Raw genomic sequence first — 55,686 nt, 5'->3', positions numbered from 1 at the left:
GCGATCACAGCGGCCACACGTGGGCCACGCATCCGTTTCAGCGTTTCGGGGATTAAGGCAGGGCCTACACCACCGAGACGGTTTTCACCGTGGCAGGACGCGCAATGCTCGGCGTAATCGGATTGGGCGTCCGCCCATGCGGTTCCGGCCAGCAGCAAAGAGCACAGTGTGCCAACCTTGAGTGTTCTAAAAGAATTGATGTGCCGGATCATGACGTTTCCCCCGGAACGGTGTGACTTGCAGGCGTTCGCCCGTGCCGTCTACACCGATTTCTTCATTTGACAGGTAGCAGGCCGGGTCCTCGGCCCAGGGATCGCCCGTCAGTTGCAAGGCCCTGATACGGGTGTTGCCGCCGCAGACATCCTTTAATTGACACGCGCCACAGCGCCCCTTGAGCGGGCGTGGTCGGGTTCGAAGCATGGCCAACATCTGGTCATCGCTTGTCCAGAGTTCTGAAAACGCTTGGGTTTTGACGTTGCCGACTGTGTAATCCGACCAATAGGTGTCAGGGTGAACCCTGCCCAGATTGTCGATATTTGCCACACCTAAACCACTGGAATTACCACCCCATGCGGCCAGATGATCTCGCACATGGGCTTCGCTCTGAGCATCGAAATGCGCGCGCACCCAGTTCAGAAAATAACCCGCATCGGCATCGTTGTTGCCGGTCACGATGTCCAGTGGTCGTCCACCTGACGCAGCTTCCCAAGCCCGTTCCAGCAAAAGGTCGAGGCCTTTGCGGGTACGTAGATGTTCGGCATCCTCGCCCCGGTTCTTGTCGCCACGTCCGGCATAGACCAGGTGAGAAAGGTAGAACTTGTCCACACCCTCGTCATCGCAGAGTTGCAGCAGATCGGGCAGGTGGTGTTGCGTACCTTCGGTCAGGCAGAAACGCAGACCGACTTTGATACCGCGTTTCTTGCATTCGCGTACCCCGCGCAACGCATCGGCAAAGGCGCCCTCGACACCGCGGAACCAGTCATTGGTAGCTCCGATCCCGTCCAGCGAGATGCCGACATAGTTAAAGCCTACATCGGCGATCATGTCCGCTGTCTCGTCATGAATCCGCGTGCCGTTGGTCGACAGCGCCAGCATCGGTACAAGCTCGCGCGCTCGCTTGGCAATGTCGAAGAAATCGAACCGGTCCAGCGGCTCCCCACCCGAGAGGATCAGGGCCGGGACGCGAAAATGGCCCAGATCCTCAAGGGTTACCATGGCTTGCTCATGACTGAGCTCACCTGGGAACGCAACATCCGCCGAGACGGTGTAGCAATGTCGGCATTTCAGGTTGCAGCGCCGTGTCAGGTTCCAGATCACAACGGGTTTCACTGGGCCGGGACGGTGTTTGCGCACCGGGGTCGGTTTGACGAGCTGGTGCATGTATTCGGTCAGGCGGAACATGGTCTCAGCCTTTCGCTTTCAGGCGCAGCCCGGTCTTTTTCAGGATGCGTGTGGAATAGAGGATGTCTTTTGCTCGACAGGCGTCACCCAGAATATCGGTAATTTGGCTGCGCTTTTCTTCAACTTCCGCCTTGTCAGCGCCATGTACCATGGCGAACAGGTTATACGGCCAGTCGGGCAGGGCGCGTGGCCGTTCATAGCAATGGGTAACAAACGGCAGGGCGCCGATCAGCGCGCCCAATTCGGCAATGCGCTCGTCATCGACATCCCACACAGTCATCCCGTTCGAGGTCATGCCCAGTTTGTAGTGGTTGGGGGCTGCAGCGATACGGCGGATCACGCCACGTGTCTTGAGCGCAGCCAGACGGGTCAGAAGAACGTCTTCGTCCATGCCAAGATCTTCCGCCACCTGAGCATAAGGTGCAGGGACCAGGGGTAACCCGCCCTGAAGCGTCTCGATGATCTGTCTGTCAGTCGTGTCGATCATGCTGCCACCCGGAAGCCGATAAAGAATTCTTGCAGTTTGGGGAAGCGAAGAACCTTGATTCCCGTTTCCAGTTCGATGGCATCGGCGGCGGCCTCGATCCCCGTAGGTGTTTCGGTAGCCAGCACAAACCACATGTTTAGCCGGTGCGTGCGCTCATAATTATGCGCGACCTCGGCATGTGCATTGACTTTGGTCAGGACGGTTTCGAATTCGTCGGCAGGAACAGCCATTGCACACAAGCAGAACGCCCCGCCCATGGCGGCGGCGTCGAAGAACGGGCCAAAACGGGTTATCACGCGCTCCTCTTTCATCCGTGACAGACGGGCCAGCAGATCGCCTTCCGATATCCCTAGTTCGTCAGCTACATTGGCGTAGGGATGCGATGTCAGAGGCAGGTCATCCTGCATTCGGTTCAGAATGGCCCTGTCAATCGTGTCGAGAGGGGTCATGCGACGGCTTCCTTGGGTTTGATCAACGCACCAGTCTGTTTGAAACAGCGGGTTGAGAACAGTACTTTATGCTGTGCACCTGCCAGTTCCGGTAGCGCTGCCGCACCAGCCAGAACTTCACGCGCTTCAGGGCGGGAGCGGGCATGGATCATTGAATAGAGGCGATAAGGCCAAATGCCTTCAACCGGTCTGCGCTCGTAGCACAGGGTAACACCAGGGTGCGCAGAAAGTGCGGGCCCGGCCTGGTCGATCTGTTCAGATGGCAAATCCCAGACAACCATAGCGTTGGCGGACCACCCCAGTGCGCGATGGCGAACGATTACCCCTAGACGAGAGATGATGCCCGCACCGTGCAACACGCGAATGCGTTCCATGATTTCCCCGGAATCGCGCCCCAGTAAACGGGCAACCGCGGCGTAAGGATCGGCCACAAGTGGCAAACCGGAGCTCAGAGCCTGAAGCAGGTCCCGATCTCCGCCTTGCATGACGGACCGATTGATTTTTCGCGCAGTCGGGACGCGCCGGGAACCGCCGGACATGCGGAAACCCAGATCGACGTTGAACGGGCGCACAAGTCGCAAGTCGAGCACACGCAGGCCAGTTCGTTCGGCAATCCGGGCAAGCGTGTCATCCACATGTGCCCGATCCGGACCCGTGGCCACGAACCAGAGGTTCCAGTCATCCTCGCGCTGGTAGTTGTGGTTCACACCCGGTTCGGAATCGATTAGGGCTGCAAACTCCTCAATGCGCTCCTCAGGTGCGGCGACGGCAGCCAAAGTGCTGGCCGAGACAGCACCGGGTGCGATAGTTGCACCGACACGGGTGATCCGCCCCGCCGCCCGCATTCGGGCCAACCGGTCGACCACTTCGTCTTCGCTGAGGTTCAGTTTGTTGGCCAGAACCTGAAACGGGTGTTCAACGACGGGAAAATCCCGTTGGAAATCGTCCAACAAACTGCGATCTATCGGGTCTGTGATATGGCACATGGGTTCAGAGTCCCGTTCTGTGCGCGCGGGCAGTGAAGAAGATACCGGATGGGCTGTCTGCTTCGATTTCGCGCAATTTTTTAAATGTTTGCGTGTCGTAGACCATGACTTTGTTGGCATCGCGCACACTGATCCAGACCTCGTGACCGCGCGGTGTGAATTCCATGTGCAGAACGGCGGGGCCGGGTTTGAACTCGTGGATGATTTCCTTGCTGACGCTATCGATCACCTGGATTGTGTCGTTCAGTGGATGAGCAAAGTTCACCCAAACCTGCCGTCCGTCGGGACGCGCCATGGCAAAGACCGGCTGGCCGTGAGTCTTGGTTCGTCCGGTTTCCGTCAGTGTTTCTGCGTTAACCCAGAGAACTTCGTGGTGGCCGACGGCGGGGAGGACAAACTCGCTGCCTGTCAGCGCCCAGCCTTCCAGATGAGGCATTTTGTAGACGGGCATCTCTTCTTGCCCGCGCCCGTAGTTGGGTAGCACTCGAATTGGTTCGGGATTTTCTGACCACAGGTCGAGCGCGGTCAGACCGTCCTCGCCAAACAGACCGGTGATATAGGTGCGGCCGTTGGAGGTGATCAGCGCGTCGTATGGGTTTTTACCCATATCGGTGATCTTTGTGATCTCAGGCGTGCCCTGAGAAAAGTCGGCAATCCAGGTTTCGCCTGTGTCCCACATAGTGAACACGAACCGGCGGCCCGGCGCGTCCACCAGACCAATGGTTTTACTGTCGGTGGGGATGTCGGCGACCATCTCAAGTGTATCGGCGTCGAAAACGCGTACGCCGCCGGGTTCATAGTTTGAAACGGCCACCAGCTTGCCGTCATCCGAAATGGCGCCGCCAATGGCATTGCCCGCTTGCTCGACGCGGTTCGCTATCTGCCGGCTGACGATGTCCACTTTTGTCAAACCGCCATCGCGCCCGAATACATAGGCAAAGCGTTCGTCGGGCGAATACACGAGCGAAGCATGGGACAGGTCACCCAGACCTTCGATTCGCGCCAGTGCGGCGCGGTCGGATTGATCCACCAGCAGAACCGAACCCTTGGCGCGTTCGATTACCAGCCCGAGATCCCCGGTGGCGGTGGGTTCGGCCTGTGCGGTTGTCATCAAAAGTGTGGCCACAAGGCCAAGGACGAGATGTTTCATTGTGCCTCCGGTTCCAGAAGGTAGCGGGCGATCCATTCGGCCTCTTCTTCGCTGATCAGGGGCCGCCAAGGGGGCATAGCGGTGTCGGGGATGCCGTCGAGGATGACCCCGGTCAGAACGTCGGAGTCGTAATGCTGTAGGGTTTCGGACCGCAGATCAGGGCCAAGGCCACCTTTCAGCGACAGTCCGTGGCACGAGCCGCAGTCCTGATGGACCAGTCGTTTCAGCGCGTTTGGGTCAAGCACGTCGGCGGCAAGAGCCGACGTGGCCACGAACACGGCCGTTGAAAGAATTGCGCGCGCAGTCCAGCCCGAGCGTCCGTTGTTCATATTGACGACGCTAGCCATGTGCCTGCTCCAACAGATCGGTCAAAGGCTTTTCGGCGTAAAGCGATACCACCTTACCGATGATAAACAGCGTCGGGGCTTTCAGTTCGGCAGTGCGCACATCTGACGCAAGCTGATCCAGACGAGAGACGAGGCGGCGTTCGTCCCGAGTGGTGGCCTTGCCAACGGCCAGAACAGGGGTTGATCCGGGCAGATTCTCGGTCATCAGACCAACGGCGATCTGGCCGATATTGGCGACACCCATATAGACAACCAAAGTCGTGTCGGGATCAGCCAAACGCTTCCAATCCAGATCCAGAACCTTGTCCGCCTGGCGGTGGCCGGTGACATACTGAACCGAGGTCGCAAGACCGCGATGCGTCAGGGGTACACCGGTCGAGCAGGACGCGCCTTGTGCTGCGGTGATACCGGGGGCGTATTCGACCGCGACGCCGTGAGCCATCAGATAGGCGGCTTCTTCCGAACCGCGACCAAAGATCATCGGGTCGCCACCCTTGAGTCGGGCCACGATATGACCATTCGTTGCTTCTTCCCGCAGGATTTCATTGATCTGCTCTTGCGGAACAGTGTGGCACTTTGGAGCCTTGCCGACCGGGATCAGCCGCGCGCCTTCGGCGTGCATGGCAAGAATGTCGTCCGAGACCAGGCGGTCATAGACCACCACATCGGCCTCTTGCAGCATCCGTATGGCTCGCAGGGTCATCAGCTCTGGATCGCCCGGACCGGCACCGATCAGAAAAACCTTACCGCTCATGTGCAAACTCGCTTGTTCTGAATGTCTTCGGAACCCGGGTATTCAGGCAACATCCTCGCGATAATCCGGTGGGAAATCGGGACGTTGCTAGGTGAACCGGGCGTGTCATGGGGGCAGATTGGCGCAATCGCAAACCAACCTCCTTGACATAAGTTAAGGAGCGCGGGAATTGCGCCCGCGCTCCTTTTTTCTGCCTGTATTTCTGCCTCGGCTCAGGGTTCGACGGTGATCATTCCGATCATGTTCTGAGTCTCCCAATGCGGTCCGCAGAGGTAGTCCTGCTGGCCCGGTGTGAGGAACGTCAGCTCCACTGTTTCCTCGGGGAAAAGTCGGTCGCTTTCAGGTTCGCTGCCGTCTTTCAGCAGCACGCTGTGGCTGGTGCGTTTGTCTACATTGACCCAGCGAACTGTTGTGCCTGCTTTAACGGTCAGTTCCCCCGGGCAAAAATTGTATTTGTACATCAGCACTACTTCGGCGTCCTCAACAGCCTCGGACGGCTGGCCGAATATCTCGACATAGTTTTCTTCAGCTTCGGCACAGATTGCAGCGGTGTCTTCATCTGCCGCAAACGCCGGTGAGGCCAACAGCAGAAGTGCAGGAAGAAGGCGGTGGGTCTTCATTGTCCGTGTCTCCTTTCTGAAAAAGGGCAGGGGCCGGTTCACCCGGCCCCAATCCGTTATTGTTTTACCACGTTGATATTGGCTGCGTCGTCATCCAGCGCCATGCTGGTATTCAACGTCACGTGGTGGAAGCGCGCGGCGGCAAAGTCGTCGTGGATGGCGAAGCCGACCGTGTAGGTCTGACCGGGCTCCAGCGGCACATCCCCGGGCGCACCGGAATTCAGTGGCCGCGAGAAGACGACAGTCCACATGCCACCCGACAGGTTGGCCGAGGCGGAGATTTCACCGTCATTGACCACGCGCTGTTCCAGCAGATAACCGTTGGAGGCACTACCGTCAGCATAAACGCGCATCAGGTCAAGATAGGTGCCGTCGGCCAAGTATTGCTCGATCTGAGCTTCCGCTTCCAGCTTGTCCCAACCACCCAGAGCTTTGCCACGGCGGCCTTTGACTTCGACATCCGTGCGGCTTTCGCTGATGTACTTGGTCACCGTGTCCTGTGCGCTCATACGGCCTGCGACATCCCCATTGGCGGCAATCGCGTCGGCTTCGGGCGCGAAGGGCATATAGGTGTTGTCGGCATGGCACGAGGCCCAGCAACCCACCTGATCGCCCATCTCGATACCGGTACCGGTGATCATCATGGCGACCTTGATCTGGTTGTCAGGGTCCATCTTGCCGCCATCAACAAACGGGGCAGGGTTGTGACCCGCATCCGGCCATTGCATGCGGATGTACAGGTTTTCGTCGTCGTGGGCTGCCTGCACTGTTGCGTCGATCACACCGCGCTTGCCTGGGATCGGAGTCGGTTCCAGATCACCACCTGCAACAATCTTGTTGCCGATCGCATCCAGTTCCTTGGCGTGACAGGTCGAGCACTGATCGCCGCCCTTGGTTAGCGGTCGTGCGCCACCGTGGAACTTGCCGTTCTGCACCCATTCAAACGAAGCCTGACCGGGGTAGAACAGTTTCATATCTGCGCTTGCCACGGCGTTCCAATCGATGTTGCCACCGACATCGCTGCCACCGCCTGCGGGGGCTGCGGCTTCTTCTCCGCTTGCGTTGGCGCGTTCTTCGGCGACAGCTGCATCAACAGCGGCTGCGATCTGGGCCTGAACAGCCTCGTTCTGCGCCTGCTTGGCCGCTTTTTCAGCCTCGGCCTCGGCAGCTTCCTTGGCTTCGATCTTTGCAAGGCTGGCCATGTACTCTGGCGGGATCGGGCGGATGAAGGCCGGGTTCGGCGCTTCCAGCTCTTCCAGGTACTCTTCGTCTGCCCGGTCGCGGGCGTCCGAGTGCGCGATACCCTTGTGACAGTCGATACAGGTCTGACCGATCTCCATCGCGTTCAAGTGCTGCTGACGCGCGCGTGGTTTCTGGAACTCGGGCATCATCGATTCAAAATCGTGACAGTTGCGGCACTCGCGCGAGTCGGTTTTCTTCATCCGTTCCCATTCGTTCATCGCCAGATGCACACGCTTGGCCTCGAACTTTTCGCGGGTATTGATGGTGCCGACCATCTTGCCATACAGCTCTTTGGACGCCTTGATCTTGCGGATCATCTTGTGGGTCCAGTCCTTGGGCACGTGACAATCGGAACAGACCGCGCCGACGCCCGAACGGTTCACGTCGTGGATCGTACCAGTGTATTCCTCGTAGACGAAATCGCGCATCTCGTGGCACGAGATACAGAAATCTTTGGTGTTGGTCGCTTCCATGGCGGTGTTGAAACCGCCCCAGAAGACGATACCGGCGACAAAGGCCGCCGCGATACCTGCCACAGGCATTCCCCACAGGAAATACCGGCGCCAGATCGGTTTTTTCTTTTCCGGTTCGGAAGTCATATCCGGGCTCCGTTTTGGCTGTCTTGTCTGGCCCTGGGTGGCAGGCCGGTGAGTTTGGCTGTTTGGTCAAACGGGGAAAGGGCGGGCGAGGGGCCCGCCCTTTCCGGTGTTGGTTCTGAAACCGTCAGGTGACGTGGTTCGAACGGTTGTAGACGTTGAACTTGCCGGTCGGAGCATAGAGCCCTTCGATGCGGCCGATTTCTTCCAGCGTCTTGGCGTCGAAGATCACGATCTGACCGTTGGGTTCTTTCGAGTCCGACAGGTTCCATTTGGAAACCCAGACCTCGGTACCGTCAGCGTTGAATTCGAAGTGAACAGCGGCGCTGCCTTCGTCTTCGGTGATCTGGATCGTTTTCACGATCTCGCCGGTCTCTTTCGAGATGACCTGAACCGACTGCTGAATTTCCGGCTCCGGATGTTTGGTCTGGTCAGCCCAGATGTAATCCGAATTCGGGTGGGTACGGACAAACAGGCCGGGGCCGTCTGTTTCCACTTCGTAGCAGGTTTTCCAGGCCTGATCCGGATGACCTTCGGGGTCGTTGCCCCAGACAGTCACGGTACCAACGCCAAGGTGGGTTGTACCAGCTACCGGACCACAGTTCGGGTCGACCCAGTTGGCGCCCGGTCCCGGGTGCGGCAGGGCTGCGGTGTCGATCATCGCTTCCAGCTTGTGGGTCTCGGTGTCAACAACAACCATCTTGTTCGACGCGTTCGCGGCGATCTGGAAGTAACGGCCTGTCGGGTCGAAGAACCCGTCATGCAGGAACTTGGCCGAGTTGATCTTGTCGATCCGCAGGTTGTCCAAGTCGGTATAGTCGACCTGCCACAGCTGACCCAGTTCTTTCACGGCAACGATCCAGGTGGGTTCGTTCGGCGTGGTGTAGATAGCGGCCACACGGGCCTCTTCCACATACTCGCCGTCCACGTTGGTACCGCGGGTCGAAACGACCTTGACCGGTTCCATGGTCTGGGCGTCTACGATTGCAAAGTGCGGCGGCCAGTAACCACCGCCGATGACGTATTTGCCGTCGCCGGAAACGGCAACGTCGCGTGCGTCATAGGCAATCTTGACTTCGGAAACCAACATGTTCTCGGGCTTCTGCCAGAGGTCGATCTTGGTCATCTTGCCGTCGCGGCCCATGGTGTACCAGAAGCGGCCCGGATGCTCCGGCTCGGTGATCGAGTGGTGCTCGGATGCTTTCAGAACGTGCACAGCGTAACCGGTCGGGATGTGCGTCAGCACTTCTTTGGTGTCGCCGTCGATAACAGCCACTTTACCTACGTCACGCTCGATGACGACAAAGAAGTTTTCCCAATTGCGGCCATGCAGCGGCTCGGTCGGGTAGTCGGCTTCTTCGACGTAGACCTTGCGGGTCTCTTTCATCTGCTCCAGCGACATCTCTGGTGGCTTGGGGGCCTCCATCATGATGTATGTCGCCATATCCTTGATTTCCTGCTCGGTCATGATGTCCGAGAAGTTGTTCATACCGCCTTCGGTACCCCAGGCGATGATCTTCTCAAGGCGTTCCTGCCCGAGTGCAAGGGTGCCGCCTTCGGTCACGGTGCCGTCCGCTGCGGTTTTCTTCCAGTGCGGTTCAAGGTTCTTACCGGTGGCGCCTTTACGCAGAACGCCGTGGCAACCTGCGCATTGTTCAAAGTAGAGCTGTTTGGACGATTCAAATGCTTCGTCGCTCAATGTTGGCTCTTGGGCAAATGCTGGCGCAGCGACGCTGCCCAGCAACATTGCCAAACCGACCCCAAAGGCGCGGCCGGTTTTGTTGTAGCTGATTCCAAGTGACATGATCACTCTCCATTTGCGTGGTGAGGCAGGGCTGAGATTGAGACATCACGGAGATGTCATCCTTGACCAAAGTCAACGAGAGGTCCGTAAACCGGCAGGCGAGCAGGGATTTTGTTAAAAAGAGACGCCGTAAAAGTTGTGTTTTCTGTTCATATTAACTGCGCGCCCTTGATTTTTGTTAAGGGGGGAAGGGCTTGCCGCGTCTAGACCTTGGTAAAACAGCATTGCGGCCAAGGAGAGCAGGCATGTCGGCAATGATCGCACGTGTGTTGGGCGAAGGATTCCGGGTGTTTTTTCTGTTTGCAGGTCTGTACGGCCTGTTTGCGGGCGGGGCCTGGGGATTATGGTTGGTTACGCAGACAGGAGCGATTCCCTACGAAGATCCGACCTATTCCATGTCGCCACCCATGTGGCACGCACACGAGATGATCTTCGGATATGCCACTGCCGCCCTAGGCGGATTCTTCCTGACAGCTGTCCCAAATTGGACTGGCACGCCTGACGCACGCGCGCGCTTTGTCACTCTGGCGGCCGGAATTTGGTTGGCGGGCCGGCTCGCCCTGTGGTTTTCGGGTGCTTTGTCACCAGTGCTGGTTGCAGTGGTCGATTTGGCCTTCGTGCCAATACTTGGAGCGAAGATCGCGTCTCAGCTGATCCGCAGGCCCAAGCCGCAGAACATGATTTTTCTGTTGCTCTTGTCCTATATCTGGGTCGCCAACCTGTTGACTCATTTGGAATGGATCGGGGTGACGGACAATACGCTTCAGTCCGGTCTGCGCGCAGGTTTGTTAACGTTGTGTTCGATGATCGCAATTCTCGGTGGGCGGATCACACCGGCCTTTACCCGAAATGCAATGAAACGAGCTGGAGAACCTGAATCCGCCTGGCCGGCCTCGATTCCCGCGCTGGAAAAAGCTGGCATGGTGGTTGCGCTATTGGTGCCGCTTACCGTTTTGGCATTGGGTGTCGGACCTGTCGCCGGTGTGCTGGCACTGACTCTGGGCGTTATTCAGGTGTTGCGTTTGGCAGGTTGGAGGTCAGGCTGGGCTATCCGGCAGCCGATCCTGATCGCCCTGCACCTTGGCTTGGGGATGCTGGCGCTGGGATTGATCCTGTGGGGGCTGGCTGTGCTGGGCTATGGTAAGGAAATCGCCGCCCTGCATGTTCTGGGAATCGGCTGTGTCGGTGGCATGACCCTTGCTGTGATGAGCCGTGCCGCGCTTGGGCACTCGGGGCGCGAGCTGGTCGCGCCGCCGACCATGACAGTGGCCTACGGACTAATGGCTGTGGCTGCGATCGTAAGATGGCTGGGGACCGGGCTAAGTGACAGTTATATGACCGCTATGCTGGTCGCGGACGGGCTTTGGGTCAGTGCCATCGCCTTGTATTTGATTGCCATGTGGCCAGCGCTGACAGGACCGCGTACAAGGAACGCATAGCACCACACCCGCGAAACCTATCACAGGTGTTCGATCAGAGAGCGACTGTTCTTGATGTGACGCTGAACCAAATTACGAACCTGCCTGCCTTTCGCCGGTATTGGACGCGCGGAAGCAGGGGCATACCCCGGAGTTCCCAGAAACGGGAACAGTTCTAGCATCTCTGCACGCGCTGCTGGCGGCACTGTCTTGAGTGCCTCGGTGCCAGTGAACAGGCTTTCCGACGGAGCGCCCTCGGCAAAGACAATCTCATGCTGTTCGAATAGCATGTGGTAATATTCGACCGTTTTCACCGATTCATCGATGCTGATACCGGGAGTGCCGACCAGAGTGTGCGCAGGCACCAGGATCTCGCTGGTGTCAAACATACGTATCGCGATGGTTGATCGCACCAGCATCCGGTGCTGCGGTGAAACCAGCAAATCGCGCCGGGGCAGGCCACAGCCCAACGCACCGGCCTCTATCCGAATTGGCAACAATCTGGGTTTCGCTGTCAGGTCCGCGAGGTCCAGTGTCCGCGCGCCGATCCATCTGATGCGTTGCGTTCCGCGGTCCAGAGTTATGATTTCATCGCCCGCCGACAGCGTCTCGATGAGTTTTTCCCCGCCGGGGGTGAGGACCTTGGTTCCGGCGACAAAACAAGGCACATCAACAATGACATCCGGGTCGGTGGTGTCCGGAGCGTTCGTTGGTGTGACATTAGAGTCCTGGAACCTGTAAGTGACGCCCGGAACCAGAGGCTCTGACGTAATGTACCCCACCAATTCGCCGTCGACTTCGACACGAAACATGTCGATTGTGCCCCCGCCGGGTTTGGTGAGCAGATAAGATTCTTCCAGATAGATATTGCCGGTAATCGGCGTCAGCGATCCATCTATGCTGGTGACAACCCCTGTCTGTGTCGGATCGTCGCCATTTTCGTCGTTGTATCTGTCGCCATTGAAAACAGTTCCGGTATCGGGAGTTCCCGATCCGCCGTCAAGAATAAGGCCCCCGGCGTCATCCGTGACATCAAATATGCGCCGATCCGTGTCCGGATCAAAAGAGGCATCAAGTGTAATAAAGTCGGGGCCGAAATTGAAATCGACCGTTACAACATCGGGTGAATAGCCGATGTAGGAATAATTTGCCATTTAACCTGCCCTATACGTCAGCGCATCCTAAACGCAATTGACGGCTTACATGCGTTGGATGTTTTTTTAGAACCCTAAGAATTGCCGGGCTGAACATTGCTGCTAGGAGTGATGATTATCAAGGCAGCAATGCGGCTTTTTGACGAATTTGTGTTAATAAACAATTACTACTTCCCTTTTCCCAGCTGTCATGCCGGGCAAATTGAAAAGGATCGTCTCTCCACGCTTGGGTTCTGATTTCCTGTATTCATCGCAGGTTACGTGAATTCAAGCTCATGGTCTTGACTTTCGTTAAGGCGACACCATGGCCGGACCGCCATTGTGACGAAACTAGCTAATCGGCGCAAAGGAGAGCGCGATGCGAGAAGTCATGACAAAGAGCATGGCCCGCAATATTTTTTATGGCGGGTCACTGTTCTTCATTCTCATCTTTTTGGCCTTATCGGCCCATTCCCACTGGTACATCGTCAATTCTGAGAATTCGGCGAAACTGGATGAAAGCGTGGTACGCGGCAAACACGTCTGGGAAAAACACGCCTGCATTAACTGTCACTCGATCATGGGCGAAGGTGCTTATTTCGCCCCTGAGGTTGCCAACGTGATGACCCGCTGGGGTGTCCTGGACGATCCGGAATCAGCCTTTGAATCCCTCAAGGGCTGGATGGAGGCGCAGCCTACCGGCATTCCCGGTCGTCGGCAGATGCCCAATTTCAACCTAAGCGACGAAGAGATCCGTGATCTGGCCAACTTCCTGATCTGGACGGACAATATCGACGCTCAGGGCTGGCCGCCGAATGAAGCGGGCTGAGAAGGGAACGGAGAAATGAAATACGAATCCCAAAAAGTGGCCTATGCCTATTTTGCCGTGGCAATGGCCCTGTTCGCGATCCAGGTAACCGGCGGTTTGCTGGCTGGCTGGATTTATGTATCGCCTAACTTTCTGAGTGAGCTGCTGCCGTTCAACATTGTGCGGATGCTGCATACCAACGCTCTGATCGTCTGGCTAATCCTGGGCTTCTTCGGCGCGGCGTACTTCCTGATCCCGGAAGAAACCGAGCGTGAGATCCACTCGACCAAGCTGGCCTATCTGCAACTGCTGATCCTTGTGGTCGGTACGCTGGGCGCGGTGCTTACCTACACCTTTAACCTGTTCGAAGGTAACTGGCTGCTGGGTAAAGAGGGGCGCGAGTTCCTTGAACAACCCAAATGGGTCAAGGCAGGCATCGTAGTTGCCGCGCTGATCTTCCTTTACAACGTCTCGATGACAGTTCTGAAGGGTAAAAAGACTGCAATCAGCAACATCCTGCTTCTGGGCCTCTGGGGTCTGGCACTGCTGTTCCTGTTTGCCTTCTACAATCCGGGCAACCTGTCCTTGGACAAACAATACTGGTGGTACGTTGTTCACCTGTGGGTCGAAGGTGTGTGGGAACTGATCATGGCCTCGATCCTGGCCTACCTGATGCTCAAGCTGACAGGCGTTGACCGCGAGATCGTCGAGAAATGGCTCTATGTCATCGTTGCCGCCGCGCTGTTCTCGGGCATCCTCGGCACCGGCCACCACTACTACTGGATCGGTACACCGGGTTACTGGCAGTGGATCGGTTCGATCTTCTCCAGCCTCGAAGTGATCCCGTTCTTCGCGATGATGGCCTTTGCCTTCGTCATGGTCTGGAAGGGCCGTCGTGACCACCCCAACAAGGCCGCACTGCTGTGGTCGCTAGGTTGTGCGACGCTGGCCTTCTTTGGCGCGGGTGTCTGGGGCTTCCTGCATACGCTGCACGGTGTGAACTACTACACTCACGGTACGCAGATCACTGCCGCTCACGGTCACCTGGCCTTCTACGGTGCCTATGTTTGCCTCAACCTGGCGATCTTCAGCTACGCAATGCCGATCCTGAAGAACCGCGATCCTTATAATCAGGTTCTGAACATGGTATCGTTCTGGCTGATGACCGGTGGTATGGTCTTCATGACCTTCGTGCTGACCTTTGCCGGAACCGTGCAGACGCACATGCAGCGTGTCGTAGGTGACTACTTCATGGATGTGCAGGATCAGATCGCAATCTTCTACTGGATGCGCTTTGGCTCTGGTCTGGTTGTGGTTATCGGTGCGCTGCTGTTCATCTACTCGATCTGGGTTCCTCGTAAAGAGATCATCGAACCCGGTGCAGCCGAAACACCTGCGGAGTGATGGATATGGATGGCTCCATGAAACTGGGAATGGGGGCGGCTGACGCCCCCTTCTACCTCCCTCAGGGCGATGAATGTGATGTGTTCACAGCCGCCAGCTCAAACAACCTGCCGGTTCTTCTGAAAGGTCCGACCGGCTGCGGCAAGACCCGCTTCGTGGCTCACATGGCCGCAAAACTGGGTCGCCCACTTTACACTGTGGCCTGCCATGACGATCTGGCTGCCGCCGATCTGATCGGGCGCTACCTGTTGAAGGGCGGCGAAACCGTCTGGGTCGACGGTCCGCTGACCCGCGCCGTAAGAGAAGGCGCGATCTGTTATCTCGATGAAGTTGTCGAGGCTCGCAAGGACGTTACCGTCGTGCTGCACCCTTTGACCGATGACCGGCGTATCTTGCCGATCGACCGTACCGGCGAAGAGCTTGAGGCCGCACCCGGCTTCATGCTGGTTGCCTCGTACAACCCTGGTTACCAAAATATTCTGAAAACCCTGAAACCCTCGACCCGGCAGCGTTTCATCTCGATGGAATTCGACTTCCCATCGCCCGAGATGGAGGCAAAAGTCGTAGCCGAAGAAAGCGGACTGGCGCTGGAGCGTTGCAAACCGCTGGTTCGTCTGGCGGGCAAGCTGCGCGGGCTCAAGGGTCAGGATCTAGAGGAAGGCGTCTCCACCCGCCTGGTCGTCTATGCCGCGACGTTGATCGCACAGGGCATGTCGACCGACCGCGCCATCCTTGCCGCTATGATCGAACCTCTGACTGATGACGAGGACATCAAACGCGGGCTCCTCGATCTTGTCACGGCTGTCTTTGGGTGAGGCCGGCCGATGGTCAAGATCGACTTTGAGCCATGGGAACCCGAAGAAACGATCGGGAAACTGTGGCACACCCTTGCCAGCCGCCTTGATGCACCTGAGGTGCATGTTGGAGCCGCGGTCGACCTCTCTGAGGTCGCAGGGCGGTTGGCAGTCCTCTTCCGAGGACTTGGGGGTAGTCCGGGCGTCGAGTTGCGCCCGGTCTCACCCGAAGTTTCGCACCACCGTCTGAGCTGGAGGCGTCGTTTGGCGACCGAAGTGGAACAGCTTCCACGTGCCTCGTTCGACGGTGAAGTATTGCGTCTGCCCGACAGGCTGGCAGTTTTCCCCGCACGAGAGGCGAACGGCGCACTATACGTCTGGCTTGCTGCCGCCGCTGCCCATGCCGGAACGCGGATCGACGAAGAAGACCCGCTGCGTGCCGACCTACGCGCCCTGACTGCGGCACAAGCGATGGTCGCAGCCACACTAGACGATGCCCCCGGCCTGCGCCCGCTTTACACCGAACTTTGCAAAGGTCTGCTGTATCAGCGCGACATTTCGAACCTACCGCCGGTTGAGGCAGCTGTTGAAGAGCTGCTTCGCAACATGTTGGGCGACGCCGCGCCGCTCTCTCCAAGGGCAGAGCAACTCCAAAAGCTGGACGATGATCTGACTGCCCCGCGTGGCTATCAGCACTACCGTCCGATTCCACTATGGCCGGAACTACGCGCCGTCTCGTTTTCGGAGCACACCGAAGTTGAAAGCCGCGATACCGATGGTCCGCCTGAGGAATCCGGCGAAAAGACACACCGCGCGCGCCGCCGCAAGTCCGACCAGGCTGAGAGAAACGACAGCCTGATCCTGCACAAATTTGAAGCGATCCTCAGCTGGGCCGAGTTCCTGAATCTCAATCGCCGAATTGACGACGACGACCCGGATAATGCGAAAAAGGCGGCTGATGATCAGGACGAAATCGGTCTGGGTCAAATCTCCAAGGCGCCGCCAACTCGATTGAAACTGCACTTGGATCTCGCGCCCGAAGATGTGAACCGCGAACGTCTTTCAGGCCGCATCCTCTATCCCGAATGGGATGTGCGCACTGGTGCTTATCTGCCCGACCACGTCAACGTCCTGACTTCGGATGCCGAAATTCGCGAGGATGCCGCTGAATTCGGAAAAGACCCCGCAACTGCGCGCCGGATTCGCGCCGTAAAACGCCAGTTCGAAGCGCTGCGCCCGGGCCGAGTGATGACCCGAGGCCATCTTGACGGAGATCAGCTGGATATCGAGGCCGCCGTGCGTGCCGAAACTGACCGCCATGCCAGCGGTGTAAGCAATGAGCGCATCTGGCTGCAGTCCCGTCCCGAAGCGCGCGATCTGGCTGTGTCGATCCTTCTGGACGTTAGTCGTTCGACCGAAAGTGCTGTGGCAGGCCGCGCTGTTATCGACATTGAGCGCGAAGCGCTGGCAGCACTGGCCTGGGGCCTCAACGCGTGTGGTGACGATTTCGCCATTCACTCTTTCAGTTCATTGAAACGCCAACGCGTCTATATCCAGCGTTGCAAGCGTTTCGATGAGCCGATGGGTACCACTGTCGAGCAACGCATTGCCTCGCTGCGTCCCGGTCACTACACTCGGCTTGGGGCGGCGATCCGTCATTGCTCTGCTGATCTGGCAACGCAGTCGCGCAAACGTCGCCTGTTGCTGGTCATCACCGACGGCAAGCCCAACGACCTGGATCACTACGAAGGTCGGCATGGGATCGAGGATACCTGCATGGCCGTTCGCGAAGCCCGTCGTGGTGGACAATCGGTGTTTGGCGTCACCATCGACAAAACCGGCAAAAGCTGGTTCCCGCGCATGTTCGGGCAGGGCGGTTTCGCAGTCATTCCCGATCCGCACCGTCTGACCATGGCACTGCCGCAGATTTACCGGCAACTGGTCGGAGCATGAGTGATGCCACGCTGATCGATGAACTACCCGGCGAGCTGTTGATGTGGGTTTTAATCATCAGCGAGCTGCTGGTCTTCGGGGCAGGTCTTATTGCTTTCATGGGTGTGCGCCTGACCGACCCGGCAGGTTTCGCCGAGGCGCAGTCACATTTGTATCGTACCGGCGCGGCGCTAAACACCGCCGTGTTGGTGACTTCCGGTTTTCTTGCCGCCAAGGCACTTGCCTGGAGGCATGTTGCGCGCCGTCGGATTGCTCGTTTTGCCTTGATTGGCGCGGCGCTTCTGGGGGTGGTCTTCCTGATCATTAAAGGAGCGGAGTACGCAGGCAAGGCAGGGCAGGGGATCGGCTATGAGACTCACCCGTTCTTTCTGTTCTACTATCTGCTCACGGGTTTTCATGCGGCCCACGTTCTGGCAGGTGTCTGCATCCTGCTGCTGGTCGCCTGGCGTGACGACCCCCGCAATATCGAAGCCGGAGCACAGTTCTGGCATATGGTCGATCTGGTCTGGATCATGTTGTTTCCCGTGATTTATTTGCTGGGATGACGGACATGCCTACGTCTTCGTCCTCTCCCATTGTCGCCCGCCTATGGCGCCGGGATCTGCTTACACGCGCCTGGCTCGGTCTGCTGGGGCTGAGTGTTGCATCCGCAGTGCTGACCATGTGGCCCGCGCCAGATTCAATCGTGGGAGGGGGCATCCTGCTGCTTGCGATGATCAAGGCGCGCATTATCCTTGCGCACTATCTTGATCTATCCCACAGCCCGGCATGGCTGCGCGGTTTCACGATGGTGTTGAGCGGCTTCGCAGCTGTGATCTTTGGTCTTTATCTGATCTGACAAAAAAAATGCCGCTCAGTTGAGCGGCAGTTTTCCAAGCGAAGGGACGCTTTGGTTATTGGGCGGCCATTGGCATCCGTGCGATCTGACACCGCTGCCAGAGGGCCGACAGAGCCCCAACCAGATGGTCGATATCCTCATCCGTGTGCACGGGTGAAGGCGTGATCCGCAAACGCTCGGTACCCTTGGGTACGGTGGGGTAGTTGATCGGTTGGATGTAAATGCCGAACTCCTCCAGTAGCGTGTCCGAGATAAATTTGCATTTCACTGGATCGCCCACCATCACCGGGATGATGTGGCTGGGGTTGGGCAGATGCGGGATGCCTTCTGCCTCCAACCGGGCGCGGACCTGAGCCACGCGTGCTTTTTGCAGATCGCGTTCTTCGGTCGACTGTTTCAAGTGCCGGATTGACGCTGCCGCACCTGCGGCGATTGCCGGGGGAAGGGCGGTCGTGAAGATAAATCCGCTGGCAAAGCTGCGCACGAAATCGCAAAGCGCAGCGGATGCGGCGATATAGCCGCCAACGACACCGAAAGCTTTGCCCAAAGTACCTTCGATCACTGTCAATCGGTCCATCAGACCTTCGCGCTCGGCAATGCCGCCTCCGCGAGGACCGTAAAGGCCAACGGCGTGAACCTCGTCCAAGTAAGTCATAGCACCATACTTGTCGGCCAGATCACAGATCTCCTTGATTGGCGCGATGTCGCCATCCATGGAATAGACCGATTCGAACGCGACCATTTTAGGTGCATCGGGATCAGCAGCGGCCAGTTTTGCTTCAAGGTCCGCTAGATCATTATGCTTCCAAATTACCTTCTGCGCCCGTGAGTGGCGGATGCCTTCGATCATCGAAGCATGGTTCAGCGCATCAGAGAATACGATCAGACCGGGGATTTTCGATGCCAGCGTCCCCAACGCGGCCCAGTTTGACACATATCCGGAAGTGAACAGCAGCGCGGCCTCTTTCCCGTGCAGATCGGCCAGTTCCGATTCTAGCAACACGTGATCATGAGTCGTGCCTGAAATATTTCGTGTTCCGCCTGCACCTGCTCCGCAGCGATCCAGCGCATCGTGCATCGCTTCGATCACCGAAGGATGCTGGCCCATGCCCAGATAGTCGTTGGAACACCAAATTCGAACGTCGCGCTGCACTGGCCCATCGGTCTGACGCGCGTTCGGAAACGCACCGCAACGGCGTTGCAGGTCGATGAATACACGGTAATTTCCCTCGTCCCGCAATGCATCCAGGCTTTGGGTGAAATATCGCTCGTAGTCCATCTTGCTTGCTCCCCGGAATACTGGCTTTGGGGGGAGATTAAGCCCCGGATGGTGCGCGCGACATGACAATTGTCAAGTTTATGGCAGGAAAAGGCTGGTGCAGCGGTGTCGGGTTTGGCATAGCCAGAATAGAATAGATGTACCGGTCAGAAGAATGGCCAGGGAAAAAGGGGACGCTTCGTGGCGCATGAAATCCAAAAAGCGATCGCGCGGCAGTCATTATTGCTCAAGAGCTTGCCCGAGCAGCATGTCGATACGCTGCTTGGCCATGCGATCTGGCGGCAATACGATCGTGGCGAAACAATCTTTCTTCAAGAGGAAGAGGCCAAAGCTGTTCACGTTGTGCTGGCAGGTTGGGTCAAACTGTTTCGCATGTCTCCGACGGGCGCCGAAGCCGTTGTCAGCGTCTTTACCAAAGGCGAAAGCTTTGGCGAGGCTGTCGCGCTGCGAAATGTTCCTTATCCGGTGTCGGCCGAAGCCGTTTCTCCGTGTGAAATTATGCATATCCCTAGTCCGGTATTGCTGTCGCTAATGCGTGAAGATCCCGAAATCGGTGTGTCAATCCTGGCATCGACCTTTACGCATCTGCATTCGCTTGTTGCTCAGCTGGAGCAACTCAAAGCGCAGACCGGGGCGCAGCGGGTGGCAGAATTTCTGTTGGGCCTTTGCGAGATCGAGACTGGTGGATGTGATGTTGAACTGCCTTACGACAAAATGCTGATAGCGGGGCGTCTGGGCATGAAACCGGAAAGCCTGAGCCGAGCATTCTCGCGTTTGAAATCAGTCGGCGTTAAGATCAACCGAAACCACGCCGTGATCTCTGACGTCGTTAGCCTTCGGGATTACGCCGAAAGCGATCCGTCAGAGAAGTAATAACGAACCTAGGACACGATCGGGTTAGCCCCGGTTTTCTTTGGACAATCAGTTGTGCGACAGCTGGCAGGATTCTGGGGTCCGGGCAGACAACATTCTATGGCTTTATGCGCAACAGACGAGGTGACGACGCTGTTTGCTGTCATAACTGCGTATAAAAGTTAACAAAACTGTCAATTTGCTATACTGTTGCAGTGTTAACGCCAACTATCCTTGGTTTATTGTTGTGAGTCAGACTATTTACGAGAAGTACGGCGGGTTCAAAACCATCAGCCGCATCGTGATGTCATTCTATGATTTGGCATTGGATTCCGATCAGATCGGCGATCATTTCGACGATATCGATATGCCGCGCCTGATAGATCACCAGACCAAATTCATTTCTTCGCTTGTCGGCGGCCCGGCGTCGTTCAGCGACGACCGGATTGAAGCTGTGCATCGCCACCTGAACATCACGCACGCGGATTTCGATGAGTTGGGGGTCCTGCTTACAGAAGCTCTGATCCAGCATGGAATGTCAGATGCGGACATCGCAGTTGTTATGGATGCGATTGAGTCGAAACGCTCAATAATCGTAGCTCGGACTGCCGCATGAACATTCATGCGATCAACGAACATCTGCTTCGCGCTATCGGGGTCGGTGTGGCCGTCCTGCGGGCTTCGGATATGACATTTGTATTTCATAATGGTCCGTTTGCCGAATGGTTTGGAACACCGGAACCCGGGCAGACCTTGTTGGATATGCTGCCGGGGCTTGACGTAAATGAGTTGGAGGACGTGAAGCAGTCGGGTCTTCGGTATTCCGCAGAATTGCAGATCAAGCCCAAACGCCGCACGTTGATTTTCGCAACCGCTGTCTCGCTTGCCAAGGGGTCTGATGAACAGCTTTTGGTCGTCGAATGCCAGAACATCACGCGTATCCGCGAATTGGAGAGCATGATCGACAGCTATTCAACCATGGTCGAACGAAACACGCGCGAGTTGGAACGTGAGAAAGAGCGGGTTGAGCGTCTGTTGCTGAATCTGATGCCGCGCGCCGTGTACGAAGAATTCAAAACATTCGGCGTGGTAACGCCACAGCTCTATGATCAGGTGTCGGTGGTCATGCTGGATTTTGTCGACTTTACCGACTTCGCAGCCAAGACCGACCCGACTGTTACGCTGAGCGAATTGAATGACATTTTCACGGCATTTGACCGTATCGTAGAACAATTCGGCTGCGAGCGGATCAAAACGATAGGCGATGCTTACCTGGCCGTTTCCGGTATGCCGGATGAAACGCCCGATCACGCTACGGCAGTCGCCCATTGCGCCGTGCGTTTCCTGCGGTATCTGGAGCGGCGCAACGAAAGCCATCCTCATAAATGGAGGGCCAGGATCGGGCTTGGAACGGGGGCGGCGGTCGGATCAGTCGTGGGAATACAAAAGTATGTCTATGACGTTTTCGGTCCTGCGGTAAACATCGCGTCGCGTCTTCAGGTTTTTGCCAACCCGATGCATATTGTTGCCCCGGAAGAGATGAAATACGCCCTGATTGATGAGTTCCAGATCACTGATCTTGGACCGGTGGATATTAAGGGGATGGGGAGTATGGATCTGATCAACGTTACATCTCGGCTGAGCATGCCGCAGAAGACCCGGATGTTCTGAGGAATTCTCAGTCGTCCTGAGGCAATAGACCCAACCCTCTGAGATAGATGCCGATTCCGGATTCCAGCAATTCCTCTGGCGGGAAGGGCGACGTAGCGCCTGTGTTGCGGGCGTAAAGCTCTACAACGCCGTGGCTCATGGCCCAGATATGGGCACTGAACATCGCGGCAGGTGGTCGTTTTTCTGGTGGGATATGTTGTGAAAGGTCGGCAGCAGCCTTTTCCAATACACTTTTGGCCCGGTTCGCGGCGGCAGCCAATTCGGGTGTCCGGTTCACCGAAATTCCGCTTTCGAACATTGCAATATAGTGCCCGGGATGTTTGCGAGCAAAGGCCAGATAGGCGCGGCCAGTGGCCTCGAACGCGGCCAGAGCTGAAGGCTGGCCTTTGTCGTAGGCAAATTGCATCAGGTCCGCGAACATTTCGAACCCCTGTCGGGCGGCTTCGGCGATCAAATCCTCGCGGCCTTCGTAGTGGCGATAAACGGCGGCAGGTGTCACACCTGCAGTCTTGGCGGCCTCGGACAAAGTAAACCCAGTCGGGCCTTTTACCTCGATCAGGGACAACGCCGCCTCGATCAGCGCCTGTTTGAGGTTTCCGTGATGATAACCGCGCTTTGTCATTCCGGCCCTAGTCGCCTTTGGTTTTTTTCTGCTCAGGGGTCAACACATAGCCTAACCCGTATTCCGCGTCCAACTGATGACTGACAAGCTTTTACGCGTCCCAGATGTCTGGACCACCACAGATATCCGGGTCCGGTGTGCCAACGGTTTCGACGTCTTTTTCGTCATAATTCAGCGCATTCAACACTGTCCGTATCGCCGCCAGACGCGCGCGTTTTTTGTCATCCGAACGGACTATGGTCCAGGGGCAGTGCTCTGAATGAGACCGGGTCAGAGTTTCGGATATCGATAGGGTGTATTCGTCCCATTTATGCAATCCCGCCACATCAATCGGGCTGAGTTTCCATTGTTTCAGGGGGTCGGTTTCACGCGCGAGAAACCTGTTCAACTGTTCCGCACGCCCGACATTCAACCAGAACTTGAACAGATGAATACCGTCGTTCACGAATCCTGTTTCAAGTGGAAGGACCTGGCGAAAAAACCTTTCGCGCTGTTCCGGGGTGCAAAAACCAAAAACGTTCTCGACAACACCGCGATTGTACCAGCTGCGGTCAAAAAACACGATTTCCCCGGCAGACGGCAAGTGGGAGACATAGCGTTGAAAATACCACTGACTGCGTTCGGCATCCGACGGTTTGCTGAGCGCCACATTTCTGGCACCGCGTGGATTCAGGTTCTCGCGAAAGCGTTTAATCGTTCCGCCTTTGCCTGCCGCGTCGCGGCCTTCGAAAATGATGGCAACGCGCTGTCCGGTCTCTTTGACCCAGGATTGCATCTTGACCAATTCGATCTGCAGGGACTCCATCTGTCGATTGTAGTCCTTTCCCTTCATCCGTTCAGAATAGGGGTAAGTCGGGTTCAGAATGTCGTCCTTTTTCGCGCCCTCGATGGTCTTTCGAATGTCGTCCGGGGCGTTCTTGCGAAAGTACTTTTCGATAGAGCCTTTTTCTGATCGGGTCATGAACGCCTCGCCATAAAATCCATAACTTACTATGGATTACGGATGAGCTTAACGCAAACCCGCGCGTTCAGCAGCGCGGTCGATTGCGGCGGCAACTTCAGGCGCGGCAACGACCTGAGGCATGTGGCCGATACCGTCCAGTTCGATCAGTTCCGCACCCGGGATCTGTTCGATCAAACGCTCTGAATGCCAGCCGATGCCAACTGTTGTGTCCGCGGTGCCGTGGACGATTTCAGTTGGTACGGAAATCTCGCCGTACCGTGGTTGTAGTTCGGTAATTTCGTCCAGCAGGTTGGCGCGCTGCTTGGCGTTGGCATGCATCGATGCGCGGCGCATTGTTAGCCCGGGTCCGAAATGCTCCGCATATCCTTCGGGAGCTTTTTGCGGGGCAAATACTGTGTCCAGGGCCTGGGTCACGTACCAATCCGGAACGTAAGCGGCAACTAGGGGCAATGCCAGCGCGTTGCCAACCGAGGTCGCACCGATCGTGTTGAAAGCGTCCAGCGGTGTCTCCCAAGGGATTGCCGCGGGGGCAATCAGCACCAGAGCGGAAATATCGTCAGGCCGCATTACCGCCCAAGCCAGTGAGACCGAACCTCCGTAGCTTTGCCCGGCGACGATGGGTTTCTTCGCGCCTAGTTTAGCAGCGGCCTGTTGTAGTATTTCCGCTTGTTCAACAATGGTTTCGCCGTCGGGGCTAAAGCTGTCTGAGTAGCCGAGTCCGGGACGATCGAACACGATGACGCGATAGTTCTTCGCCAAAATGGGCGCCAATGCAAACGTCATGTCGCGGGTATTGCCGCTGGACCCATGGATCAGCACGACATCCGGGCCGTCTCCCATCACCACGGCATGAACAGCGTTCCCGTCCACCTCGACAATCTGGCCTTCCAGTGGAAACTGAACTTCCGCATTGGTTTCACGCTGATTGACGCGCCAAGCAGTAACCGTGACCAGCGCCAACAGGAGAAGACAAAGGGATATCAGGATTTTAACGGCCAATCTTGTTCATGTCGAATGGGGTTGTCTGGTAGATCTCATTGATCCAGTTGCCATAAAGCAGATGTGCATGGCTGCGCCATCTGTTTTGCGGTGCCTGGGTTGGATCGTCGTCCGGATAATAATTCAGCGGCACGTTTATGGGCGTTCCATTGGCCACGTCGCGATCATATTCCTGTTTCAGCGTGTCGCTGTCATATTCGAAATGGTTGAAGATATAGAGCGCGCGATGGTCTCGGTCCTCGACCAGACAAGGCCCGACTTCGTCACTGCCCAGCAGCGTTTTAAGACCTGACGTGGCGTCTATTTCGACCTGCTTCATCTCGGTCCAGCGACTGACAGGGATCACGCAGTCGTCCGAGAACCCACGCAGAAACGGCGAAGCCTGATCGAGGTTTCTATGCCGGAAGCAGCCAAACGCCTTGGCGTCCAGCATATGTTTCCGGGCGCCGTGAAAATGGTTGATCATTGCCATGCCGCCCCAGCATACGCCAAAGGTGGAATGCACGTTGGTCTGTGTCCACTCGAAAACTTCGGTGATTTCGTCCCAATAAGTAACATCTGGAAAATCCAGATGCTCGATGGGCGCGCCAGTGATGATCAGACCATCGAATTTCTGACCCTTCACGTCCTGAAATGGCTGATAGAACTCGGCCATATGTTCGGCAGCAGTGTTTTTGGTCTGATGCTCGGTCATGCGGATCAGTGACAGCTCGATCTGTAGCGGAGTCGCCCCGATCAGACGCGCAAACTGGTTCTCTGTCTGAATCTTTTTGGGCATCAGATTCAACAGCCCGATCCGCAGGGGGCGGATGTCCTGACGTGCGGCCTGATCATCGGCCATGACCATAACGCCCTCTTGGGTCAGGACGTCAAAGGCGGGCAAGTCGGATGGTATCTTGATCGGCATAATGTCACGCTGTTGAAGCTGCGAATGAAATCTGGAACTTAGGCCGGGTTGGCCGGGGTCTCAAGGGCGCGTTCGATCAACTCATCGAAATCACCGGCGTCGCGAACCTTGCCGATATCATCGGCGGTGACCGTAATACCCCAATTGGCCGCCATTGCCTCGTATCTGGGCTGGCGATGTGCCAGAGCGCGGGCATAGGTCCAGCGGATGAAGGCATCCGGATCAACCTTGTCCGCTGCACAGCCGTTCAGAGCCAGGTATTCATCCCAGACCTGCGTCAGGAACTCTGGCTGATAGGACATTGGTTTGGGCGCTTTGTCGAAACGGCGGATCAATTCGGTTGTGTGAGCCTCGTCCCCCTTGATCCAAATCATCAAAGTATGACGGGACAGTTCGGACAAGACCTGATCCTTGGGGTTGTTCGGGTCGACCCACTCACAAATCGATCCGCCGGTATCGCAGATGAAATTGGGGTACTGGTATAGCCGTTGCGCTCGGTCGATGAAATACTTTGTATCCAGCAGGGCGTGGATTTCGGCTTGGCGAAACTGTTCCTGACGGCGACGGTACTCCGAAATTTCCAGCCCGCCTAATGCCGGATTTCCCGGCTTGCCCAGATAGGCCGCAACAGGCGTAAGGTTTTCGAAAGTTATATTCGAGCCGATAAAGATCGAATCCGACAACAAAAGATCGCGCAGAAAGGGTACTTTCATTGCTTCGGCCTTGGCATTGTCGGTGATGTACTCGCCCATATACCGAGTACCGATCCGGTAATCGATTGAGTAATGGAACCAACCGCCTGCGTCCCGCAATTGGTTCGAGACATAGGATTTCCCCAATCCGGACATGCCGAAAAACAGCACTTTTTTGCGCGCCGCATCGCGCCACTCCTGAGCTGAGGTGTAGATCATGATCCGCTGTCCCTTGTTTTGCCCTAGCTAAATCGGGTCGTCAGCGGCGTCAATCTCGTCGGCCGGATCGGCTGAGGATAATTAGGCCCAATGCGAGAACGGCGAACCCCAGAAACGCGTTGGGGGGTAGGGATTCGTCTCGGATCAAAGCACCCAGAATGATGGCAACCGGCGGTATGACAAGTGTCACCAGCATCAGATTTCCGCTGCCCGCCTGCGCCAGAACGCGGTAATACAGCAGGTAAGCTCCGGCCGTAGCGATGACAGCGTAATAGGCGATTGCTGCCCAGGTTTGCCAAGGCAGGTTCAGTGATGGAACCCCGTCAACTACCAAAGTGATCGGCAGCGTTATCAGAGTCGAGGCCGTCAACATGCCCGCGGCCGCAATCTGAGGGGGCAAGCTACTCAGATTGAACCGCGCCCAGACCGCCGCCAATGCGTATGACAGGGTACCGCCCAATATGGCCAGTTGAGCGAGGCTGCCGGGGCTGAACTGGGTGAAGTTTGCCAGACCAATCGCGATTGCCACCCCCAGAAAGCCTAAGATAACTCCAATAAACCGCGTCCGACTGAGCCGTTCATCGCGGAAAAACAGCGCGGCTAGCAATACGCCAAAGATCGCGGTCGCCGCGTTGAGGATCGATGTCAGGCCGGTTTCGACATAAAGCTGCCCCCAAGCCATGAGCGCAAAGGGCAGAACATTATTGAGCAGCCCCATAACCAGAAAAGCGCCCCAGATGCGAAGGTCGCGCGGGATAGGCTGCCGCTGGCAAGCGATCACGATCCAAAGAACCAAAGTTGCCCAGAAGACCCGATGCAGGACCGAGGTCATGAAAGGAATAGTATCCAATGCGATACGGATGGAGAGAAATGAGGCGCCCCAGATCACTCCGAGTAAAACAAGCTCGGACCAGGCGCGCGGAGAAAGGGATTTTTGAGGTTCCATACCTCGTTCTGTCATCCGCAACGGGTGATTGCGACCCGTTTCTTGCGACTAAAAAGCCCCGCCGGATAGGCGAGGCTTTGTGGCAAAAATGGTATTTGGTTCAGCCCAGGTCGTAGGTGATCTGGAAGCCGACGCTCCATGCGCTGTTGCCGGTGAAAGTGGCGCGGGCGTTGGGGCCTGCGCCATTGGCCGTTGCGTCCCCGATATCGGTATAGCGGACACCACCGGAAATCTTGGCTTTCTCCAAGGAATACGTACCACCGAGGCCGACACTCCAGAATCCGTCAGTCGGACCCAGGTTCGACACCGGATTTCCCTGAGACGATTCATAACCCAAAGTGACCGCGCCAGAAAACTCGTCCGAGAACTGGTAGCCGAGGCCAAGAGCATAGGTAAAAGTAGCGTCTGAATAGTCTACGAGGTTCGAAGTTGGCGGGTAGTTAGGCGGATCGTAAACCAGTTGTGGCCAGTCGACCCAGCGTACCGATCCAAACAGTAGCGTGCGGGGTGCAACGCCGGTTTGAAAGTCCAAGTTAATTGACTGCGGTGTTTCGATCTCGCTGGTTGTGTCAAATGTCGCGACTGTTCCTGGCGGGATAGGGGGAATCGGCGGCGGGTTCAGCGATTCGGTTTGTGAGAGGTTATGAGTGATTTTTGAGTTGTACGTCAGAGCCACTCGTGCGGCGATTTCTGGTTTTTCCCAAGCAACACCAACCACATACCCGAAATCAATTTCAGCGTCTGAATTGACCTGGTAGCCGGCTGCAATCGGCACAGTTACCGAAGCTTTGACGCGCTGTGCGCGCAGACCGCCGATGGCACTAAAGCCGCCGTCCAGCTTGTAACGCAGCAGCGCTGTGATTGCATCTGTGTCGGCTTCTGCTCGCAGAACGTCCGAACGACCAGCCGGGATCGGATTGATTGATAGCGGGTAAGCCGCTGAATATGCGATGTCCGCGCCAAACGGTTGGTCATAAACCAGAGCAAAGTCCAGCTTTTCGGTCAACGCCCTTTTGTAGGCGAGGTGCGGTGTGAAAAAATCGTTGGCTACGTTGCCAGAATCAACCGGCTGGCCGAAATTCGGACCGGGTGTCAGGTTTGGCATTGTTCCGCTGACACTGGGGTTAGTGTACCCAAGCCGGAACTGTACCACTGACCCTTCTTCAAACAGGATGTTCACACCCTGACCGCTCCGATCGAGACCACCTGCCTGTACCGCCGTTGCCCCAACGCATAGCGCGCACGCTTGTAACAGCGTTTTTTTCATTTAATCCTCCCTACACTGTCCTTTGCCCTGCCTTGCACGTTCCCTAAACGCGCCAACCGGGCATGTTACCGGCTGATACAACCTTAGACATTAAGAAATGGTCAACTGGTAACCGAACGTTACTCTGGGCAGGAGATACGCTGCGGTGTTGCGGAATTGTTACGATTCTCGGACCAGACATTCAGGAATATCCCGGCGAAAATCACGGCGGCACCCAGCAGCGTCCATTGGTCCAGCGGTTCGTGGTACAGGACCATGCCGACAATCGCGATGGTTGGCAGGCGTGCAAAATCAAAGGGAACTACTACCGTGGCCGGCGCAATCGCAAGCGCATTCGTGATGCAGTAATGCGCCAAAAGACCCGCCAATCCGATCAGCAGCAGAAACGGCGCGGTCTGCAGCGAAGGCAATGCCATCCGCCCATCAAATCCGGCGGCAACAAGACCAAAAACAGCCTGCATGAGAGTCAGCCAATACATGATGCATCCGATACTGGCAGTACGAGTCAGCGATTTGGTTGAGATATTGGTGAGCGCAAAGAATATGGCCGATGCGGCCGCGCAAATAACACCCAGGCTCAGAGGCGCGGTACCAGGTTGGGCCACGATCAGGATGCCTGCAAACCCGATCAGGGCGGCGATCATGCGCAGTGCCGTCAGCCGCTCGCGCAGAAACAAAGGTGACAGCAGAATAACCCAGATCGGGTTCGTGAACTCCAACGCAAAAACCTGGGCTAATGGAATGACGCCGACGGCATAAAACCACAGGTTTTGACCGGTGAAATGCAGCCCGTTTCGAATTGCGTGCAAGCCCAACCGGTCGGTGGACACCTGGTGCCATTTCCCGTTCACTGTGAGGACCAGTGCGACCACACAAAGGCCAACGAGACTGCGGTAGAACATGATCTCGAAAGTGTCATGGGTGACACTCAGCTCACGCCCGGCCACAGCCATTGACGAGAATGCGGCAATCGCACCAGTCATCCAAAGCGCAGCTTTAGCGATCTGAGGTTTGGTGTGGTCCAAATCTGCCTCCAGGAAGTTCACAGGTTAAGTTTTAGGCTTCCTAGCGTTTTACTCGGTTCTGTGAAACGAAAAAGCCGGGTCACATCCCGGCTTTTTTTGTCATTCCCACTCGATCGTACCCGGCGGTTTCGAAGTGATGTCATAGGTGCACCGGTTGATGCCTTTGACCTCGTTGATGATCCGGGTGGCGGTTTCACCAAGGAATTCATGGCTGAACGGATAGTAGTCAGCGGTCATACCATCGACCGAGGTCACAGCCCGCAGTGCACAGGCATAATCATAGGTACGCCCGTCACCCATTACACCCACGGTACGCACCGGAAGGATAGCGACAAATGCCTGCCAGATTTCATCATACAAACCGTGTTTGCGAATTTGGTCGATATAGATGGCGTCGGCCTCACGCAGGATTTCCAGTTTTTCACGGGTGATCTCACCGGGGCAGCGGATCGCCAGACCTGGTCCGGGGAAGGGGTGGCGGCCGATAAAACTCTGTGGCAGGCCAAGTTCGCGGCCCAGCGCGCGGACTTCGTCCTTGAACAGTTCACGCAGGGGCTCGACCAGTTTCAGGCCCATCTTTTCGGGCAGACCGCCGACATTGTGGTGGGACTTGATGGTGACCGAGGGGCCGCCCGAGAACGAAACCGATTCGATCACGTCGGGATAGAGCGTGCCCTGGGCCAGAAATTCGGCCCCATCGATCGTATCGGCGTGTTTCTGGAACACGTCGATGAACAACTTGCCGATGATCTTGCGCTTGGTTTCCGGGTCGGACTGACCGTCCAGCTCGCCCAGGAACAAGTCGCTTTCATCCGCGTGGATCAACTGAATGTTGTAGTTGTCGCGGAACATACCGACGACTTCTTCGGCCTCGTTCTTGCGCAGCAGGCCGTGATCGACAAACACGCAGGTCAGCTGATCACCGATTGCTTCGTGGATCAGAATGGCTGCAACCGAGCTGTCGACGCCTCCAGAGAGGCCGCAGATCACCTTTTTGTCGCCCACTTGTTCGCGGATTTTGCGGATCATCTCGTCGCGGTACGCACCCATTGTCCAGTCGCCACTAAACCCTGCCAGCTTCACGAAATTCTCATAGAGCTTGGCGCCTTTGGGCGTGTGGTGCACCTCGGGGTGGAACTGTACCGCATAGAAATGGCGAGCCGGATCTGCGGTGATGGCAAATGGCGCATTAGGCGATGTACCGTAAACCTGGAAGCCCGGTGCAATTTCGCTAACGTGGTCGCCGTGGCTCATCCAGACTTGTTCGTCGCCGTCGGCAAACCAACCGTCAAGGATGTCCAGTGAACCGTTAGGTGTGACGAATGCGCGGCCGAATTCGGCTGTACCATGACCGCTTTCAACTTTGCCGCCCAGTTGATGCATCATGACCTGCTGGCCATAACAAATACCAAGGATCGGCACGCCGAAATCAAAGATCTCCTGCGGCGCGCGCGGTGAACCCTCGCGCGTCACGCTATCTGGCCCGCCCGAGAATATCACGGCACGCGGCGCCATCTCGCGCACGAATTCCATCGTGACATTCTGATAGGGGTGAATCTCGCAATAGACGTTCAGCTCGCGCAGGCGACGGGCAATCAGCTGCGTTACCTGGCTACCGAAGTCGATGATCAGAAGGCGGTCATGGGTGTCTTGGGTCATGCTTGGCTATTAGGTCGCAAGCCTTGTTTGTGCAAGCGCAATGACGTCAACTATTGGCCTGAGCTTGGTGTGAAAGAAAGAGAAGGGCGAGAAATGTCACAGGTTAAACCACGGATTGCAACTTCGGCGGATGCCGATGCGATTCGCGAGTGTATCGCAAGAGCCTATGCTGAAGCGCTGCGCGATATTCCCGATCTTCCTGATGTCGGCAGCGGAATCAGCGAAGACATCAACACCCGAAGTGTCTTTGTAATCGAGGAGAATAGGCAAATATTGGGCGTGATCGTTTTTGGCAGAATGTCCGACGCGATCATGGTCTTCAATCTTGCGGTAGATCCGGATGCGCAAGGACAGGGTATCGCCCGCCGCTTGTTGGGCGTTGCCGAGGCGGCAGCAGGAGAGGAGGGTCTTTCTCACCTCAGATTGAGTACGCACAAGTTGATGGACAGCACCCGCGCGATGTACCGCCATCTTGGATGGAGCGAGCTGGAAATTCAGGGGAACAAGGTTGTGCTGGAGAAATCGACCCGCTGAGTTCCAGGCTGATTTATCGATGCGCTACCAAGGGTCCATGTCGCTTTTCCCCCTATAGCGCCGTAAAAAACCTTCGGCGAAGTTGGCCGTTCATGTAACAAATTGATCAAACGAACCAGACAGACCGGATCTTCTCATGTCAGAGTCAAACACCCGGCGCAGAACTCGGGGTGGCGGTGGTGCCGCTCGTCGGGCGGAGCGCACAGCGGTTGTCATCGAAACCGCAAAGTACATCGAACGCAATATTCCGAATTTCGAAGTTCTCAACGAAGAGGCTTTGGAAATCATCGAATACAATGCAGAAACCGTGCTGGAAGAGGTTGGCGTTAACTTCGTCGATAATCCTGCCGCGCTGGAACGCTGGCGCAATGCGGGTGCAGATGTTAACGGCGAGCGTGTCCGTATTCCGCGTGGTTTGGCCCGCGAGTTGATCAAGACGGCGCCCAGCCAGTTTACCCAGCACGCCCGCAACCCGGAGAAAACCGTGGTTGTTGGCGGGCGGAACCTGGTTCTGGCCCCGGTCTATGGCCCCCCGTTTGTGCGGGATGCTCAGGGCGGTCGACGCTATGCGACCATGGACGATTTCAACAAGTTCGTGAAGTTGGCCTACATGTCCAAATGGCTGCACCATTCGGGCGGTACTGTGTGTGAGCCGACGGATGTGCCGGTGAACAAGCGCCACCTGGACATGTTGATGGCGCATATGACCCTTTCGGACAAGCCGTTCATGGGGTCTGTTACGGATCCCAGTCGTGCGCAGGATTCGGTCGAGATGTGCGGGATTCTGTTCGGCAAGGATTTCGTGCAGGAAAACACGGTGATGACATCACTGACCAACATCAACTCGCCGATGACATTCGACGATGTGATGATGGGCTCGCTTGAAGTGTATGCCAAGAACAATCAGGCTTGCATCATTTCGCCCTTTATCGTCGGCGGTGCAATGGCACCTGTATCCGTTGCGGGAACCTTGACGCAGGTTCTGGCCGAGGTTTTGGCCGGCGTCGCGTATAGCCAGATTATTCGACCGGGTGCCCCGGTGATATTTGGGGCGATGGTGACCTCAATTGACATGAACTCGGGTGCACCGACATTCGGAACGCCTGAGGCCTCGCATATTACTTATGGTGCCGGTCAGTTGGCACGGCGTCTAAACCTGCCGTTCCGCTCGGCCGGATCGTTCTGCGGGTCGAAATTGCCGGATGCACAGGCGGCCTATGAAACGGCAAACTCGCTGAACATGGGGCTGATGTCGGGCGTAAACTTCATGCTGCATGCTTGCGGATGGCTTGAGGGCGGCCTCGTCGCAGACTTCGAGAAGTTCGTCATGGATGCTGATCAGTTGGGCGTGTTGCATGGTCTGGCCAAGGGCGTTGCTTATGACGAAAACGCTCAGGCCATGGATGCAATTCGCGAAGTGGGGCCGGGTGGGCACTACCTAGGTTGCGCGCACACGCAGGCCAACTTCAAAGAGTCCTTCTGGAAGACCGAGGTGCTGGACTATAAGCCCTTCGAAACCTGGGAAGAAGAAGGTGGGCGCGATACGCGGACTTTGGCCAGCTCGCGAGTCGAGCACTTGCTGGCCAACTATCAGCAACCGCAGTTGGACCCGGCGATCAAGGAAGCCCTTGATGCCTATGTGGCCGAGAAAAAAGCGTCCATGCCGGACGCCTTTACCTGATCACGCATAATGCGAGGCGCGGCTGGCCTTATACAGTTGCGCCTCGCCGATCAGAGCGATCATTAGATCTAGATGCCGCACCAGAGAATAGGCCGCATCTTCCTCTTTCCGTTGAAGGTTGACCCCCCGTTCCAGCTCCATCAAACGGACAAGCGCTGCACCCGTGCCGGGTAGTGCGCCATAGCCCAGAATTCGTTGCAAGTGCCGTTCGCGGTCGTAATCCTGTGCGCCGATTTTGGCGGCCCTGGTTAATAGGCGTGGGCGGCGGAGTGTGGTGATCATGCTCATCAGGTCCTGCACTTGAACGTTCCTTTCATCCTATTCAGTTGCTGATGTTGCTACACAACCTAAGCGAGTGTTGCATTGTGACCCTTCGCGCCGAACGATGGTTTCACGAGTGTTTATCTTTTTGAATCAATTCTGCTTCGTGTCGTCTGTGATTAACGAACGAGTAACGAAAGCGACTCTAGTTAGAATTGGTTAACTAAGAATCCGACGACGAACACTGGCAGTTTGTTTTGTCGACGAGGGCATAAAACTATGGAAAACAGCTTGGCATCCACCGTTCCCGCATGGGTTCCCGAAGGGGCGCAACGGTATCTTGCCCACACGGAAACAGGACGGTCGATACGGGATATTGCGCGGTCGGCAGGATGCCATGCTTCGACCATTCTGCGGCAAATTCGGCGGATCGAAATGCGCCGGGACGATCCATTGGTAGATGCAGCGCTGCAAACTCTGGCCGAGACGCATTTCCCGCCGCTGGACGCCTATTCCAAGGTCGTGCGGCCGTTGGCCCAAGCGGACGAGGTGCAAAGCCCATTGGCCGCGAGGGATGAAGAATTCGATCGTGAGGCCCTGCGCGTGCTGCGTCGTCTGTGCGAAACCGGCGCCGTTCTGGCCGTTGCCGAAGACATGGACAAGGCTGTTGTTGTTCGTGACAACGGAGAGAGCGGAGCCACGAAAACGGCGGTAGTTGAATGCCAAATCGCCCAGGCTCTGGCGCTGAAGGACTGGATTTCCTGTGACAATCCCGGGCGTATTTCACGATACAGGATTTCGACAGCCGGTCGGTCGGCGCTGAGTCATCTGGTTGCCGAGGCCGAAAACCGCGCCCGGACACAAAATGAGTTTGGAATGGCCGAGGCGCAGGCCCCATTTCAGGCGCCAGGCGACCGGCAGGCGTCCGGTATGGTGCCGCCAAAACGGCCTGCGCGCGCACGGTATGGTGCCACGGAAAGCCCACTGGTCGCTTTGTCCCGCCGGCGTGATCGGGATGGTAAACCGTTCCTGGACGAAACCCTGGTAGGGGCAGGCGAGCGTCTGCGTGAAGATTTCGAACTGGCACAGATCGGGCCTCAGGTCGCGCAGAACTGGGATCGATTCCTGACCGGAGGCGGGCGGGGTGGATTCGAGGCCTCGACACCTGGAACGCACGGTTCTTCGGGCGCGCGAGATCGGGTGGCCCGGGCGTTGGCAGATCTGGGGCCGGGGCTCAGTGATGTTGCGTTGCGGTGTTGCTGTTATCTCGAAGGGCTCGAACTGGCGGAAAAGCGGATGGGTTGGTCTGCACGATCTGGTAAGATCGTTCTGCGGATCGCGCTTCAAAGGCTCAAGCGCCACTACGAAGATCAAACCCAGCGGGATCGCATGATTGGCTAATTGCAGCGCTAGTTATTTGCTGATCTTGCGATTTGGGCGGTAAGTGATAGTCAAAGGTTATGAATTTTACCCTCAGACAGTTGCAGTACTTCCGTGCGGTTGCAGAACAACGAAATTTCGGGCGCGCAGCTCAGGTGTGCCATGTGTCGCAACCCGCACTGTCCGTCCAGATCAGGGCTCTGGAAGAAACAATGGGAGGCCCGTTGTTCGAGCGACAAGCACGGGACATTCTGCTGACACCTCTTGGGCGCGATGTATTGGACCGAGCATATCAAGTGCTGGACTCTGCGGACCAGTTGGACAGATTTGCCCGCGACCACTCGGGCGGGCATCGGTCTCTGTCCATCGGCATCATTCCAACTGTGGCGCCATATTTGCTACCCGGCGTTTTGGCGGGGCTACGTTCTGGCGATGTCTCGTTGCGGGTTCAAATCCTTGAATCCAGAACGGAAAGGCTGTTGTCCCAGCTTCGTACGGGTGAGATTGACGCGGCCGTTTTGGCTTTGCCCGCAGGAGGGGAAGGGCTGATTGAGGAACCCTTGTTTCAGGACCGTTTCTTGCTTGCTGGCAGCCAGGCCCGCCTGACCCGCCTGACGGTCAGTCCCGAGGCGCTGCGGCCGGTGGACTTGCAAACCACTCAGTTGATGCTGCTGGAAGACGGTCATTGTCTGACGGATCAGGCTCTTGAAGTGTGTGGAAAAGACCGGAACAGCAGCCAGATCAATATGGGAGCGTCTTCGCTGGCGACCCTGTCCAGACTGGTTGCCGAGGGCTTTGGTCTGACCTTAATGCCCGAACTGGCCGCGCAGGCCGAATCCGATGCCGTACCAGGCTTAAGATTGTTGCGGTTCGGCCAGCCTCAACCAGCCAGAACGATTGGGTTGGTGCGCCGGTCATCCACGCGAAAGGAAGACTGGTTCGGAAAGCTGGCGCAAGTTATGCAGCAAGTCGGTGAGGAAATCGTCGAAAAAACCCGCGAATAAAAAGGCCCGCCGGTGGCGGGCCTAAACTCAGCATCGATTATCTGGATCAGGCCAGAGCGGGCTCGCGCGCTTCGTCCAGATGCTTCATCAGATTTTCGGGCGAGGACACGCCGTAGGGATCTTCGGGGCAGTTGTCCATCAGCCCGGGTTCTTCGAACCAGGCTTCGACAACACCGTCTTTCACTATGGCCGCATAACGCCAGGACCGCATTCCAAAGCCCAGGTTGTCCTTGTCAACCAGCATGCCCATTTTGCGAGTGAACTCGCCTGATCCGTCAGGGATGACCTTGACGTTCTTAAGGCCCTGATCCTGCGCCCACTTGTTCATGACAAAGCTGTCATTGACCGACATGCAGTAGATGTCATCGACGCCTTTGGCGGCGAAGTCCGCGAATCCATTTTCGAATCCGGGCAGCTGATAGGTCGAGCATGTGGGAGTGAACGCGCCCGGTAGTGAGAACAGGATCACTCGCTTGCCAGCGAAATAATCGGCGGTTGTTTTGTCTTCCCAGCGGAACGGGTTGGGTCCTTCAATCGCATCATCACGGACACGGGTGTGAAAGGTCACGTCTGGCAGTTTGGTTCCGGATTTCATGTTCAACCTCATGTGAATCGGTGCGTTTCGTTGCCGATTTATAAGGATTCTAAACTGTCTTCAATGTTGGAATTGCTGCGATTGCGCATAATTGGATGTCAAGGAAATATAATGGCAATTCGCTGTTCCGAGTGGGGGATGCTGCGAGCGCGAACTAGCCGTGCATAGCGGCCATGCAGTGCTGGTCTGGAGATGGCTTGCAGTCTATGTTAGGGACAGTCCAAATCGACCAAAAGCCAGGAAAACCGCCCGTGCGTGATCTGAAAATTCCCGAGCAACGTCATCCTGAAAAGGCCCACCGGCCTGACAATTCGCAGCCGAAGAAGCCGAAATGGATCCGCGTCAAAGCGCCCGGAGGCAAAGGTTACGCCGATACTCACAAGATCATGCGCGATAACGGCCTGGTCACGGTCTGCGAAGAGGCTGGTTGCCCGAACGTCGGCGAATGCTGGAGCCAGGGCCATGCGACCATGATGATTATGGGTGAAATCTGTACCCGTGGCTGCACTTTCTGCAACATTGCGACGGGTCGCCCGGATGAACTGGATGCCTTTGAACCCGGCCGGGTTGCCCATGCGGTCGAAAAGCTGGGTTTGAACCACGTGGTGATTACCTCGGTCGATCGCGACGATCTTGAGGATGGCGGCGCCGAGCATTTTGCCCAAACCATCCGGGCCGTGCGTCACCGATCTCCTAAAACGACTATCGAGATTCTCACGCCTGATTTCCTGAAGTGTGATCCATCCGTTCTCGAAACCGTGGTTGAGGCAAAACCTGACGTGTTCAACCACAACCTCGAAACGGTGCCGGGTCTGTATCCGCAGGTTCGCCCCGGAGCGCGCTATTTCCATTCGCTGCGCCTTTTGCAGCGCGTCAAAGAGATGGACCCCTCGATGTTCACCAAATCCGGCATCATGGTCGGGCTGGGCGAGGAGGAGCAGCAGGTACGGCAGGTCATGGATGATATGCGGGCCGCCGACATCGATTTTTTGACGATCGGTCAATATTTGCAGCCGACACCTAAGCACCATCACGTCGACCGTTTTGTCACGCCCGAGGAATTTGCCGCCTACGAAAAGGCCGCGTTCGGCAAAGGTTTCCTGATGGTATCGGCAACACCGTTGACCAGGTCTTCGTACCATGCCGGAGATGATTTCGCACAATTGCGCGATGCTCGGCAAAAAAAGCTGAGCCAAGGGTGAGACACGAGCTTCAGAACTGGCTGACGGAGATACGTCGCGAGTTGCATGAAGTACCCGAAGTGTCCGGCGATGAGAGAGGCACGGCCGCAAGTATCGCCAATCTGGTACAGACCTGTTCCCCAGATAAGGTTCTGACCGGCATTGGCGGCCACGGAGTCGCTGCCGTCTATGACAGTGGTCGGGCGGGCCCGACCGTGGCCATTCGATGCGAATTGGACGGGCTGCCAATTCAGGAAATCTCTGATGCGCCCTACGCCTCGCGCTATCCCGGTAAGGGGCATCTATGTGGCCACGACGGGCATATGGCCATAGTCCTGGGCGTAGCTTTTAAACTTGGAGAAGCACGATCCAAAAGCGGTCGTGTTGTTCTGATCTTCCAGCCTGCCGAAGAAATCGGGCAGGGTGCCGCAGCTTTCCGCTCTGACCCGCAATTCGCTCAGATCGCCCCGGATTACGTATTTTCCCTGCACAACCTGCCGGGGTTGGAATTGGGCGCGGTTGAGTTGTGCGAAGGTCCTGCAAACTGTGCCTCACGCGGAATGCGGATCGAGCTTACGGGAAAAACGTCCCATGCTGCGGCGCCGCAGGACGGGATTTCACCGGCTGGTGCGTTGGCGACACTTATGCCGGCTTTGTCCGGGTTGGGTCCGGGTGGAGCGTTGGATGAGTCCTATGCGCTGGCTACAGTGACACACGCCAATTTGGGGAAAGCGACATTCGGGGTGGCTCCGGGGCAGGCTGAACTGTGGGTGACCCTGCGCACGGTCTCGGACAGGCGCATGTTTGATCTGGTCGATACGGCCGAGGCTTTGGTAAATCAGGTCGCCGCGGACGAAGGACTGGCCGTAACCATCACATATGACGATGTCTTTGAAGCCTGTGTTAACGAGGCCGAGGCCGCTAAGATCCTTTCTGATGCGTGTAAGGCGCAAAAAGTACCGATACGATCAGCCTCTCATCCACAGCGATTTTCTGAGGATTTCGGCCAATTTGGAAAAGGCGCCAAATCCGCAATGCTCTGGTTGGGGGCAGGTCTGAATCATCCGCAGTTGCACAATCCGGATTACGACTTTCCGGACGCGCTGATCCCGATCGGCAGCGGTATTTTTCTGGCGGCAATTGACGACGTGCTGGGCATCAGGGCCTGAGCTTCCCCGGTCGGCTTCCCGCCCAATCCGGCCACCAACCCATATACTCGATCCCGAAAACCAGCAGGCAAATCAGAATCACCGTTATGACCAGCTTGACCCGACGTTCGGATGGCGGGTTGCGGGCCCATTTCGACATGCGCAGAAAGTGACGCAGGCTCATTGGCGTTAGTCTTCGACAAATCGCACTTTGCCGATGAAAGGCAGGTTACGGTTGCGCTGTGCATAATCGATGCCATAGCCCACGACGAATTCGTCCGGGATTTCAAATCCGATCCAATCCGAGCGGAAATCAACCTCGCGGCGGCTGGGTTTGTCCAGCAGGGCGATGGATTTCAATCGTTTGGGCGTTCGGCTTTGCAGCAACTTGGTGACGTGGTTCAATGTATGGCCGGTATCGACGATGTCCTCGACTACCAGTACATCACGCCCTTCAATTGCGCCGCGCAAGTCTTTGAGAATGCGGACTTCCCGGCTGCTTTCCATCGAGTCTCCGTACGAGGAAGCCTCGAGGAAATCGACTTCGATCGGCAAGTCCAGTTCGCGCACCAGATCGGCAATGAACACGAAACTGCCCCGCAGCAGACCAACAACGATCAACTTGTCCGTACTGCCGAATTCCGAGGTGATTTCGCGGCAAAGTTCTTCGATCCGCGCGGCAATAGCCTTGGCCGAGATCATCTCATCTATCACATATGCGCGGTCACTCATCACTGCCCCCTTGATCTTTGGCGCGCAACATACGACATGACGCGCCATTGTCACCTGTAAATACCCGGAAGCTATGCCAACCCATTCCGAAACACGCGCCCTGCCATACACCGCCCAGCAGATGTATGATCTGGTTGCCGACGTGGCCAAATATCCGGAATTTCTGCCTTGGTGTGCTGCTTCGCGTATTCGACGAACTTATGCCGTCGGCGATGGGCAGGTACTTGAAGCCGATCTGGTCATTTCGTTCAAGGTCTTCCGTGAGCGGTTCGGCAGCCGCGTGACGCTGTTTGACGCGCAAAAGAAAATCGATACTGAGTATCTTGATGGCCCGTTCAAATTCATGCGCTCAGATTGGCAATTCGAAGATACGGAACACGGCTGCAACGTGTCTTTCCACGTAGATTTCGAATTCAAGAACGCTGTTTTGCAGGGCATCATCGGCGTTGTGTTCAACGAGGCCATGCACCGTATCGTACGCGCCTTTGAACAGCGCGCAGCGGCGCTGTACGGCTAAGGGTTTACGGCCACGGCGCGCGCGCTAGACTGCGGCCCATGGCAGACCTGACTACGACACTCGCTGAATTCGCCGCCGGGCCCGTCTCGACCACATTGCAGGCGCGGATCGTCACTTCCCTGTCTGCATTGGACTGGCTGGCTGTCGGACGGGCGGGGGCACAAGAACCTGTTTCGCGCATCATACGTGACATGGTTCTGGCCGAAGGCGGCACACCGCAGGCGCAGTTGTTCGGAGGGGGCACCGCGCCGCTGCGTGCGGCGGCATTGGTCAACGGCACCATTTCGCATGCGCTGGATTACGACGACACGCATTTTGCACATATCGGACATCCTTCTGTCGCCGTGCTCCCGGCCGCGCTGGCAATGGCATCGTGGGAAGACAAACCGATCGTCGAACTGCTTGAAACTGCTCTGATCGGTATGGAGTTGTCGATACGCATAGGTCTCTGGTTGGGGCGCGGGCATTATCAGGCCGGATTTCACCAAACGGCGACAGCCGGGGCTTTTGGTGCGGCGGCAGCGACTGCGCGTATCATGAGTTTTGACGTCGAACAGATGCGGCGGGTTCTGGGGCTGACAGCGACGCTCGCGTCTGGGCAAAAGGCGCAGTTCGGTACCATGGGTAAACCCTATAATGCCGGGCATGCTGCCTCAAATGGCATCGAGGCGGCATTATTGATCCGCAATGGATTTGATCCGAATGCAGCCGCCATCGAAGGCCCTAATGGGTTTGGTGCCACCCATCTGGGCGCCGAAGATACCGTTAGCGCACTTGAGGGTCTGGGCGATGAATGGTTGTTCGAAACCGTCAGCCACAAGTTCCACGCCTGCTGTCACGGCTTGCACGCAGCACTTGAGGCAGCGCGGGTTCTGGATATCGCTGAGCCTGAAGTCGCCGAAATCAAAATCAAGACACATCCGCGCTGGATGAGTGTGTGCAATCAGTTGACTCCGGTCACGGGTTTGGGGGCGAAATTCTCCTATCGTACTGTAATCGCGATGCAGGCATTGGGGTACGATACAGCTCTACCGGACAGCTTTTCGGATGATGTTTGCGCAGATCCGCGCCTGCAGTCATTGCGAGACAGGATCACAGTAGAAGAGGATGAAGGCCTGTCCGAAACGCAGGCGCAATTGTTCTTGCTGCGCAGGGATGGGGCGCGGCGCGAAGCCACGCATGACCTGCTGACACCAATGTCTCTGGCCGATCGCGAAGATCGCGTGAGGGAAAAGGCATCGAAATTGATCGGCGGCGATGAGGCAGACGCAATCTGGTCAATGCTGCGCACCGGCGGGCGCGCAGCAGAGCTGTCGGATGGGATGGGTGATTAGACCACGCGCCAGTGCAGCGGAAAGCCCGGATCAAACACAGTGACGGGTCCGTCGCCCGAGTCGATCTTGGCCGGATAGGCCACCGGTTCGCCTTTGGCCAAAGTGATTGTCTCTTCGTTGACGGGCAGGCCGTAGAAGCCCGGGCCATTGCGGGAAGCAAAGCCTTCCAGTTTGTCCAGCGCGCCTTCCCGGTCGAACATCTCGGCCAGCAGCGACATGGTGTTTGTCGCGGTGAAACACCCCGCACAGCCGCAAGCCATTTCTTTGTTCGCATCCGTGTGTGGTGCGCTGTCAGTGCCCAGGAAATATCGTGCATCCCCCGAAGTCGCAGCTGCCAGCAGAGCCAGGCGGTGCTCCTCGCGTTTGGCGACAGGCAGACAGTAATAATGAGGTTTGATTCCGCCCACCAGAATATGGTTGCGGTTGATGATCAAGTGGTGTGCTGTGATCGTCGCGCCCAGGTCCGCCGCGTTGGCCTTGACGTAATCCACGCCGTTCGACGTGGTGATATGTTCCATTACAACCCGCAGGCCCGGCGTTGCTTTACGGATTGGGTCCAGAATGCGGTCGATAAACACGGCTTCGCGATCGAATATGTCGATCTCGGCATCCGTAACCTCTCCGTGCACACACAGCGGCAGGCCGATCTCGGCCATTTTTTCCAAAACCGGTCGGACCTTTTCGAAATCGCGCACACCCGAGGCCGAGTTGGTCGTTGCCCCGGCAGGGTACAGTTTGACCGCTTTGATCAGGCCACTGGCATGGGCTGCAGCCATATCGGCAGGATCGGTGTCCTCGGTCAGGTACAGCGTCATCAGCGGTTCGAACGTCATGTCGTCGGGCAGTGCGGCCAGAATTCGGTCGCGGTATGCGGCGGCCTGATCGCCGGTGACAACAGGCGGAACAAGGTTCGGCATGATGATCGCACGGCCAAAGTGACGCGCGGTTTCGGGCAGGACGGCCTGCAGCATGGCGCCATCGCGCAGGTGCAGATGCCAGTCGTCGGGGCGGCGGATCGTAAGGGTATCGGTCATGCCCTCCCGCTAACACAGCCGCCCCGGTGGTGAAAGGCCTTCAATAGGTCCGATGCTCTTGCCATCGTGCCAGATCGTCGTAAGTCCCGGAAAGACCATAGTCTTGACGTAAAGGCGTTGTCGTGACCTGTTGGGCCGAACAATAAGGGGATCCCATGACGCAGCCGAATTCTATTGATGCCGTACAGCAAATGCTTGGGGGCCAGGGTTATGTCTGTGGCAGGGCGCTGGCCACGGTTGTGTTTCTGTCTCTGAAACTCGGGCGGCCCCTGTTTTTGGAAGGCGAGGCAGGCGTGGGCAAGACCGAGATTGCCAAAGCCTTGGCCTCAGGGTTGGGGCGGCGCCTGATCCGCCTGCAATGCTACGAAGGTCTTGATGCGTCTTCGGCTGTGTATGAATGGAATTTTCCCGCGCAAATGGTGGCTATCCGTACCGCCGAAGCATCTGGCGGAGCGGACCGTGGCGCGCTACAGACCGAGCTGTTTTCGGACGAATATTTGATTGAGCGCCCTTTGCTGCAAGCCATGCGCCCCGACGAGAATGGCGCACCCGTTCTGCTGATCGACGAATTGGATCGAACCGACGAACCCTTTGAAGCTTTTTTACTGGAAGCACTTAGCGATTTTCAGGTGACCATCCCCGAGCTTGGAACTGTCAAAGCACCAGAACCGCCCATCGTGATTGTCACTTCGAACAGAACGCGTGAGGTCCACGATGCCTTGAAACGTCGCTGCCTATACCACTGGGTCGACTATCCTGATTTTGACCGCGAAATCGAAATCCTGCATGCCCGCGCTCCGGAAGCAGCCGAGGCGCTAAGCCGTGAAGTTGTGGCTTTTGTCCAACGCTTGCGCACTGAAGATCTGTTCAAGAAGCCAGGCGTTGCTGAAACCATCGACTGGGCCAAATGCCTGCTGGCTCTGGATGTGATCAACCTCAGCCCCGAAGTGATCGGCGATACTCTGGGCGCGATCCTAAAATATCAGGACGACATTCAGAAGCTGCAAGGGTCCGAGGCCAAACGCATCCTTGACCAGGCCAAAGCTGATCTGGAACCCGCGTGATGCTTTATTTTTGCGCAATTTCAATGGGGGACTGGGGGCGGCGCCCCCATGAAAGGTAATGGCCGAACAACTCCCGCTGGATGTCCCAGACACTCCTAAACTCGCGCAGAACATCACTCATTTCGCGCGTGCGCTACGCAAAGCTGGCCTGCCGATTGGCACAGGTCGCGTCGTTGACGCTATCCGCGCGGTACAAGCTGCGGGTTTCACCGAAAAACGGGACTTCTACTGGACGCTGCACGCCTGTTTCGTGAGCCGCCCGGAGCATCGTACCGTATTCGCGCAGGTCTTCCGCCTCTATTGGCGCGATCCGCGCTATCTGGAGCACATGATGTCCATGATGCTGCCCGCTATTCGTGGTGTGCAGGAAGAACGCAAGGCGGATGCGGCGGAAAAGCGAGCGGCGGAAGCGTTGCTGGACGGGGTGGAACGTGATTTGCCGGACACCGCTGAGCAGGAAGAGGAAGGCGAGATTGAGATCGACGCGACCCAAACTGCGTCTTCTGAGGAACGCCTGCGCAGCCTTGACTTCGAACAGATGAGTACGTCTGAGATTGCTCAAGCCAAGCGCCTGCTCGCGCGTTTGACCCTGCCGGTCAAACCCATCGAGTCACGCCGCGGACAAGCCAGCCATCTGGGCCAGCGCATCGACCGCGCTCGCACGCTTAGGTCGGCCATGCGTCAGGGTGGAGAGCTGCGTGACATCGCCCGCTTAAAACCCAAACCGCGCTGGCCAAATCTGGTGGTGCTTTGCGATATTTCCGGTTCGATGAGCCAATACAGCCGGGTCATCCTGCACTTTCTGCACACCGTCTCGAACGCCAAAGGAGCGGGGTGGGCCAAAGTGCACGCTTTCACCTTCGGCACCCGTCTGACCAATATCACCCGGCACCTGCATCAGCGGGATGTGGACGCCGCGTTAGCCGCTGCCGGAGCGGAGGCGCAGGACTGGGAAGGTGGAACACGGATCGGAGAATGCCTGCATCAGTTCAATCGGGACTGGTCGCGGCGCGTCATGGGGCAGGGTGCTGTGGTTCTGCTGATCACCGATGGTCTCGAGCGTGGCGATCCTGATCTGTTGCAAAAAGAGATCGAACGCTTGCACCTGTCGTCGCGGCGCCTGATCTGGTTGAATCCACTGCTGCGCTGGGATGGTTTCGCGCCAAAAGCGCGGGGCGTGGCAACCATGCTGCCTCATGTTGACAGCTTCCGCGCCGGGCATTCAATTGCTTCGCTAGAGGATCTGGCCGCCGTGATCTCTCGACCCGACGACCAGGGACAGAAAGCGCGGCTGATGGCAGCGCTTTCCGAATAGCAGTTAGGACAGCTGTTCTTCGTTGCACTTCCTAGCCATTTCCATGGCCTTGTAAGTACCTGTCAAATCGACGGAAAAGGCGAATTCTTTCTCAGGAAATACAACCATTTCCTTCTGCTTGGCAAGATCATCGGCGAACTGCGGATCGTCTGACAAGACATAGCCGCCCGAATATCCCTTTGTGATATTACCTTTCATACCCGTGGCTTCACCCAAGTAGATATTGTCGCCAATAAGAACCGCGACGGCTTCCTTTTCCCCACGCTTGATATCAGTTTTGGCCTTTGTGAAGACACCCACGTAACCGACGCCGCGATCTTCCGTCAGGCCCATCTGGACCACGTTTTCAGCGTCATCGACGGCTTCGATCAGACAAGATTTCTTGTCTTGATCAATAAAGACTTTCCAGCCTTCAACCTCACCATACTTTAAAAACGTGTCGGCCCAGCCAGCGGTAGCGGTCATCAGACCTACCACTGCTCCCAGTGTAAGAATGCGTTTCAACTCTTTGTCTCCCGTAAGAAATGTGCAGGGGTGAATCAGGTCAAAGTCCCGATGGAGCTGCACGCTAGAACTTGAAGGCGGAACAATCAACAATTTGCGAATATGACCGCGAATTCGGCTTGTTAGCGCCGGAAAGTGAATGCTCAACCCGCTTTTCATTGCGCCAAAGCTCCTTATGTTGGGGCGGGAACAGGCCGGAGGTCTTTATGGAACGATTCGACAATAGCCCGGAAACCGCATTGAACTGGTACCAAGCTGGCAAAGGCGCGGCACTTGCGACGGTTGTCGAGACTTGGGGCAGCGCCCCACGTCGCGTTGGATCGCAACTGGTGATCAGTGGAGATGGGCGGATAGAAGGCTCCGTATCCGGTGGTTGCGTCGAAGGCGCAGTGATTGTTGAAGCTCTGGAAGCCATCGAAGAGGGCGACGCCCGCCTTCTGGAGTTTGGTGTCAGCGACGAGGACGCTTTTGCTGTTGGCCTGGCCTGTGGTGGTACTATCCGGGTTCTGGTCGAACCCGTCGGGTCCGTGCTGCCCGAAGCGACTCTCGCCGAATTGGTTGCGGCGCGCGCACGGCGCGAACCGCTTGCCTATGAAGTCAACGTCGAGACGGGCCACCGCGCCCTGCGACGTAACGCTTATCCCGATCGATTGCGGATGGACCGATCCGGGTTCGAACCGGACGGTCAGACTTTTGTCGCAGTACACAATCCACCGCTGCGCTTGATCGTTGTGGGGGCCGTTCATATTGCGCAGGCTCTTGTCCCCATGGCGCGGATCGCAGGATATGATCCGGCGATTGTCGATCCACGTGAGGCTTTTGCCTCAAGTGACCGATTTCCCAGTGAAAAAGTCCTGACCGATTGGCCGGACGAAGCGGTTGCCAAGCTGGGTCTGGATGCCCGTACAGCGCTGGTTTTACTGACCCATGACCCGAAACTTGACGACCCGGCGCTGCAAGCGGCCTTGCAGGCCAACGTGTTCTATATCGGTGCTCTGGGTTCGACCCGAACCCATGCCAAACGGGTCGAACGCATGACACAAGCTGGGTTCACGGCTGAACAGATTGCCCGGATACACGGCCCTGTTGGTTTGGATATTGGAGCGGCGGACCCGTCCGAAATCGCTGTGGCCATACTGGCGCAGATGACCGCTGTTCTGCGGGGTAAGGCGTGAAGTTCGGCCCCGTTTCTTTGTCCGAAGCCACCGGCGCAATACTGGCGCATTCTGTCAAGGCCGGAACACGCAAATTGCGCAAGGGATTAATCCTGACGGCCGATCATCTCGCGCTGTTGGAAGAAGCGGGCCTATCAGAAGTGACAGTGGCCAGGCTGGAACCCGGAGATTGCCACGAAGACGAAGCCGCCAGAATGCTGGCAGAGGCGCTTGCCCCTCATCCGAAAACGGTGAACTTGCGCGCGACCGAGGCGTTCACCGGTCGCGTCAACTTGCTGGCGGACGGACCGGGTATTGCCGTCCTGGATACGGAAGCATTGCAGCGTTTCAATCTGGTTAATCCAATGATCACGGTCGCTACCGTGCCGCAGTATCAGCAGATGAGCGCCGGTGGAATGGTGGCTACGATTAAGGTTATCTCGTATGCGGTACCGGGGGCAGACGTTTTGCACGCTGCTCGACAAGCGCAAGGGGCCGTTCGTCTGGCTGCCCCAGTGCACAGAACTGCAGGCCTGGTCGTGACAGACATACCGGGTGGCCCATCCAACGAAAAAGGTATCGCTGCCATCAAAGGCCGGGTCGAGTCGCTTGGTATGGAACTGATAGATCTGGATACAGTTCCGCATACATTGGACGCGCTGTCGGCTGCCGTGTCGAGAATACGTGGAGAGGTCGTAATGATCCTGACCGGTTCGGCCACATCTGACGGGAACGATGTGGCACCGGGGGCGGTACGCGCGGCCGGCGGGGTTGTCGACCGGTTCGGTATGCCTGTCGACCCCGGTAACCTTTTGTTTCTGGGGTCTTTGGATGATCGTCCTGTTATTGGATTGCCCGGATGCGCGCGCTCGCCGGCATTAAATGGGGCTGACTGGGTTCTGTCCCGCGTGGCATGCGGAGTGGAAACGACAAGCGCTGACATCGCAGCTATGGGTGTCGGCGGATTGCTCAAAGAAATCCCAACCAGACCGCAACCACGTGCGGCGAAGCACAAGTGACGTAACGGCATTTTTGCCCTTTTGGCACCATGCCACATCATTAGATGGCTACAGCGCGAAGTTGCGGAAAATTCGGGTAAATATTTTTGTTCTCAAACGAAATTTCCCGTGTTTAACTCGGGCGCAAGAGAAAAACATAAAATTGGGAGGATCTCATGACACAGGTCTCAATGACCGTGAACGGAAAGTCCGTGAGCGGTGATGTCGAAGGCCGGACGTTGCTGTCCAGCTTTCTGCGCGATCACCTGTCGCTGACCGGAACGCATGTCGGGTGTGACACTGCTCAGTGCGGCGCATGCGTGGTGCACGTGAACGGTGAGGCCGTAAAGTCGTGCAATATGCTGGCACTCGAGGCTGAAGGTGCCGATGTGGGTACTATCGAAGGTCAGGCGAATGGGGATGGCTCTCTGAACGCCATCCAACAGGCGTTTCAGGATCATCACGGGTTGCAATGCGGTTTCTGCACACCGGGAATGGTGATGAGCGCGGCCGCGCTGCTCAAGGACAATCCGCGCCCGACCGAGGCCGAGATCCGCAAATATCTTGAGGGTAACCTGTGCCGCTGCACCGGCTATCACAACATCGTTAAGGCGATCATGGCCGCATCTGGTCAGGACGTCAGCAGCATCGCTGCGGAGTAATGCCACTGCGGGCGTGGTGAGTACGCCCGTGGGAGATAAAGGGTGCGTAATAGCACCTGTTTATGGGAGGAGAACAAGCAATGCCCAAAGACAGTGGCATCGGAGCCAGTTCCAAGCGGCGTGAAGACGTGCGCTTTCTGACCGGAGCGGGCAATTACACCGACGATATTAACGTACATGGCCAGGCATATGTGCATTTCCTGAGGTCCGACGTTGCGCATGGCCGTCTCAAGAGCGTGGACACCTCGGCGGCCGAGGGTATGCCGGGTGTAGTCAAGGTTTTCACCGGTAAGGATTTCGAAGGCGTGGGCGGCATGCCCTGCGGCTGGGAGGTGACCGACAAGCACGGTGCACCCATGCAGGAACCGCCGCATCCCATTCTGGCACAAGGCAAGGTCCGCCACGTGGGCGACCCGATTGCCGCCGTAGTGGCCGACAGTCTGGAACAGGCGCGCGATGCCGCTGAGGCCATCGAGGTGGACATCGAAGAACTGTCGCCCGTGCTGGACATGAAAGCCGCAGCACAGGATGGTGCCACGCTGGTTCATGACGATCTGAAGAACAACATCTGCTATGACTGGCAGTTGGGTGAAGCGGATGACGCCAAGGTCAACGAGGTCTTTGCCAATGCGGCCCATGTGACGACGCTGGATCTGGTTAACAACCGTTTGGTTGCCAACCCGATGGAACCGCGCGTTGCTGTGGCCGAATACAGCCGTGGGACCGAGGAGTATACGCTTTATACCACCTCGCAGAACCCGCATGTGATCCGCTTGCTGATGTGCGCCTTTGTTCTGGGCCTGCCCGAGCACAAGGTGCGTGTAGTGGCCCCCGATGTGGGGGGGGGGTTCGGCACCAAAATCTTCCACTATGCCGAGGAGGCGTTTTGTACATTCGCGGCCAAAGCCTGCAACCGTCCGGTCAAGTGGACGGCCAGCCGGTCCGAGGCGTTCATGTCGGACGCGCAAGGCCGCGACCATGTCAGCAGGATCGAGCTGGCGCTGGATGCGGACAACAACTTTATTGGTCTGCGCACAGACACTTACGCCAATCTGGGTGCGTATCTGTCGACATTCTCCAGCTCGGTTCCGACATGGCTGCACGGTACGTTGATGGCGGGTAACTACAAGACGCCGGTCATTCAGGTGAACGTGAAAGCGATGTTCACGAACACAGTTCCGGTGGACGCTTATCGCGGCGCAGGTCGCCCCGAAGCAACGTTCCAATTGGAGCGTGTGGTCGACAAGGCCGCGCGCGAATTGGGCGTTGATCCGATTGCTCTGAGACGCCAGAATTTCATCACCCAGTTCCCCTATGACACGCCGGTCGCACTGACCTACGACACGGGTAACTACAACGGGACGATGGATAAGCTTGAGGCCGCTGCCGATCTTGCGGGCTTTGCCGCACGCCGAGCGAAAAGCGAGGCTAACGGCAAGTTACGCGGGCTGGGCATCAACTGCTATATCGAGGCCTGCGGCATCGCGCCGTCGAACATCGTTGGCATGCTGGGGGCTCGTGCGGGTCTCTATGATGCAGCGACGGTCCGCGTGAACGCCACCGGCTCGATTAGTGTCATGGTCGGTGCGCACAGCCACGGGCAGGGACATGAGACCGCGTTTCCGCAGGTTGTGGCCGACATGATTGGCATCGATGAGTCGATGGTCGAGATCGTCCATGGCGATACCTCGAAAATTCCGTTCGGCATGGGCACCTACGGTTCGCGCAGCCTTGCGGTCTGTGGCTCGGCGATGGTCAAGGCGACCGAGAAGATTATCGACAAAGCCAAGAAGATCGCTGCTCATCTGCTGGAGGCGTCCGAGGCCGATATCGAGCTGAAAGATGGCCAATTCAGCGTGGCAGGCACTGACAAGTCAGTAGCCTGGGGCGATGTAACGTTGACAGCCTATGTGCCGCACAACTACCCGCTGGAAATTGAGCCAGGGCTGGAGGAGACCGCGTTCTATGACCCGGCCAACTTCACTTTCCCGGCAGGTGCCTATGCCTGTGAGGTCGAAGTCGATCCTGATACCGGGAAGGTCTCGATAGAAGCGTTTACCGCGGCGGACGACTTCGGCAACATCGTCAATCCGATGATTGTGGACGGTCAGGTGCATGGCGGTATCGGTCAGGGTATCGGTCAGGCTTTGCTTGAGAACTGTGCCTATGACGAGAATGGCCAACTGCTGAGCGCGTCCTTCATGGATTACGCAATGCCGCGTGCCGATGACGTGCCGTTCTACGGTGTGGATCATTCCAGCCAGACGCCCTGTACCCACAACCCGCTGGGGGTGAAGGGCTGTGGTGAGGCCGGTGCAATCGGTTCGCCGCCGGCAGTGGTCAACGCGGTGCTGGATGCGCTGAACTCGGGCGGAAAGGCTATCGATCACATCGACATGCCTGTCAGCCCGTCGCGTGTTTGGTCGGCGATGAACAGCTGAGTGGAAAGGGCGGACCGGGGGGCAGCCCCCGGACCCCCGAGATAATTACAGCCAGATGAAGGGCGGTTCCGCGCCTTTCGGAAAGGAAAACGAAATGTACAGTTTCGAATTTGAAAAGCCCTCGACCATCGCCGACGCGGCTGCCGCGTTGGGGGCCGAGGATGCGCAGGCGTTGGGGGGTGGGCAAACCCTGATCCCAACATTGAAACAGCGGTTGGCGGCTCCGTCAGCTCTGGTGTCGCTGAGCGGGATTTCCGAGATGCAAGGTGTTTGCGTCGAGGATGATGGCTCGCTTGCCATTGGCGGCGCGACGACACATGCGACCGTGGCCACCGAGGCTGCAAGTAGCTATCCGGCGCTGGCGGCACTGGCGGGTCAGATCGGCGATCCTGCCGTACGCAATCGTGGTACAATTGGCGGTTCAATCGCCAATAACGACCCTGCAGCGTGCTACCCTGCAGGTGCATTGGGGTCGGGCGCGACAATCATCACCAATACACGTCGGATCGCGGCGGATGAGTTTTTCCAGGGCATGTTCACAACCGCTCTGGACGAGGGTGAGATCATCACCTCGGTCAACTTTCCCGTGCCGCAGACGGCCAGCTATCAGAAGTTCCTTCAACCGGCGTCGCGCTTCGCGCTGGTTGGAGTGTTTCTGGCATGGTTTGCAGACGGCGTTCGTGTGGCCGTGACCGGCGCCAGCGAAGATGGGGTCTTCCGCTGGTCCGAGGCCGAAGAGGCACTGAACAAAGAGTTCCGACCGGACGCCTTGATGAACCTGAAGATCAACCCGATGAATATGATCGCCGATCTTCATGGCAGCAAGGAATATCGCGCTCACCTCGTCAAAGTGATGACCAAGCGGGCGGTTGAAGCCTGCTCGTAATGTATTGAATTGAACTGAAGGGCCGCGCCACACGTCGCGGCCTTTTCTATTTTTTCCGCAGTTTCGGAAGATTCGCCGGACGCCAGTAGGCACCTGTATCCTCACGCGCCTTCTGGTATTGCTCGACCCGCTCTCGGGCGATGTCATCGCCCGAGGCATAGAGGTGGCCCAAAAGGCATTCCAGAACGACCATTGCACCGGAAAAGCTTGAGAACTGGTGCATGGCGCGTGTGCTGACAGGCAATGTGACGTCCGGTTCAACTCCGGGTGCTATTACGTCACTGTCAGACAGAAGGACGATCCGCATGCCGCGCTCGCGGGCGAAACGCATCGATTGGATCGTGTCCGCGGAATATGGGTGGACCGTGATTGCGAACAGGCAGTCGCCTGAGTCCCCTTCGATCAGATCGTCAATGGCAGAGCCCATGTGACGGGGAACCAATTGAAATCCGGGATGCGCCATGCGCCCGGCATAGTGGAAATAGTAGGCCAGCGCATAACTTGCGCGCGTGGCTGTCACAAAACAACGTCGGGCCGAGGTCATGTGATCGATCGCCTGTTCTGCCAACCGCGGATCCATAAGGCGCAGTGAACGGGACGCGACGTTCAATTCATTCTGCGCGAATCCAGCCTGAGCGGCGCTGAACGCGTCTCCGGTGCTCATCCGTTCGAGCCACTCCTGGCCCATCCGGTCTTCGCGGTCTGTCACGAGGGTTTGGCGAAAGGGACGCCGAAAAGCTTCGAAGCTATCATACCCCATTCGCTGAGCAAGACGAACCAGAACGTTTGAACTGACACCGACCTTATCGGCCGTCACACGGATCGGGTTCAGGCCAAAGTCGCCCGGATGATCAATGACATATTTGGCGGCGACCTGCATCTGCGGCGGCAAGTCTTCAATGTCGCGGCGGAGTCGGTTGGTCAGAGGGGATAATGAGCGTTGCATGGTCATATAAAAACAAATGTTTTCAAAAATTCAAATTGAAAACATTGATTCACAGTATAGGTCGGTATCGAATAATTTAGGTGGTGTTATGTCTTACGACATGAAAAGCGGGGCAAGAGCCCCCTATGTGATGGTCGCGCCAAATGGGGCGCGACGCGGGCATGTGGACCATGCGGCGCTTCCGGTTACGATTGACGAAATCGTAAAGACCGCGACGGCCTGCAAAGCCGCAGGAGCGGACGGGGTGCATTTGCATATCCGGGACAGCTCTGGGCAGCATTCGCTGGATTCCGGGCAATATCGTGAGACCATTGCCGAGTTGCAGCGGGCTGCGCCGCAGATGGATGTTCAGATCACAACCGAGTCAGCGGGTATCTATGACGTTCAGTCGCAATATGACTGTCTGCAAGGTGTTCAGCCGACTTGGGCCTCAATTTCAGTTCGCGAAATCGCTCGTGAACCTGACATGGCTGCGCGGGTCTATGCAACGTGCCAGGAGCAGGGAACACAGGTGCAACACATTCTGTATGACAGGGCTGATGCAGACTTGCTGATCCGGTGGCAAGCCGAAGGCGTCGTGCGGACAGATCAGACAGATCGTCTGTTGGTTCTTGGGCGCTACGCGATGGATCAGCAATCGGCTCCCGTGGACTTGGATGCGTTTCCTGCCAGCCCATCGTCCTGGATGGTCTGCGCTTTTGGCGCACAGGAACATGCGTGTCTTGTTGCGGCCGCAATGCGCGGCGGAGATGTCCGCGTTGGTTTTGAGAACAGCCTGACAGGCCCGGATGGGGCATTCTGGGCTGATAATGCCGCCTCGGTTGCGGTTTTGGCGGAATCTCTTGAAGGAATAATGAAATGAGCCATGTTTTCCCGCGTCACACCAAGTCCGTTCTTCCGGTCGCGGCAGGAGGAGACGGATGTTACCTGATTGATGCACAGGGCAAACGGTATCTGGATTGTGGTGACGCAGCAGTGTCTTGTCTTGGCCATTCAAACCCCACAGTGATCAAGGCGGTACAGGATCAGGTCGAACAAGTCGCGTTTGCTCATACCGGTTTCATGACATCAGAACCAGCCGAAGCGCTGGCTGATCTGCTGATCGAACAGGCTCCGGGCGATCTGGATCGAGTTTACTTCGTGTCCGGCGGGTCCGAGGCGACCGAAGCGGCGATCAAGCTGGCGCGACAATACTACCTGGAAATCGGCCAACCCGAACGACGCCATGTGATCGCCCGGCGTCAAAGCTATCATGGCAATACGCTGGGCGCTTTGTCCGCAGGTGGTAATGCATGGCGGCGGGCGCAATTCGCCCCGATGTTAATTGAAATGACCCATATCGCACCGTGCTACGAGTATGCGGAAAAAACCGGTGACGAGAGCAGCTATGACTACGGTCAGCGTGTCGCCAATGAGTTAGAGACCGAAATTCTGCGCCTCGGTCCCGAGTCTGTGATGGCCTTCATGGCCGAACCGGTCGTGGGCGCCACTTTGGGTGCGGTTCCCGCAGTTGAGGGGTATTTCAAGCGCATCCGCGAAATATGCGACCAATACGGTGTCCTGTTGATATTGGACGAAGTCATGTGCGGAATGGGCCGCACCGGGCATCTGTTCGCCTGTGATCATGACAGGGTCGTGCCGGATATTCTGTGTATTGCCAAGGGGTTGGGCGCCGGTTATCAACCGATTGGCGCGATGCTGTGCACGGGGCAGATTTACAATGCGATCCGGGATGGCTCCGGCTTTTTCCAGCATGGGCATACCTATATCGGGCACCCGGTCGCGACCGCCGCCGCCTTGGCCGTCGTGCGGGAATTAACATCGCGCGAATTGCCTGCACGTGCCCAAGTAATGGGTGACAAAGTTCAGTCTGCTCTCGAAAACGCCTTTGGTCAGCATCCGAATATTGGTGACATTAGGGGGCGGGGTTTGTTCCGAGGGGTGGAACTGGTGGCGGATCGGGACTCGCGTGCGCCGTTTGACCCCGCGCTCGGGCTGGCGGGAAAGATCAAGAAGGCAGCTGTTGCCGAAGGTCTGATCTGTTACCCGATGTCAGGAACGCGCGATGGCAGGAATGGCGACCATGTCCTGCTTGCGCCGCCGTTTATCATTGAAGACGCACAAATCGATGAACTGGTCTCAAAACTGACCAAGGCCATCAAAGTGTCGATTCCGGCGTGAGGCGATACGCAGTCAATTCAGGGGGCAGTGCTGTCCATTGCCCTCTGATATAGCGCGTTGAAAGCCATGATCGGGTGCTCCGACTGAGACGAACAGGCATCGTCCACCACCACCGCACCATTACCCAAAGCACCGCTTTCCAGCCCGCGCTGGACTGAGTCAACAATCGGACCGTCTTCGGCAAAAGTAGTATTGCGATGCTGCAAGATGATCTCCTGCTCTACGGCATTTGGTTCGGCCTCCGGTAGCCACCAATCGACCTCGACCTTGGTCGTATTCACGCTTAGTGGTTTCCAGCGATAGGTATTCACGATCCCACCGGGATAGACCTGTAGCGCGAACAGCGGGAAGAACCACCAGGTCAAGAACTTGTCTGTGCGCGCCTTGGGGTCGGCGACATAGCTGTAAGACTTCTGAGAATCCGGCCGGGCAGGGCTGGCGTGACGAATGCCGTAATCAAAGCCACGTGTTTGGTACTGATCCGGGTCGACTACTCCGGTCGTCAGAGTTTTGTGCACGACTGCGCAGTGATAGCATTCGTTGAAATTTTCAGCGACGACTTTCCAGTTCGCATTGGCCAGGCGCTCAGTCCGGTCCGCGCGCCGGTAGCTAGGTAGATTGGGCGCGTATTCCGAAATTTCATTTAACGCATCTTCGGCCAGATCGGAGAGGGCGCGGGCCCGCGGATCGAGATTGACCAGAACCAGCCCGAAAAACACCTCGACCTGAACTGGGCGGAGCTTGTACTGGCTTTTGTCGAACCCCGGAAACGCCGCGGCGTTCGGAGCAGCGCGCAGCTGGCCCGTCGTGTCATAGGTCCACGCGTGGTAGGGGCAGGTCATTTTTTT

General features: G+C 57.1%; 57 protein-coding genes (2 of these 57 only partly in view). 27 read left to right on the top strand and 30 right to left on the bottom strand.

Annotated features, from left to right (window positions below):
* The 11 genes from AC2TCY_RS04555 to AC2TCY_RS04505 all read right to left on the bottom strand — a co-directional run.
* Positions 1–212, bottom strand: partial view of a cytochrome D1 domain-containing protein gene (locus AC2TCY_RS04555; RefSeq protein ID WP_480845783.1) — the 5' portion only. The gene continues 1,342 nt to the left of window position 1, outside the view; 212 of the gene's 1,554 nt are visible here — the first part of the coding sequence; it begins with the start codon at positions 210–212; its stop codon lies off the left edge, out of view.
* Positions 187–1,401: a heme d1 biosynthesis radical SAM protein NirJ gene (gene nirJ, locus AC2TCY_RS04550; protein ID WP_480845782.1), complete on the bottom strand. Its 1,215-nt coding sequence runs from the start codon at positions 1,399–1,401 to the stop codon at positions 187–189. Before nirJ ends, AC2TCY_RS04555 begins: the two co-directional genes overlap by 26 nt.
* A gap of 4 nt (positions 1,402–1,405) precedes the next feature.
* A complete protein-coding gene (ahbB, locus tag AC2TCY_RS04545; RefSeq protein ID WP_480845780.1) occupies positions 1,406–1,888 on the bottom strand; it encodes a siroheme decarboxylase subunit beta in 483 nt (160 codons plus the stop codon).
* Complete coding sequence (locus AC2TCY_RS04540; RefSeq protein ID WP_480845779.1) at positions 1,885–2,337, bottom strand: Lrp/AsnC family transcriptional regulator; 453 nt, start codon at positions 2,335–2,337, stop codon at positions 1,885–1,887. Before AC2TCY_RS04540 ends, ahbB (AC2TCY_RS04545) begins: the two co-directional genes overlap by 4 nt.
* Positions 2,334–3,323, bottom strand: coding sequence for a siroheme decarboxylase subunit beta (gene ahbB / locus AC2TCY_RS04535; protein WP_480845777.1), 990 nt, complete (start codon positions 3,321–3,323; stop codon positions 2,334–2,336). The genes AC2TCY_RS04540 and ahbB (AC2TCY_RS04535) overlap by 4 nt, the downstream gene beginning before the upstream one ends.
* 4 nt (positions 3,324–3,327) lie before the next feature.
* The gene (locus tag AC2TCY_RS04530; RefSeq protein WP_480845776.1) at positions 3,328–4,473 is read right to left on the bottom strand and encodes a cytochrome D1 domain-containing protein; all 1,146 of its coding nucleotides are present in this window, start codon (positions 4,471–4,473) and stop codon (positions 3,328–3,330) included.
* Positions 4,470–4,820, bottom strand: a complete 351-nt coding sequence (locus AC2TCY_RS04525; RefSeq protein ID WP_480845775.1) for a c-type cytochrome — start codon at positions 4,818–4,820, stop codon at positions 4,470–4,472. Before AC2TCY_RS04525 ends, AC2TCY_RS04530 begins: the two co-directional genes overlap by 4 nt.
* Positions 4,813–5,574, bottom strand: a complete 762-nt coding sequence (gene cobA / locus AC2TCY_RS04520) for a uroporphyrinogen-III C-methyltransferase (protein ID WP_480845774.1) — start codon at positions 5,572–5,574, stop codon at positions 4,813–4,815. The genes AC2TCY_RS04525 and cobA overlap by 8 nt, the downstream gene beginning before the upstream one ends.
* Before the next feature lie 212 nt (positions 5,575–5,786).
* A complete protein-coding gene (locus tag AC2TCY_RS04515; RefSeq protein ID WP_480845773.1) occupies positions 5,787–6,194 on the bottom strand; it encodes a cupredoxin domain-containing protein in 408 nt (135 codons plus the stop codon).
* A gap of 56 nt (positions 6,195–6,250) precedes the next feature.
* Entirely contained in the window at positions 6,251–8,035 is a 1,785-nt protein-coding gene (locus AC2TCY_RS04510; protein WP_480845772.1) for a NapC/NirT family cytochrome c, read from the bottom strand.
* 124 nt (positions 8,036–8,159) lie between these two features.
* Positions 8,160–9,836, bottom strand: coding sequence for a cytochrome D1 domain-containing protein (locus AC2TCY_RS04505; protein WP_480845770.1), 1,677 nt, complete (start codon positions 9,834–9,836; stop codon positions 8,160–8,162).
* 245 nt (positions 9,837–10,081) lie between these two features.
* Here AC2TCY_RS04505 and AC2TCY_RS04500 point away from each other — a divergent pair, with 245 nt between their 5' ends.
* Complete coding sequence (locus AC2TCY_RS04500) at positions 10,082–11,275, top strand: NnrS family protein (protein ID WP_480845769.1); 1,194 nt, start codon at positions 10,082–10,084, stop codon at positions 11,273–11,275.
* Between the two features lie 20 nt (positions 11,276–11,295).
* On the opposite strand, the gene AC2TCY_RS04495 is transcribed toward AC2TCY_RS04500, so the two are convergent.
* A complete protein-coding gene (locus tag AC2TCY_RS04495) occupies positions 11,296–12,408 on the bottom strand; it encodes a Hint domain-containing protein (protein WP_480845767.1) in 1,113 nt (370 codons plus the stop codon).
* Positions 12,409–12,766: 358 nt separating this feature from the next.
* On the opposite strand from AC2TCY_RS04495, the gene AC2TCY_RS04490 reads away from it, so the two are divergent.
* From AC2TCY_RS04490 to AC2TCY_RS04465, 6 genes are read left to right on the top strand one after another with little or no spacing between them, the layout of a single operon-like run.
* Complete coding sequence (locus AC2TCY_RS04490; RefSeq protein ID WP_480845765.1) at positions 12,767–13,216, top strand: c-type cytochrome; 450 nt, start codon at positions 12,767–12,769, stop codon at positions 13,214–13,216.
* A gap of 15 nt (positions 13,217–13,231) precedes the next feature.
* Positions 13,232–14,599, top strand: coding sequence for a cbb3-type cytochrome c oxidase subunit I (locus AC2TCY_RS04485; RefSeq protein ID WP_480845763.1), 1,368 nt, complete (start codon positions 13,232–13,234; stop codon positions 14,597–14,599).
* Positions 14,600–14,604: 5 nt separating this feature from the next.
* The gene (locus tag AC2TCY_RS04480) at positions 14,605–15,414 is read left to right on the top strand and encodes an AAA family ATPase (protein ID WP_480845761.1); all 810 of its coding nucleotides are present in this window, start codon (positions 14,605–14,607) and stop codon (positions 15,412–15,414) included.
* A 9-nt stretch (positions 15,415–15,423) separates the two neighbouring features.
* Complete coding sequence (locus AC2TCY_RS04475; protein WP_480845760.1) at positions 15,424–17,346, top strand: nitric oxide reductase activation protein NorD; 1,923 nt, start codon at positions 15,424–15,426, stop codon at positions 17,344–17,346.
* A complete protein-coding gene (locus AC2TCY_RS04470) occupies positions 17,343–17,891 on the top strand; it encodes a cytochrome c oxidase subunit 3 (protein WP_480845759.1) in 549 nt (182 codons plus the stop codon). The genes AC2TCY_RS04475 and AC2TCY_RS04470 overlap by 4 nt, the downstream gene beginning before the upstream one ends.
* Before the next feature lie 5 nt (positions 17,892–17,896).
* Complete coding sequence (locus tag AC2TCY_RS04465) at positions 17,897–18,184, top strand: cytochrome C oxidase subunit IV family protein (protein WP_480845758.1); 288 nt, start codon at positions 17,897–17,899, stop codon at positions 18,182–18,184.
* A 55-nt stretch (positions 18,185–18,239) separates the two neighbouring features.
* On the opposite strand, the gene hemA is transcribed toward AC2TCY_RS04465, so the two are convergent.
* On the bottom strand, positions 18,240–19,463 hold the full coding sequence (hemA, locus tag AC2TCY_RS04460; protein ID WP_480845756.1) for a 5-aminolevulinate synthase: 1,224 nt from the start codon (positions 19,461–19,463) through the stop codon (positions 18,240–18,242).
* Between the two features lie 180 nt (positions 19,464–19,643).
* On the opposite strand from hemA, the gene AC2TCY_RS04455 reads away from it, so the two are divergent.
* From AC2TCY_RS04455 to AC2TCY_RS04445, 3 genes are all read left to right on the top strand, one after another.
* Positions 19,644–20,336 carry a Crp/Fnr family transcriptional regulator gene (locus AC2TCY_RS04455; protein ID WP_480845755.1) on the top strand — a complete coding sequence of 231 codons (693 nt, stop codon included), beginning with the start codon at positions 19,644–19,646 and terminating at the stop codon, positions 20,334–20,336.
* Positions 20,337–20,562: 226 nt separating this feature from the next.
* Entirely contained in the window at positions 20,563–20,931 is a 369-nt protein-coding gene (locus tag AC2TCY_RS04450) for a group I truncated hemoglobin (RefSeq protein ID WP_480845753.1), read from the top strand.
* Positions 20,928–21,986: an adenylate/guanylate cyclase domain-containing protein gene (locus AC2TCY_RS04445; protein WP_480845751.1), complete on the top strand. Its 1,059-nt coding sequence runs from the start codon at positions 20,928–20,930 to the stop codon at positions 21,984–21,986. Before AC2TCY_RS04450 ends, AC2TCY_RS04445 begins: the two co-directional genes overlap by 4 nt.
* 7 nt (positions 21,987–21,993) lie before the next feature.
* Here AC2TCY_RS04445 and AC2TCY_RS04440 read toward each other — a convergent pair whose 3' ends face one another.
* From AC2TCY_RS04440 to guaA, 9 genes are all read right to left on the bottom strand, one after another.
* Complete coding sequence (locus AC2TCY_RS04440) at positions 21,994–22,608, bottom strand: TetR/AcrR family transcriptional regulator (RefSeq protein ID WP_480845749.1); 615 nt, start codon at positions 22,606–22,608, stop codon at positions 21,994–21,996.
* Between the two features lie 91 nt (positions 22,609–22,699).
* Complete coding sequence (ppk2, locus tag AC2TCY_RS04435; RefSeq protein WP_480845748.1) at positions 22,700–23,569, bottom strand: polyphosphate kinase 2; 870 nt, start codon at positions 23,567–23,569, stop codon at positions 22,700–22,702.
* A gap of 48 nt (positions 23,570–23,617) precedes the next feature.
* Positions 23,618–24,571, bottom strand: coding sequence for an alpha/beta fold hydrolase (locus AC2TCY_RS04430; RefSeq protein WP_480845747.1), 954 nt, complete (start codon positions 24,569–24,571; stop codon positions 23,618–23,620).
* Positions 24,561–25,478: a homoserine O-acetyltransferase MetA gene (metA, locus tag AC2TCY_RS04425; protein ID WP_480845746.1), complete on the bottom strand. Its 918-nt coding sequence runs from the start codon at positions 25,476–25,478 to the stop codon at positions 24,561–24,563. Before metA ends, AC2TCY_RS04430 begins: the two co-directional genes overlap by 11 nt.
* A 38-nt stretch (positions 25,479–25,516) precedes the next feature.
* A complete protein-coding gene (locus AC2TCY_RS04420) occupies positions 25,517–26,389 on the bottom strand; it encodes an ATPase (RefSeq protein ID WP_480845744.1) in 873 nt (290 codons plus the stop codon).
* 49 nt (positions 26,390–26,438) lie between these two features.
* Complete coding sequence (locus AC2TCY_RS04415; RefSeq protein WP_480845742.1) at positions 26,439–27,335, bottom strand: DMT family transporter; 897 nt, start codon at positions 27,333–27,335, stop codon at positions 26,439–26,441.
* Between the two features lie 100 nt (positions 27,336–27,435).
* Complete coding sequence (locus tag AC2TCY_RS04410; RefSeq protein WP_480845741.1) at positions 27,436–28,602, bottom strand: OmpP1/FadL family transporter; 1,167 nt, start codon at positions 28,600–28,602, stop codon at positions 27,436–27,438.
* Between the two features lie 119 nt (positions 28,603–28,721).
* Positions 28,722–29,585 (bottom strand): DMT family transporter, encoded by an 864-nt coding sequence (locus tag AC2TCY_RS04405; protein ID WP_480846362.1) that lies wholly within the window; start codon positions 29,583–29,585, stop codon positions 28,722–28,724.
* A gap of 141 nt (positions 29,586–29,726) precedes the next feature.
* On the bottom strand, positions 29,727–31,286 hold the full coding sequence (guaA, locus tag AC2TCY_RS04400) for a glutamine-hydrolyzing GMP synthase (RefSeq protein ID WP_480845740.1): 1,560 nt from the start codon (positions 31,284–31,286) through the stop codon (positions 29,727–29,729).
* Between the two features lie 93 nt (positions 31,287–31,379).
* On the opposite strand from guaA, the gene AC2TCY_RS04395 reads away from it, so the two are divergent.
* Positions 31,380–31,820: a GNAT family N-acetyltransferase gene (locus tag AC2TCY_RS04395; protein WP_480845739.1), complete on the top strand. Its 441-nt coding sequence runs from the start codon at positions 31,380–31,382 to the stop codon at positions 31,818–31,820.
* Between the two features lie 136 nt (positions 31,821–31,956).
* Positions 31,957–33,501, top strand: a complete 1,545-nt coding sequence (locus tag AC2TCY_RS04390; RefSeq protein WP_480845738.1) for a trimethylamine methyltransferase family protein — start codon at positions 31,957–31,959, stop codon at positions 33,499–33,501.
* Here AC2TCY_RS04390 and AC2TCY_RS04385 read toward each other — a convergent pair whose 3' ends face one another.
* Positions 33,502–33,789: a DUF6477 family protein gene (locus tag AC2TCY_RS04385; protein WP_480845737.1), complete on the bottom strand. Its 288-nt coding sequence runs from the start codon at positions 33,787–33,789 to the stop codon at positions 33,502–33,504.
* Positions 33,790–34,041: 252 nt separating this feature from the next.
* Here AC2TCY_RS04385 and AC2TCY_RS04380 point away from each other — a divergent pair, with 252 nt between their 5' ends.
* Positions 34,042–35,163: a DUF6456 domain-containing protein gene (locus tag AC2TCY_RS04380; protein ID WP_480845735.1), complete on the top strand. Its 1,122-nt coding sequence runs from the start codon at positions 34,042–34,044 to the stop codon at positions 35,161–35,163.
* A 59-nt stretch (positions 35,164–35,222) separates the two neighbouring features.
* On the top strand, positions 35,223–36,146 hold the full coding sequence (locus AC2TCY_RS04375; protein ID WP_480845734.1) for a LysR substrate-binding domain-containing protein: 924 nt from the start codon (positions 35,223–35,225) through the stop codon (positions 36,144–36,146).
* A 46-nt stretch (positions 36,147–36,192) separates the two neighbouring features.
* On the opposite strand, the gene AC2TCY_RS04370 is transcribed toward AC2TCY_RS04375, so the two are convergent.
* Positions 36,193–36,741: a redoxin family protein gene (locus tag AC2TCY_RS04370; RefSeq protein WP_480845733.1), complete on the bottom strand. Its 549-nt coding sequence runs from the start codon at positions 36,739–36,741 to the stop codon at positions 36,193–36,195.
* A gap of 251 nt (positions 36,742–36,992) precedes the next feature.
* Here AC2TCY_RS04370 and lipA point away from each other — a divergent pair, with 251 nt between their 5' ends.
* The gene (gene lipA / locus AC2TCY_RS04365; protein WP_480845731.1) at positions 36,993–37,943 is read left to right on the top strand and encodes a lipoyl synthase; all 951 of its coding nucleotides are present in this window, start codon (positions 36,993–36,995) and stop codon (positions 37,941–37,943) included.
* Positions 37,940–39,091 (top strand): amidohydrolase, encoded by a 1,152-nt coding sequence (locus AC2TCY_RS04360; RefSeq protein WP_480845730.1) that lies wholly within the window; start codon positions 37,940–37,942, stop codon positions 39,089–39,091. Before lipA ends, AC2TCY_RS04360 begins: the two co-directional genes overlap by 4 nt.
* On the opposite strand, the gene AC2TCY_RS04355 is transcribed toward AC2TCY_RS04360, so the two are convergent.
* Positions 39,081–39,254, bottom strand: a complete 174-nt coding sequence (locus tag AC2TCY_RS04355; RefSeq protein ID WP_480845729.1) for a hypothetical protein — start codon at positions 39,252–39,254, stop codon at positions 39,081–39,083. The two genes, AC2TCY_RS04360 and AC2TCY_RS04355, sit on opposite strands and share 11 nt — an antisense overlap.
* A gap of 5 nt (positions 39,255–39,259) precedes the next feature.
* Complete coding sequence (hpt, locus tag AC2TCY_RS04350) at positions 39,260–39,802, bottom strand: hypoxanthine phosphoribosyltransferase (RefSeq protein WP_480845728.1); 543 nt, start codon at positions 39,800–39,802, stop codon at positions 39,260–39,262.
* Positions 39,803–39,875: 73 nt separating this feature from the next.
* On the opposite strand from hpt, the gene AC2TCY_RS04345 reads away from it, so the two are divergent.
* Entirely contained in the window at positions 39,876–40,319 is a 444-nt protein-coding gene (locus AC2TCY_RS04345) for a type II toxin-antitoxin system RatA family toxin (protein WP_480845727.1), read from the top strand.
* Positions 40,320–40,357: 38 nt separating this feature from the next.
* On the top strand, positions 40,358–41,653 hold the full coding sequence (locus tag AC2TCY_RS04340) for an MmgE/PrpD family protein (protein ID WP_480845726.1): 1,296 nt from the start codon (positions 40,358–40,360) through the stop codon (positions 41,651–41,653).
* Here the strand turns inward: AC2TCY_RS04340 and pyrC are convergent.
* On the bottom strand, positions 41,650–42,687 hold the full coding sequence (gene pyrC, locus AC2TCY_RS04335) for a dihydroorotase (RefSeq protein ID WP_480845725.1): 1,038 nt from the start codon (positions 42,685–42,687) through the stop codon (positions 41,650–41,652). The two genes, AC2TCY_RS04340 and pyrC, sit on opposite strands and share 4 nt — an antisense overlap.
* Positions 42,688–42,842: 155 nt before the next feature.
* Between pyrC and AC2TCY_RS04330 the strand changes: the two genes are divergently transcribed.
* Positions 42,843–43,751 (top strand): AAA family ATPase, encoded by a 909-nt coding sequence (locus AC2TCY_RS04330; RefSeq protein ID WP_480845723.1) that lies wholly within the window; start codon positions 42,843–42,845, stop codon positions 43,749–43,751.
* Positions 43,752–43,809: 58 nt separating this feature from the next.
* A complete protein-coding gene (locus AC2TCY_RS04325; RefSeq protein ID WP_480845722.1) occupies positions 43,810–45,066 on the top strand; it encodes a vWA domain-containing protein in 1,257 nt (418 codons plus the stop codon).
* A gap of 3 nt (positions 45,067–45,069) precedes the next feature.
* Here AC2TCY_RS04325 and AC2TCY_RS04320 read toward each other — a convergent pair whose 3' ends face one another.
* Positions 45,070–45,729, bottom strand: a complete 660-nt coding sequence (locus AC2TCY_RS04320) for a hypothetical protein (protein WP_480845721.1) — start codon at positions 45,727–45,729, stop codon at positions 45,070–45,072.
* A 47-nt stretch (positions 45,730–45,776) separates the two neighbouring features.
* On the opposite strand from AC2TCY_RS04320, the gene AC2TCY_RS04315 reads away from it, so the two are divergent.
* The 5 genes from AC2TCY_RS04315 to AC2TCY_RS04295 all read left to right on the top strand — a co-directional run bounded on the left by AC2TCY_RS04315 (position 45,777) and on the right by AC2TCY_RS04295 (position 51,711).
* Complete coding sequence (locus AC2TCY_RS04315; RefSeq protein WP_480845720.1) at positions 45,777–46,745, top strand: XdhC family protein; 969 nt, start codon at positions 45,777–45,779, stop codon at positions 46,743–46,745.
* Positions 46,742–47,743 (top strand): molybdopterin-binding protein, encoded by a 1,002-nt coding sequence (locus tag AC2TCY_RS04310; protein WP_480845718.1) that lies wholly within the window; start codon positions 46,742–46,744, stop codon positions 47,741–47,743. The genes AC2TCY_RS04315 and AC2TCY_RS04310 overlap by 4 nt, the downstream gene beginning before the upstream one ends.
* 155 nt (positions 47,744–47,898) lie before the next feature.
* Positions 47,899–48,384, top strand: a complete 486-nt coding sequence (locus tag AC2TCY_RS04305) for a (2Fe-2S)-binding protein (protein ID WP_480845717.1) — start codon at positions 47,899–47,901, stop codon at positions 48,382–48,384.
* A gap of 80 nt (positions 48,385–48,464) precedes the next feature.
* Positions 48,465–50,825: a xanthine dehydrogenase family protein molybdopterin-binding subunit gene (locus AC2TCY_RS04300; RefSeq protein ID WP_480845715.1), complete on the top strand. Its 2,361-nt coding sequence runs from the start codon at positions 48,465–48,467 to the stop codon at positions 50,823–50,825.
* Positions 50,826–50,919: 94 nt separating this feature from the next.
* Entirely contained in the window at positions 50,920–51,711 is a 792-nt protein-coding gene (locus AC2TCY_RS04295; RefSeq protein ID WP_480845714.1) for an FAD binding domain-containing protein, read from the top strand.
* A 46-nt stretch (positions 51,712–51,757) separates the two neighbouring features.
* Here the strand turns inward: AC2TCY_RS04295 and AC2TCY_RS04290 are convergent, their stop codons facing one another.
* Positions 51,758–52,657: a MurR/RpiR family transcriptional regulator gene (locus tag AC2TCY_RS04290; RefSeq protein ID WP_480845712.1), complete on the bottom strand. Its 900-nt coding sequence runs from the start codon at positions 52,655–52,657 to the stop codon at positions 51,758–51,760.
* 88 nt (positions 52,658–52,745) lie between these two features.
* Between AC2TCY_RS04290 and AC2TCY_RS04285 the strand changes: the two genes are divergently transcribed.
* A complete protein-coding gene (locus AC2TCY_RS04285) occupies positions 52,746–53,519 on the top strand; it encodes a beta-keto acid cleavage family enzyme (protein ID WP_480845711.1) in 774 nt (257 codons plus the stop codon).
* Positions 53,516–54,838 (top strand): aspartate aminotransferase family protein, encoded by a 1,323-nt coding sequence (locus AC2TCY_RS04280; protein ID WP_480845710.1) that lies wholly within the window; start codon positions 53,516–53,518, stop codon positions 54,836–54,838. Before AC2TCY_RS04285 ends, AC2TCY_RS04280 begins: the two co-directional genes overlap by 4 nt.
* 17 nt (positions 54,839–54,855) lie before the next feature.
* Here the strand turns inward: AC2TCY_RS04280 and AC2TCY_RS04275 are convergent, their stop codons facing one another.
* A protein-coding gene (locus AC2TCY_RS04275) for an aromatic ring-hydroxylating oxygenase subunit alpha (protein WP_480845709.1) crosses the window boundary here: on the bottom strand, positions 54,856–55,686 show its 3' portion. 279 nt of this gene lie beyond the right edge of the window; 831 of the gene's 1,110 nt are visible here — the last part of the coding sequence; its start codon lies off the right edge, out of view; the stop codon is at positions 54,856–54,858.

It is taken from the genome of Ruegeria sp. HKCCD7181 (assembly GCF_057221055.1).
Note: the sequence above shows the minus strand (reverse complement) of the source record. Positions and strands in the feature narration are given on the sequence as shown.

What these genes read in the sequence shown, in the direction of transcription:
- nirJ (WP_480845782.1), bottom strand. Translation starts at nt 1,401, where the DNA reads ATGTTCCGCCTGACCGAATACATGCACCAGCTCGTCAAACCGACCCCG.
- ahbB (WP_480845780.1), bottom strand. Translation starts at nt 1,888, where the DNA reads ATGATCGACACGACTGACAGACAGATCATCGAGACGCTTCAGGGCGGG.
- AC2TCY_RS04540 (WP_480845779.1), bottom strand. Translation starts at nt 2,337, where the DNA reads ATGACCCCTCTCGACACGATTGACAGGGCCATTCTGAACCGAATGCAG.
- ahbB (WP_480845777.1), bottom strand. Translation starts at nt 3,323, where the DNA reads ATGTGCCATATCACAGACCCGATAGATCGCAGTTTGTTGGACGATTTC.
- AC2TCY_RS04530 (WP_480845776.1), bottom strand. Translation starts at nt 4,473, where the DNA reads ATGAAACATCTCGTCCTTGGCCTTGTGGCCACACTTTTGATGACAACC.
- AC2TCY_RS04525 (WP_480845775.1), bottom strand. Translation starts at nt 4,820, where the DNA reads ATGGCTAGCGTCGTCAATATGAACAACGGACGCTCGGGCTGGACTGCG.
- cobA (WP_480845774.1), bottom strand. Translation starts at nt 5,574, where the DNA reads ATGAGCGGTAAGGTTTTTCTGATCGGTGCCGGTCCGGGCGATCCAGAG.
- AC2TCY_RS04515 (WP_480845773.1), bottom strand. Translation starts at nt 6,194, where the DNA reads ATGAAGACCCACCGCCTTCTTCCTGCACTTCTGCTGTTGGCCTCACCG.
- AC2TCY_RS04510 (WP_480845772.1), bottom strand. Translation starts at nt 8,035, where the DNA reads ATGACTTCCGAACCGGAAAAGAAAAAACCGATCTGGCGCCGGTATTTC.
- AC2TCY_RS04505 (WP_480845770.1), bottom strand. Translation starts at nt 9,836, where the DNA reads ATGTCACTTGGAATCAGCTACAACAAAACCGGCCGCGCCTTTGGGGTC.
- AC2TCY_RS04500 (WP_480845769.1), top strand. Translation starts at nt 10,082, where the DNA reads ATGTCGGCAATGATCGCACGTGTGTTGGGCGAAGGATTCCGGGTGTTT.
- AC2TCY_RS04495 (WP_480845767.1), bottom strand. Translation starts at nt 12,408, where the DNA reads ATGGCAAATTATTCCTACATCGGCTATTCACCCGATGTTGTAACGGTC.
- AC2TCY_RS04490 (WP_480845765.1), top strand. Translation starts at nt 12,767, where the DNA reads ATGCGAGAAGTCATGACAAAGAGCATGGCCCGCAATATTTTTTATGGC.
- AC2TCY_RS04485 (WP_480845763.1), top strand. Translation starts at nt 13,232, where the DNA reads ATGAAATACGAATCCCAAAAAGTGGCCTATGCCTATTTTGCCGTGGCA.
- AC2TCY_RS04480 (WP_480845761.1), top strand. Translation starts at nt 14,605, where the DNA reads ATGGATGGCTCCATGAAACTGGGAATGGGGGCGGCTGACGCCCCCTTC.
- AC2TCY_RS04475 (WP_480845760.1), top strand. Translation starts at nt 15,424, where the DNA reads ATGGTCAAGATCGACTTTGAGCCATGGGAACCCGAAGAAACGATCGGG.
- AC2TCY_RS04470 (WP_480845759.1), top strand. Translation starts at nt 17,343, where the DNA reads ATGAGTGATGCCACGCTGATCGATGAACTACCCGGCGAGCTGTTGATG.
- AC2TCY_RS04465 (WP_480845758.1), top strand. Translation starts at nt 17,897, where the DNA reads ATGCCTACGTCTTCGTCCTCTCCCATTGTCGCCCGCCTATGGCGCCGG.
- hemA (WP_480845756.1), bottom strand. Translation starts at nt 19,463, where the DNA reads ATGGACTACGAGCGATATTTCACCCAAAGCCTGGATGCATTGCGGGAC.
- AC2TCY_RS04445 (WP_480845751.1), top strand. Translation starts at nt 20,928, where the DNA reads ATGAACATTCATGCGATCAACGAACATCTGCTTCGCGCTATCGGGGTC.
- AC2TCY_RS04440 (WP_480845749.1), bottom strand. Translation starts at nt 22,608, where the DNA reads ATGACAAAGCGCGGTTATCATCACGGAAACCTCAAACAGGCGCTGATC.
- ppk2 (WP_480845748.1), bottom strand. Translation starts at nt 23,569, where the DNA reads ATGACCCGATCAGAAAAAGGCTCTATCGAAAAGTACTTTCGCAAGAAC.
- metA (WP_480845746.1), bottom strand. Translation starts at nt 25,478, where the DNA reads ATGCCGATCAAGATACCATCCGACTTGCCCGCCTTTGACGTCCTGACC.
- AC2TCY_RS04420 (WP_480845744.1), bottom strand. Translation starts at nt 26,389, where the DNA reads ATGATCTACACCTCAGCTCAGGAGTGGCGCGATGCGGCGCGCAAAAAA.
- AC2TCY_RS04415 (WP_480845742.1), bottom strand. Translation starts at nt 27,335, where the DNA reads ATGGAACCTCAAAAATCCCTTTCTCCGCGCGCCTGGTCCGAGCTTGTT.
- AC2TCY_RS04410 (WP_480845741.1), bottom strand. Translation starts at nt 28,602, where the DNA reads ATGAAAAAAACGCTGTTACAAGCGTGCGCGCTATGCGTTGGGGCAACG.
- AC2TCY_RS04405 (WP_480846362.1), bottom strand. Translation starts at nt 29,585, where the DNA reads ATGACTGGTGCGATTGCCGCATTCTCGTCAATGGCTGTGGCCGGGCGT.
- guaA (WP_480845740.1), bottom strand. Translation starts at nt 31,286, where the DNA reads ATGACCCAAGACACCCATGACCGCCTTCTGATCATCGACTTCGGTAGC.
- AC2TCY_RS04395 (WP_480845739.1), top strand. Translation starts at nt 31,380, where the DNA reads ATGTCACAGGTTAAACCACGGATTGCAACTTCGGCGGATGCCGATGCG.
- AC2TCY_RS04390 (WP_480845738.1), top strand. Translation starts at nt 31,957, where the DNA reads ATGTCAGAGTCAAACACCCGGCGCAGAACTCGGGGTGGCGGTGGTGCC.
- AC2TCY_RS04385 (WP_480845737.1), bottom strand. Translation starts at nt 33,789, where the DNA reads ATGAGCATGATCACCACACTCCGCCGCCCACGCCTATTAACCAGGGCC.
- AC2TCY_RS04380 (WP_480845735.1), top strand. Translation starts at nt 34,042, where the DNA reads ATGGAAAACAGCTTGGCATCCACCGTTCCCGCATGGGTTCCCGAAGGG.
- AC2TCY_RS04375 (WP_480845734.1), top strand. Translation starts at nt 35,223, where the DNA reads ATGAATTTTACCCTCAGACAGTTGCAGTACTTCCGTGCGGTTGCAGAA.
- AC2TCY_RS04370 (WP_480845733.1), bottom strand. Translation starts at nt 36,741, where the DNA reads ATGAAATCCGGAACCAAACTGCCAGACGTGACCTTTCACACCCGTGTC.
- AC2TCY_RS04355 (WP_480845729.1), bottom strand. Translation starts at nt 39,254, where the DNA reads ATGAGCCTGCGTCACTTTCTGCGCATGTCGAAATGGGCCCGCAACCCG.
- hpt (WP_480845728.1), bottom strand. Translation starts at nt 39,802, where the DNA reads ATGAGTGACCGCGCATATGTGATAGATGAGATGATCTCGGCCAAGGCT.
- AC2TCY_RS04345 (WP_480845727.1), top strand. Translation starts at nt 39,876, where the DNA reads ATGCCAACCCATTCCGAAACACGCGCCCTGCCATACACCGCCCAGCAG.
- AC2TCY_RS04340 (WP_480845726.1), top strand. Translation starts at nt 40,358, where the DNA reads ATGGCAGACCTGACTACGACACTCGCTGAATTCGCCGCCGGGCCCGTC.
- pyrC (WP_480845725.1), bottom strand. Translation starts at nt 42,687, where the DNA reads ATGACCGATACCCTTACGATCCGCCGCCCCGACGACTGGCATCTGCAC.
- AC2TCY_RS04330 (WP_480845723.1), top strand. Translation starts at nt 42,843, where the DNA reads ATGACGCAGCCGAATTCTATTGATGCCGTACAGCAAATGCTTGGGGGC.
- AC2TCY_RS04325 (WP_480845722.1), top strand. Translation starts at nt 43,810, where the DNA reads ATGGCCGAACAACTCCCGCTGGATGTCCCAGACACTCCTAAACTCGCG.
- AC2TCY_RS04320 (WP_480845721.1), bottom strand. Translation starts at nt 45,729, where the DNA reads ATGAAAAGCGGGTTGAGCATTCACTTTCCGGCGCTAACAAGCCGAATT.
- AC2TCY_RS04315 (WP_480845720.1), top strand. Translation starts at nt 45,777, where the DNA reads ATGGAACGATTCGACAATAGCCCGGAAACCGCATTGAACTGGTACCAA.
- AC2TCY_RS04305 (WP_480845717.1), top strand. Translation starts at nt 47,899, where the DNA reads ATGACACAGGTCTCAATGACCGTGAACGGAAAGTCCGTGAGCGGTGAT.
- AC2TCY_RS04300 (WP_480845715.1), top strand. Translation starts at nt 48,465, where the DNA reads ATGCCCAAAGACAGTGGCATCGGAGCCAGTTCCAAGCGGCGTGAAGAC.
- AC2TCY_RS04295 (WP_480845714.1), top strand. Translation starts at nt 50,920, where the DNA reads ATGTACAGTTTCGAATTTGAAAAGCCCTCGACCATCGCCGACGCGGCT.
- AC2TCY_RS04290 (WP_480845712.1), bottom strand. Translation starts at nt 52,657, where the DNA reads ATGCAACGCTCATTATCCCCTCTGACCAACCGACTCCGCCGCGACATT.
- AC2TCY_RS04285 (WP_480845711.1), top strand. Translation starts at nt 52,746, where the DNA reads ATGTCTTACGACATGAAAAGCGGGGCAAGAGCCCCCTATGTGATGGTC.
- AC2TCY_RS04280 (WP_480845710.1), top strand. Translation starts at nt 53,516, where the DNA reads ATGAGCCATGTTTTCCCGCGTCACACCAAGTCCGTTCTTCCGGTCGCG.